At 30.6% G+C, this 57,671-nt stretch carries 46 protein-coding genes and 10 pseudogenes (1 of these 56 running past the window's edge); 41 read left to right on the forward strand and 15 right to left on the reverse strand.

The features are described from left to right. The 8 genes and pseudogenes from DT250_RS18090 to DT250_RS18135 all read left to right on the forward strand — a co-directional run. A pseudogene (locus DT250_RS18090) lies at positions 1-91 on the forward strand (transposase); the annotation flags it as partial. A gap of 48 nt (positions 92-139) precedes the next feature. Next, the gene (gene hfq / locus DT250_RS18095) at positions 140-328 is read left to right on the forward strand and encodes an RNA chaperone Hfq (protein WP_149213476.1); all 189 of its coding nucleotides are present in this window, start codon (positions 140-142) and stop codon (positions 326-328) included. A gap of 338 nt (positions 329-666) precedes the next feature. After that, entirely contained in the window at positions 667-1,452 is a 786-nt protein-coding gene (locus tag DT250_RS18100) for a MerR family transcriptional regulator (protein WP_149213477.1), read from the forward strand. Between the two features lie 262 nt (positions 1,453-1,714). Continuing rightward, positions 1,715-1,906, forward strand: a complete 192-nt coding sequence (locus tag DT250_RS18105; protein ID WP_149213478.1) for a hypothetical protein — start codon at positions 1,715-1,717, stop codon at positions 1,904-1,906. A gap of 778 nt (positions 1,907-2,684) precedes the next feature. Continuing rightward, positions 2,685-3,167 (forward strand): hypothetical protein, encoded by a 483-nt coding sequence (locus DT250_RS18115; RefSeq protein ID WP_149213479.1) that lies wholly within the window; start codon positions 2,685-2,687, stop codon positions 3,165-3,167. Between the two features lie 288 nt (positions 3,168-3,455). Continuing rightward, a complete protein-coding gene (locus DT250_RS18120) occupies positions 3,456-3,632 on the forward strand; it encodes a hypothetical protein (RefSeq protein WP_179952853.1) in 177 nt (58 codons plus the stop codon). Between the two features lie 687 nt (positions 3,633-4,319). Continuing rightward, the gene (locus DT250_RS18130; protein ID WP_149213480.1) at positions 4,320-4,538 is read left to right on the forward strand and encodes a chitin-binding protein; all 219 of its coding nucleotides are present in this window, start codon (positions 4,320-4,322) and stop codon (positions 4,536-4,538) included. An 81-nt stretch (positions 4,539-4,619) separates the two neighbouring features. Further along, the gene (locus DT250_RS18135) at positions 4,620-6,866 is read left to right on the forward strand and encodes a putative mucin/carbohydrate-binding domain-containing protein (RefSeq protein ID WP_149213481.1); all 2,247 of its coding nucleotides are present in this window, start codon (positions 4,620-4,622) and stop codon (positions 6,864-6,866) included. Positions 6,867-7,086: 220 nt separating this feature from the next. Here the strand turns inward: DT250_RS18135 and DT250_RS18140 are convergent. Together DT250_RS18140 and DT250_RS18145 are read right to left on the reverse strand one after the other, a co-directional pair. Next, a pseudogene (locus DT250_RS18140) lies at positions 7,087-7,272 on the reverse strand (ATP-binding protein); the annotation flags it as partial. 52 nt (positions 7,273-7,324) lie between these two features. Beyond that, a pseudogene (locus DT250_RS18145) lies at positions 7,325-7,900 on the reverse strand (IS6 family transposase); the annotation flags it as partial. 307 nt (positions 7,901-8,207) lie between these two features. On the opposite strand from DT250_RS18145, the gene DT250_RS18150 reads away from it, so the two are divergent. Continuing rightward, entirely contained in the window at positions 8,208-8,741 is a 534-nt protein-coding gene (locus tag DT250_RS18150; RefSeq protein WP_141528563.1) for an RNA polymerase sigma factor, read from the forward strand. Beyond that, positions 8,731-9,558 carry an SH3 domain-containing protein gene (locus tag DT250_RS18155; RefSeq protein ID WP_149213482.1) on the forward strand — a complete coding sequence of 276 codons (828 nt, stop codon included), beginning with the start codon at positions 8,731-8,733 and terminating at the stop codon, positions 9,556-9,558. The genes DT250_RS18150 and DT250_RS18155 overlap by 11 nt, the downstream gene beginning before the upstream one ends. A gap of 11 nt (positions 9,559-9,569) precedes the next feature. On the opposite strand, the gene DT250_RS18160 is transcribed toward DT250_RS18155, so the two are convergent. Then, on the reverse strand, positions 9,570-11,330 hold the full coding sequence (locus DT250_RS18160) for a peptidoglycan D,D-transpeptidase FtsI family protein (protein ID WP_149213483.1): 1,761 nt from the start codon (positions 11,328-11,330) through the stop codon (positions 9,570-9,572). Between the two features lie 631 nt (positions 11,331-11,961). On the opposite strand from DT250_RS18160, the pseudogene DT250_RS32320 reads away from it, so the two are divergent. The 3 genes and pseudogenes from DT250_RS32320 to DT250_RS18175 all read left to right on the forward strand — a co-directional run. Continuing rightward, positions 11,962-12,086: pseudogene (locus DT250_RS32320) on the forward strand (acyltransferase family protein); the annotation flags it as partial. A gap of 436 nt (positions 12,087-12,522) precedes the next feature. Further along, entirely contained in the window at positions 12,523-13,632 is a 1,110-nt protein-coding gene (locus tag DT250_RS18170) for an acyltransferase family protein (protein ID WP_000044177.1), read from the forward strand. Between the two features lie 162 nt (positions 13,633-13,794). Beyond that, positions 13,795-14,451: a lysozyme family protein gene (locus DT250_RS18175; protein WP_098205431.1), complete on the forward strand. Its 657-nt coding sequence runs from the start codon at positions 13,795-13,797 to the stop codon at positions 14,449-14,451. A gap of 170 nt (positions 14,452-14,621) precedes the next feature. Here the strand turns inward: DT250_RS18175 and DT250_RS18180 are convergent. Further along, positions 14,622-14,699 (reverse strand): annotated as a pseudogene (locus DT250_RS18180) (IS6 family transposase); the annotation flags it as partial. 163 nt (positions 14,700-14,862) lie between these two features. Between DT250_RS18180 and DT250_RS18185 the strand changes: the two are divergent. Further along, the gene (locus DT250_RS18185) at positions 14,863-16,047 is read left to right on the forward strand and encodes an FtsW/RodA/SpoVE family cell cycle protein (protein ID WP_149213484.1); all 1,185 of its coding nucleotides are present in this window, start codon (positions 14,863-14,865) and stop codon (positions 16,045-16,047) included. Positions 16,048-16,392: 345 nt separating this feature from the next. Here the strand turns inward: DT250_RS18185 and DT250_RS18190 are convergent, their stop codons facing one another. Next, complete coding sequence (locus tag DT250_RS18190) at positions 16,393-16,668, reverse strand: hypothetical protein (RefSeq protein WP_098205432.1); 276 nt, start codon at positions 16,666-16,668, stop codon at positions 16,393-16,395. A gap of 233 nt (positions 16,669-16,901) precedes the next feature. On the opposite strand from DT250_RS18190, the pseudogene DT250_RS18195 reads away from it, so the two are divergent. Beyond that, positions 16,902-17,128: pseudogene (locus DT250_RS18195) on the forward strand (sigma-70 family RNA polymerase sigma factor); the annotation flags it as partial. A gap of 372 nt (positions 17,129-17,500) precedes the next feature. On the opposite strand, the gene DT250_RS18200 reads toward DT250_RS18195, so the two are convergent. Beyond that, positions 17,501-18,121, reverse strand: coding sequence for an HAD family hydrolase (locus DT250_RS18200; protein ID WP_098205436.1), 621 nt, complete (start codon positions 18,119-18,121; stop codon positions 17,501-17,503). 19 nt (positions 18,122-18,140) lie between these two features. Beyond that, positions 18,141-18,905: a DeoR/GlpR family DNA-binding transcription regulator gene (locus DT250_RS18205; RefSeq protein WP_098205437.1), complete on the reverse strand. Its 765-nt coding sequence runs from the start codon at positions 18,903-18,905 to the stop codon at positions 18,141-18,143. Between the two features lie 422 nt (positions 18,906-19,327). Here DT250_RS18205 and DT250_RS18210 point away from each other — a divergent pair, with 422 nt between their 5' ends. The 4 genes from DT250_RS18210 to DT250_RS18225 all read left to right on the forward strand — a co-directional run bounded on the left by DT250_RS18210 (position 19,328) and on the right by DT250_RS18225 (position 24,200). Next, entirely contained in the window at positions 19,328-20,545 is a 1,218-nt protein-coding gene (locus DT250_RS18210) for a tyrosine-type recombinase/integrase (RefSeq protein WP_149213485.1), read from the forward strand. Continuing rightward, positions 20,532-22,418, forward strand: a complete 1,887-nt coding sequence (locus DT250_RS18215; RefSeq protein WP_149213486.1) for a site-specific integrase — start codon at positions 20,532-20,534, stop codon at positions 22,416-22,418. The genes DT250_RS18210 and DT250_RS18215 overlap by 14 nt, the downstream gene beginning before the upstream one ends. Next, entirely contained in the window at positions 22,418-22,813 is a 396-nt protein-coding gene (locus DT250_RS18220) for a DUF6262 family protein (RefSeq protein WP_149213487.1), read from the forward strand. Before DT250_RS18215 ends, DT250_RS18220 begins: the two co-directional genes overlap by 1 nt. 355 nt (positions 22,814-23,168) lie before the next feature. Then, on the forward strand, positions 23,169-24,200 hold the full coding sequence (locus tag DT250_RS18225) for a PIN domain-containing protein (protein WP_149213488.1): 1,032 nt from the start codon (positions 23,169-23,171) through the stop codon (positions 24,198-24,200). Between the two features lie 403 nt (positions 24,201-24,603). Here the strand turns inward: DT250_RS18225 and DT250_RS18230 are convergent, their stop codons facing one another. Next, complete coding sequence (locus DT250_RS18230; RefSeq protein WP_149213489.1) at positions 24,604-26,427, reverse strand: hypothetical protein; 1,824 nt, start codon at positions 26,425-26,427, stop codon at positions 24,604-24,606. A 528-nt stretch (positions 26,428-26,955) separates the two neighbouring features. Here DT250_RS18230 and DT250_RS18235 point away from each other — a divergent pair. The 3 genes and pseudogenes from DT250_RS18235 to DT250_RS18245 all read left to right on the forward strand — a co-directional run bounded on the left by DT250_RS18235 (position 26,956) and on the right by DT250_RS18245 (position 29,365). After that, positions 26,956-28,307: pseudogene (locus DT250_RS18235) on the forward strand (ABC transporter permease). A gap of 11 nt (positions 28,308-28,318) precedes the next feature. Further along, positions 28,319-28,999, forward strand: coding sequence for an ABC transporter ATP-binding protein (locus DT250_RS18240; RefSeq protein ID WP_000447828.1), 681 nt, complete (start codon positions 28,319-28,321; stop codon positions 28,997-28,999). A gap of 111 nt (positions 29,000-29,110) precedes the next feature. Further along, the gene (locus DT250_RS18245) at positions 29,111-29,365 is read left to right on the forward strand and encodes a hypothetical protein (RefSeq protein ID WP_149213490.1); all 255 of its coding nucleotides are present in this window, start codon (positions 29,111-29,113) and stop codon (positions 29,363-29,365) included. 94 nt (positions 29,366-29,459) lie between these two features. Here DT250_RS18245 and DT250_RS31715 read toward each other — a convergent pair whose 3' ends face one another. Further along, complete coding sequence (locus DT250_RS31715) at positions 29,460-29,606, reverse strand: hypothetical protein (protein ID WP_000051345.1); 147 nt, start codon at positions 29,604-29,606, stop codon at positions 29,460-29,462. Positions 29,607-29,834: 228 nt separating this feature from the next. Here DT250_RS31715 and DT250_RS31720 point away from each other — a divergent pair, with 228 nt between their 5' ends. Continuing rightward, positions 29,835-30,008 (forward strand): hypothetical protein, encoded by a 174-nt coding sequence (locus tag DT250_RS31720; RefSeq protein WP_000063204.1) that lies wholly within the window; start codon positions 29,835-29,837, stop codon positions 30,006-30,008. A 1,135-nt stretch (positions 30,009-31,143) separates the two neighbouring features. Here DT250_RS31720 and DT250_RS18250 read toward each other — a convergent pair. Both DT250_RS18250 and DT250_RS18255 read right to left on the reverse strand, forming a co-directional pair. Next, a complete protein-coding gene (locus DT250_RS18250; protein ID WP_149213491.1) occupies positions 31,144-34,272 on the reverse strand; it encodes a type 2 lanthipeptide synthetase LanM family protein in 3,129 nt (1,042 codons plus the stop codon). 157 nt (positions 34,273-34,429) lie between these two features. Continuing rightward, a complete protein-coding gene (locus tag DT250_RS18255) occupies positions 34,430-34,690 on the reverse strand; it encodes a plantaricin C family lantibiotic (protein ID WP_001233918.1) in 261 nt (86 codons plus the stop codon). Positions 34,691-34,864: 174 nt separating this feature from the next. Here DT250_RS18255 and DT250_RS18260 point away from each other — a divergent pair, with 174 nt between their 5' ends. From DT250_RS18260 to DT250_RS18275, 4 genes are all read left to right on the forward strand, one after another. Then, entirely contained in the window at positions 34,865-35,062 is a 198-nt protein-coding gene (locus tag DT250_RS18260) for a hypothetical protein (RefSeq protein WP_000817350.1), read from the forward strand. Positions 35,063-35,067: 5 nt separating this feature from the next. Then, on the forward strand, positions 35,068-35,286 hold the full coding sequence (locus tag DT250_RS18265; RefSeq protein ID WP_255450279.1) for a class II lanthipeptide, LchA2/BrtA2 family: 219 nt from the start codon (positions 35,068-35,070) through the stop codon (positions 35,284-35,286). An 80-nt stretch (positions 35,287-35,366) separates the two neighbouring features. After that, on the forward strand, positions 35,367-38,516 hold the full coding sequence (locus DT250_RS18270) for a type 2 lanthipeptide synthetase LanM family protein (RefSeq protein WP_149213492.1): 3,150 nt from the start codon (positions 35,367-35,369) through the stop codon (positions 38,514-38,516). 14 nt (positions 38,517-38,530) lie between these two features. Continuing rightward, positions 38,531-40,696: a peptidase domain-containing ABC transporter gene (locus DT250_RS18275; protein ID WP_087965066.1), complete on the forward strand. Its 2,166-nt coding sequence runs from the start codon at positions 38,531-38,533 to the stop codon at positions 40,694-40,696. Between the two features lie 164 nt (positions 40,697-40,860). Here the strand turns inward: DT250_RS18275 and DT250_RS18280 are convergent, their stop codons facing one another. Beyond that, positions 40,861-41,190: a hypothetical protein gene (locus DT250_RS18280; RefSeq protein WP_000465091.1), complete on the reverse strand. Its 330-nt coding sequence runs from the start codon at positions 41,188-41,190 to the stop codon at positions 40,861-40,863. 517 nt (positions 41,191-41,707) lie between these two features. Between DT250_RS18280 and DT250_RS18285 the strand changes: the two genes are divergently transcribed. The 3 genes and pseudogenes from DT250_RS18285 to DT250_RS18295 all read left to right on the forward strand — a co-directional run bounded on the left by DT250_RS18285 (position 41,708) and on the right by DT250_RS18295 (position 44,968). Further along, the gene (locus tag DT250_RS18285) at positions 41,708-42,154 is read left to right on the forward strand and encodes a hypothetical protein (protein WP_000555589.1); all 447 of its coding nucleotides are present in this window, start codon (positions 41,708-41,710) and stop codon (positions 42,152-42,154) included. Between the two features lie 609 nt (positions 42,155-42,763). Further along, positions 42,764-44,122 carry a S8 family peptidase gene (locus DT250_RS18290; RefSeq protein WP_114160146.1) on the forward strand — a complete coding sequence of 453 codons (1,359 nt, stop codon included), beginning with the start codon at positions 42,764-42,766 and terminating at the stop codon, positions 44,120-44,122. 183 nt (positions 44,123-44,305) lie between these two features. After that, positions 44,306-44,968 (forward strand): annotated as a pseudogene (locus DT250_RS18295) (IS6 family transposase). A 55-nt stretch (positions 44,969-45,023) separates the two neighbouring features. Here DT250_RS18295 and DT250_RS18300 read toward each other — a convergent pair. Further along, positions 45,024-45,559, reverse strand: a pseudogene (locus DT250_RS18300) (helix-turn-helix domain-containing protein); the annotation flags it as partial. 304 nt (positions 45,560-45,863) lie between these two features. Here DT250_RS18300 and DT250_RS18305 point away from each other — a divergent pair. Beyond that, on the forward strand, positions 45,864-46,115 hold the full coding sequence (locus DT250_RS18305; RefSeq protein WP_149213493.1) for a SunI/YnzG family protein: 252 nt from the start codon (positions 45,864-45,866) through the stop codon (positions 46,113-46,115). 226 nt (positions 46,116-46,341) lie between these two features. On the opposite strand, the gene DT250_RS18310 is transcribed toward DT250_RS18305, so the two are convergent. Beyond that, on the reverse strand, positions 46,342-47,502 hold the full coding sequence (locus DT250_RS18310) for a tyrosine-type recombinase/integrase (RefSeq protein WP_149213494.1): 1,161 nt from the start codon (positions 47,500-47,502) through the stop codon (positions 46,342-46,344). Positions 47,503-47,851: 349 nt separating this feature from the next. On the opposite strand from DT250_RS18310, the gene DT250_RS18315 reads away from it, so the two are divergent. Both DT250_RS18315 and tnpB read left to right on the forward strand, forming a co-directional pair. Further along, positions 47,852-48,829, forward strand: coding sequence for a hypothetical protein (locus DT250_RS18315; RefSeq protein WP_000622369.1), 978 nt, complete (start codon positions 47,852-47,854; stop codon positions 48,827-48,829). A 255-nt stretch (positions 48,830-49,084) separates the two neighbouring features. Beyond that, a pseudogene (gene tnpB, locus DT250_RS18325) lies at positions 49,085-50,199 on the forward strand (IS200/IS605 family element RNA-guided endonuclease TnpB). Positions 50,200-50,352: 153 nt separating this feature from the next. Here tnpB and DT250_RS18330 read toward each other — a convergent pair. Beyond that, positions 50,353-51,399, reverse strand: coding sequence for a Fic family protein (locus DT250_RS18330; RefSeq protein WP_097891178.1), 1,047 nt, complete (start codon positions 51,397-51,399; stop codon positions 50,353-50,355). 262 nt (positions 51,400-51,661) lie between these two features. On the opposite strand from DT250_RS18330, the gene DT250_RS18335 reads away from it, so the two are divergent. The 8 genes in view from DT250_RS18335 to fabZ are tightly spaced (at most 55 nt apart) and all read left to right on the forward strand, a layout consistent with a single transcriptional unit that may run on beyond the window. Beyond that, positions 51,662-52,684, forward strand: a complete 1,023-nt coding sequence (locus DT250_RS18335; protein WP_098133441.1) for a glycosyltransferase WbsX family protein — start codon at positions 51,662-51,664, stop codon at positions 52,682-52,684. Between the two features lie 34 nt (positions 52,685-52,718). Further along, positions 52,719-53,666, forward strand: coding sequence for an ABC transporter ATP-binding protein (locus DT250_RS18340; protein ID WP_097891174.1), 948 nt, complete (start codon positions 52,719-52,721; stop codon positions 53,664-53,666). 19 nt (positions 53,667-53,685) lie between these two features. Continuing rightward, entirely contained in the window at positions 53,686-54,843 is a 1,158-nt protein-coding gene (locus tag DT250_RS18345) for an ABC transporter permease (protein ID WP_098133439.1), read from the forward strand. Between the two features lie 9 nt (positions 54,844-54,852). Further along, positions 54,853-55,272, forward strand: coding sequence for an acyl-CoA thioesterase (locus DT250_RS18350; RefSeq protein WP_000281617.1), 420 nt, complete (start codon positions 54,853-54,855; stop codon positions 55,270-55,272). Then, positions 55,269-56,219, forward strand: a complete 951-nt coding sequence (locus tag DT250_RS18355) for an ACP S-malonyltransferase (RefSeq protein WP_000627584.1) — start codon at positions 55,269-55,271, stop codon at positions 56,217-56,219. The genes DT250_RS18350 and DT250_RS18355 overlap by 4 nt, the downstream gene beginning before the upstream one ends. After that, positions 56,212-56,958: a 3-oxoacyl-[acyl-carrier-protein] reductase gene (fabG, locus tag DT250_RS18360; protein WP_000481738.1), complete on the forward strand. Its 747-nt coding sequence runs from the start codon at positions 56,212-56,214 to the stop codon at positions 56,956-56,958. The genes DT250_RS18355 and fabG overlap by 8 nt, the downstream gene beginning before the upstream one ends. Positions 56,959-57,013: 55 nt before the next feature. Next, positions 57,014-57,310 carry an acyl carrier protein gene (locus tag DT250_RS18365; RefSeq protein WP_000495740.1) on the forward strand — a complete coding sequence of 99 codons (297 nt, stop codon included), beginning with the start codon at positions 57,014-57,016 and terminating at the stop codon, positions 57,308-57,310. After that, positions 57,307-57,671, forward strand: the 5' portion of a protein-coding gene (fabZ, locus tag DT250_RS18370; protein WP_001247960.1) for a 3-hydroxyacyl-ACP dehydratase FabZ. Its footprint extends 121 nt past the window's final position; only the first 365 of its 486 coding nucleotides appear in the window; the start codon lies at positions 57,307-57,309; the stop codon falls past the right edge of the window. The genes DT250_RS18365 and fabZ overlap by 4 nt, the downstream gene beginning before the upstream one ends.

The raw sequence follows: 57,671 nt of genomic DNA on the forward strand, positions 1-57,671 counted from the left end.
AGTAAAAAGATATTATCTAAGCAAAATAGGAAAATGGTTTAGAAAAATAGAAAGTGAATGGGAATCACAAATATCCAACAATGAAAAGTAGCATGTATTAGAAGAAAAGTAAATACAAACAAACCAGGGGGCGCATTTCATGTTTAATTTACAAGAAGATATGTATGAGCAATTGAAAGAGAAAAAAGGGGAAATTACTGTATTTTTAAAGAATGGCGTTCCAGTACGTGGGCAGATCCTTGCAACAGATAAATTTACCATCCTAATGATGATTCGTGGTAAACAACAATTAATCTACAAACAAGCAATCTCTACACTTGCTATGTAATACATACTGGTGTACCGCCAGCATTTTGGAAAAACCCCACGCTAAGAGTATGCAAGATTTTATACAGTTTTTTGGCTAATCCAGTAACAAACGAGAACCCTAAAATCGTGCCAGGATAGGAATGTATAAAAAATTGCATAGATCCATAGAACAAAAAAAGGAGGTTCCCTTGTGAGCGTAGGTATACTCCTTTTTCTTGCTACAGATAATAAGATGTTATGTTAACCAAGCATGTATAGAATATACAAAATTTAAATTGTAAAAATTAATGCTTGAACCTCCAGTTACGTTAGATATTATGATGAAATTAATAATAGATTGTAAGGAGGTTATATAAGTTGGGTAATGATTTAAGTTTCTCAATTGGTAAATTTTCTAAGAAAACTGGTGTTTCAATAAGGACATTGCATTATTACGACGAAATAGGGCTACTCAAAGCTCAAAAAGACCTCAGTTCTGGCCATCGACTATATGGAGAGGATCATATAGTAAAACTTCAAAATATCTTGGCCCTAAAATTCTTAGGTTATAACCTAGAAGAAATAAGATTAATGCTAACTAATACAAGTCTCAACTTAAGCTTACAGGACACTTTAATTCAACAACAAAAAGCATTTGAGAAGAAAAAAGAGCATTTAGATAAAGTTCTGAACGCAATTAATCAAACAATTTCTTTGTTAGATAGTCAAAAGGATGTTCCAAGTGAAATATTAATTAGTTTGATTAATAACATTCAAAATGAAGAAAATCAACGTACATGGCTTGAACATTTCACTTCTAAAGAAATTACAGATAAAGTTTACAATAAAACTGATGAGGAGAATTTATCCTTAGATAAAGAGTTTATTGATTTATCGAGAGATGTGAAGAGGTTAGTTGGAAAACCAGTTCATGATCCAGAAGTACAAGAGTTAGCAAATAAACATTTGCAGGCATCTCTTAAATATGTTGGTGAAGAGGCTATGCATGCTTTTGGAAAATTAGAGGACGAGGAAATAGAAGATTTTCAATGTATGATGGCCTCTCCTTACACAGAGGAAGAAGAAAGATGGTTAGACCAAGTAATAGAATATTATATGGTTCAAAACGGAATGTATAATCCCAATCAACATAATGATAAATAAGTTACTTTATGCTAACTTTAAACTAATATTAATCAACTTCCAATAACGAAAATTATGTAAATAAGCTGTCCGTATGGACAGCTTATTGTATTTTTGGCTTAGCGTGGTTATTTTCTGAAATGCTGGTGATACCCAAAATAGTTGTTGCTAAAGATGGTGTGAATTGGAATTAAACTCCATCTTTTCTTTTTAATCTTGTATAATAAATATAATGATATTTAAATTTTATATATTATACAATTAAATAGGAGGAATAAATGATATGTTAGATAAATTTAAAAATCATTTTAAAGATGTAAATTTAGTATGTTCACAATGTGGTAAAACAATCGAACATGGTGAACAATTTGTAGTTTCTTTAGTTTTACCTGAAGAAAAAAATATGCCTGTTGGACAATTAGATAAAGTATTAGCTAAGAGAGCAAACGAAATTTTATGTAGTAAATGTAAATAACACTGGAACAGGAGTAATTCTTCACTATTCGCTTGTTAAAATTATCAAACTTTTTTATAAAAACACAATATGTATGTACAAATATAGAAGTTATTTTAATCAATCTTTTTTTTAAATGGCTTCCATTTTTCACTGTAAAATGAGGATTTGGGCACACTTTTGATTAAAATTTAATTCAAAGCTACAATTGTTTATATTTTGTTATTTCCTGTTGCAGAATCCTTATTATAAGGATTCTTTTTTTGTATCAAAAATCTACAAAGAAAAAAGATAAGATCGGGAACACAATCTTATCTTCAGCACAAGGAGTAAACAAAAGGATAACCATCATATTTTTATCATAATTTATTTTTTGTTAATTTTGAATATTAAAACCATACTTAACAAGTATATCTATATTGAGAAATTTATTACAAAATTAGTTATAAAATGATTCAAAACTCCAAAGTAAACTTTTAGCCAAAAGTTTACTTTCAAATTAGAAAAGATTAGGTCCACAATAGGCTTTACCCCATCCATAAACCTTACGATCAAAAACAAAGGGTAATTCAACTATCAAACTCATATAAAATGTTAATCTTGTCTAAGCATTCATTAGGATATACAATTGATCATCTATTTTTCTTTACATAATCTCCAGATACAGTCCATATCAACTATAGATTCTTGCCTTATGCTAAATGTAATCAAAAAGCAAGTAGATAAAGATAATGATTAAAACATTAACTTTAGATACTTTTTTTGATGAATATTACAAATAAACAGGAGGTAATGAAAAATGATTAAAACATTATTAGCAGGAGCATTTTTAAGTACAGGATTATTAGCGGGTGGTGCAATAGGTGCAGATGATGCGAAAACGGACAATTTAAAGTCAAATGAAAATTCAAATCAAGTAATTACACAGAGTGCAGATGGAACAACGTCTTCCTCACAAAACTTTGATTTACCTAAAGATGCAGTGCCAGCATCTAAAGGAGATGTAAAAACTGTTGAAAAATCAGAAGGTACAGGTACAGATTCTCAAGAAGGAAAAATGGTAGAAACAAAAGAAGGTACAGAATCACAACCTGGAAAACATGCAAAAACTGTTGAAAGAACAGAAGGTACAGGTACGGATTCTCAACAAGGAAAAATGGTAGAAACAAAAGAAGGTACAGAATCACAACCTGGAAAACATGCAAAAACTGTTGAAAGAACAGAAGGTACAGGTACGGATTCTCAACAAGGGAAAATGGTAGAAACAAAAGAAGATAATTAAATAATATATAGTTATAATGAAGAGCATCCAAAAAGTGGTGCTCTTTTTATATGATAGGGATCATTTAGTTTTACTCAATATAGAACTGTAGGAGGAATTGAGGCTAGAACATGGGGGACTGTCTCTTCAAACCATGGTGTTTAAAACAGTAGTTTTAGTGGTAACGTTACAATACAAACATTTTGTTAGAGATTTTTTAAATTTACATACACTCTAGATAGACTACATATAAACTTCAGATACTTGTTTTATGATACAAGTAATCAAACAAAAGGAGGGCAATACAAAATGATTAAAACAGTATTAACAGCGCACTCTTTTAAGTACAAGAGAATATTAGCAGATGGAGAAAATGTTGAAGATGTACAGACAGATAAACAAAATGAATTGCAACAAGCCAAAAGTACGATTCTAAGAAGTTTGAGTTATAAAAAGAAAATAGATAAGTATAGTGAAAATAGATAAATTGACAAGAGAAAAGCACTTTGTGTATATCACAGGTGCTTTTCTTACGATTAGTCAACCTATATTTTTAGATTTTTAATGGACTGGATATCACAAAATATGGGTATCTATTTTTATGCATGCAAAATACCCCTAGCAGGGATTCATTTTTTTACTAGGGGCGGATATGGTATGATGAATGAAACTATGATGTTAGGCTGCTAACCGATAATCATAGTGTATATTGTGTGTAATAAGGTGAAGGAGAAGTTTCAATAACTTATTTACACATGCAATGGACGCAACTTTATGACATTTGTTATAGGGTTGCGTTTTCTTTGCTATATAAAATTTATATAATAAATGAGAAATTAACAAAGTGGACAATTGAACCATCGGAGTTTAAGGTGATTAGTTATAACTGTCTGGAGATATTTGTACCAGAATATAATGTGTTAATATTTTGACATTTTTTTGTGTTTTATGCTTTTTATTTATAATAAATGTATTAAAATCTTTTTTTCTCATACATTTATTTGGTTATTCATCTTATTAAGTGAATTAAAATATATCCATTTCCTTATATAAATGAGTATATTTATGTTAAATTGTGTAAATATGTGTAAATAGATAATATGAATATATAATTAATATCTATTACTTATATATTCATATTTTAAGTTTCTGAAAATATAGCGGAGGGATAGTATGAAAAGGGGACAGAAACGAAAAACACAAAATTTAGTGATAGTAACTGCCACATTATCTATGTTTGCTACTGGAATAACGCCCTCATTAGAAATCTTTGCGGAAGAACAAGCGCAGCAACAGAAAGTGTATGAAGCTGTTCAAAATCATCAAGGAAATGGTGACTCGAATTGGATATTTACTTTATCGTTATGGAAACCGCTTATTTTGAATTTTTAAGTTGATGGCATGGGAATTATTTTATATAAAGGAGAGTCATGCAGCAGTCAAAAATCAAAAACAAAAAAGGGGGAAATTATTTTGAAAAGGATTTCATCTTTATTACTAACTATGCCTATTATTTTAGGAAGTATTGCTACGATTCCTCATACAAAGGTTTCAGCTGAAACAATGTCATTCAATCAAGAAACATTCACTTTAGAAACATTGAATCAACAGACAGATCAAGCCATTGCAAATGGTAATTTTGAAGCTCATTTGAATAATCTCACAGCATATCTGAATGGAAATATTGGGGGTATTACTGAAGAGAATTTAAAAAAGAAGCTTGCAGACCCAGGATTTGCAGCAGCTTTGGCTCAGTGGCAATTCATATCACAAACAGGTGCTGTAACAATGGCTACATTTGCAAAAAAAGATGCTGATCATCAGAAATTTCTTGGGTGGGCTATGAAAAATACAGATGTGATGAATACCTATCTTGAAGGTGGTAGTCCAACTGGAAAAAATCCTGTAAATGCACTTGAGATATGGAATACAATCTGGAATGCGGATGCAAATTCTCACGAAGGATTGTATTTAAAACTAGCGATAGCTACATCGTTAGCTCATGCTGAACCTATAAAATATTGGACAAACAATCAACCTATTAATCCATTAACAAGGTACCAACATTATAAATCAGCAGATCAAAATAATGAGTTACTTCCTTGCTTTAGAACATATGATGTTTGGCATTTAAGGCTAGTAGTGAATACTTGGTCACCAGAAGAAGATTTAACTTGGGCAAGGAATATGATTAATACGGAACATCCAGAACTTAAAAATCAAGATAAGGTAGGGGAAAGTGCATATTTGATTAATTATGTAACCCATAACAAGGATGGAGTTAGCATTCACGCTGGAAATGATGCATTCTATGGTTTAGGTTGGAATCTTTCTTCCATTTACAAATTTGGTGGGGTATGCGGTAATATTTCGAAGTTTGGTACGCAAGTAAGCCAAGCGTTTGGAGTAGCAGCTATGCCTGTTGGACAACCTGGACATTGTGCACTTATATGGAATAACAATCCATCTTCTTGGAATTTAGGAAATGATATATCTGGATGGAGTCAGTCGAGCCGTCATGATGCAACTGCTATTCCTTGGTCAGATAATAGCCCGACAAAGCAAGTGCCGTATATGCTACTATTTGAAAATGCTGAACGTGACCCAGTAAAACTAGATCAATCAGAGCGATTACGCTGGTTAGCGAAAGCGATGACTTCAAAAGATAATAAAATTGCAATTTATAAAATATCCACCAATATTTTACCAATCAATTTTTTAGTATGGGAAGATTACGTTTCTCTTATGTTACAAAATCCAAATGTAACAGATGCTGAGTGGAAAGAATTAAATAACAATATCATTTCTGTTTTTGCAAATGAACCGCGACCGATGATGGATCTTCTTACTCAAATAAAAAACCATGTACCAAATACAGATGATATCTTAGAAGGAGACCAATTTGCATGGTCGCTGAAAGGAATTGGAGATTTTGAATTCGCAAAAGTAAATTTAAATAAATTAACAGAAGAAATGCAAATTGATCTAAAAGCAGGTGTACCACATAACTACTTTGATAGTACATATGCAAGTATTAAAGTGCAAAATACATCAGGTAAAGTGGTCTATAACAGAGAGGTTTATGGGAATAAACAACAAAATGCTGAAACACAAAAAGTTCCAGTAAAGATCGGTGATTTTATTGAACTTACACATCTAGAAGGCAGAGAGAGGGCAACATTAATAAATTTAGGTAATAATAAACGTGAAAACTTTGATAAAAAAGCAATGTATGAAGTTACAAAAGATGGCCTGAAAAAAGTAAATCAAGTTGTTAATCCGAAACCAGATACAGAAGCTCCCACACAACCACAAGGATTATATGCAAGCAACGTTGCTTTTAATAGTGTAGAGCTAAAATGGAACCCTTCTACAGATAATGTAGGTGTAAAAGAATATCAGGTACTACGCGATGGACAATTGATTCAAACGGTACAAGGAACGACGTTTAATGATCAAAACTTAACAGCTAATAAGGAATATAAATATGCAGTGAAGGCTGTAGATGCAGCTGGAAATACATCAATTCAAAGTAACATTCTTCCGGTAAAAACAAAAGATCAAAATGTATCTTATGAAAAATGGGATCCGAAGAAGGCATATACAAAGGGAGATAAAGTAGAACATCAAGGGACAGTGTATGAAGCTGTTCAAAATCATCAAGGAAATGGTGATCCAAATTGGATATTCGCTTTGGCATTATGGAATCCACTAACATAGTGGTCTGATGTATATTGAAACTACGCCAAAATGTTTATGGTAATTATGGAGTTTCCCCTTATGCCCATCAAGCTAAGATTTTTAATTACCCCCAAAACGAAAAATTTATTTCTCTACAGTTATTTATGATAAATTAATCGAATTTCTTTTTTTCAACAGATGATTAATTTTTAAAAATTATACTCAAAGGTTAGGATTTTACAATAACTTTTATGAACTATTAATACTTCATAAAAGTTATTGTGAATTTTGTGAATGAGTGTTGTTGGCTTTCTACTTTAATAAATCCATGATGAGCTTCGATAATTGATTTTGCTAGTGCTAAGCCAATTCCAATGGACCATTCTTTATTAGAATTTTTTGTTTTGTAAAATCTATCGAATATATATGGGAAATCTTCTGATGCAAAAATAAAGTAAAAGAGAATAAAGCATATATATTCCTATCGGAATCATATCTTATGCTACAAGTCCAAACAATTGATGGACGAATTCTTTCTGATTTTGGATAGACTGGTTCCGTAAATTAATCTGTTCTTTTTTAATCATATGCATGGCTTCTACTCCAGAAAGAATGGATATTGCTGTGTCAAAAGATTTGAGCCCTAACATAGAAAGGATACGCTTCTTTATAAAGCGATGATCTTGTTCTACCATATTATTTAAGTACTTTTGTTGTCTAAGTTGCATACCATCAGGTATGCTTTTTTCTTTTTTCAACTGTTCAAGTGCTATAGGATAAGCCGGATTCTTATCGACTGTTATCGCACGTGGCTTTGAAACATGAAAAGACCGCAAAGCTTTCTTGAAAAAGTGCTTTGCAGCCTTTTGGTCTCTTGTTTTGCTTAGACAAAAATCGATTGTGTCTCCTTTCGAATCAACAGCACGGTACAGGTACAGCCATTATCCTTTAACTTTTATATATGTTTCATCAACTTTCCAAGAATTATTGGTTTGCTTCAGGTGATGACGAATTCGTTTGTCCAATTCAGGGCCATACTGATGAACCCAACGCATAATCAAGGTATGAGAAATGATAGCGTCTTTTTTCTTATCTTTCTATGCAATCATAAACCATTTATCTCGAAAAAGTGAGTGGGGAAGAGAACGCATGAAAATCATAACGCGTCAGCTTATTTCAATGATTTTCTTGTCTTTAATTAAATTAGTCTTTATATCTATTCATAGTGTGTACTTTATACTGTCCATTGGCGTTAATTACAATGGTAATATAAAAAAATAAACAAGGGAACAAATGAAACTTGTATCATGTCTATATATTGAAACCATAATAAAAGTGAGGGGAGTTTTATGTTTATTTAAATAAGTTCGAGGTGTGGAAATGGAACAAAAGTTTATTGAAAAATGTAATCATGATGAGCTGGACTATGTTATAAAAGACTATTGGCAAGATGTATGGAATTATTCATTTATTATTACGAAAGATCCACACTTATCAGATGACATCACACAAGATGTCTTTATAAAGGTTTTTAAACATTGGCACTTGTTTCGAAAGGAGTCATCTATTAAAACGTGGATATTAAAAATCACAAGAAATACGGCAATAAACTATTTGAAATCCTCTTATTTTAAAAGGATATCTTTAGTGGGATTTTTTAGTGACGATAAACAATCTCCATCGGCAGAACAAGAATTTTTTAAGCAAGAGGAAATGAATGAAGTGTGGGATGTAGTATTAAAACTACCTAAAAAACACCGTGAAATACTAATATTGGACGCGAAATATGAATTATCTTATGAAGAAATGGCTGAAACATTAGGTGTATCAATTGGAACAGTCAAATCTAGATTAAGCCGAGCGAGAAGTAAAGTTTCAAAATTAATAGGGGAGGGTAGAAGTGATGAACAGTAAAAATAATTCTGACTGGTATAGTAAAATAAAAAACGGCCCAATTGGGCATCGGAAAGATGAAGAAGAATTTATTCATAGAATACAGCAATCTATATACCTAAATAGTGAAGTAGATTCTATAACATATAAGAAACCATCTCGTAAAAAAGCATTGCCCGTTGTAGTTGTGTTGGTTTGTACAATGTTATTTTTTATTGTTCAACAACCTGGGCTTGATGATAATAAATCACCAGTACAAAGTAGTACTCAAATTAAGCCAAAAACAAAAGATGAGTCTGCTCAAGAGCCATCATTAAAACAGTTTATGAATGATTTATCTCGAAGTACAAATTCAAAAAATGAAAATGATTTGTATAGAGCATTAAATGATGAAGTTTTATTTAAAGGGAAGAGTTATAAGAAGGATGAATTGAAATTTGATGAAGATTTGTTTCATGAGCTGCAAGTCGCTCTTACAATGGGGGGAGAATTTGCAAATGATACAAAGAAGGTATATAAAGTACCAAGTGGAATGACAGAAAGTAACCAATCAAAGCGAAAACATTTTATATATGTAACTGTTACTGGAAATAAAACGAAAATTTTAGCTGAACCAAAACGAGAATCACAAGTTTTATATGAAGTATCTAATGAGGTGGTAAAAGCTTGGATTCCAGAAAAAGTGCAGAATGATGGATATATAAAAATATCGACATTTAACGGTAATACTGGGTATGTACAAAAAGAGAATGTTTTAACTGATATTAAATATTCATTCGTGTTCAAAAAGGATCAGCAAGGTGTGTGGAAAATAATGGATATAGATTCTATATGGTAAAAGAGGAAGGTTCACTTTAATGAACCTTCCTCTTTGTTATTATTTTCTTTTTGAAGTGTATGCCAGGACTCTAAAATTTCTGATGTAACGAGAGCAGCGATGTTTTTTTCTGGATTACTACCAGGAATAACGACAGAAATGGCGATTTGTGGATCTTCGGTAGGAGCATATGCAATGAAAAGAGAATGATTTATCATTCTTTCTTGCTTATTTGGAGAACCTGTACTACCCGTTTTACCTGCGACATGAAAGGGTAACTTTTTAATCTCCTCTATATTTTGACTCATTCCACCGTGCACGACACTCCAAAATTCTATAGGATAACGATTTGAACTTTCTAAAATTGGTTTAAACTTTTTTGTTTCCTTACTGTCCTGACCAATAATCGCACTTACGATTTGAGGTTTATATTTATCACCCTTACTTGCCAAAGTTGCTGCATATTGAGCGAGTTGAAGAGGGGTATGCACTTCATTTCCTCCCCAAGAGGCATTTAATAAAGCGGAGATTCCATTTTCAAACTTATTAGATGGATGGAATTCATATTGTCCGTCTTCTTCAAAGGGTAAATCAATCCCGGTTTTAGAACGTAGGCCGAATTGCATTAAATAATCTGTCCATATATGTGCCACTTTTTCTATATTTCCATTATTTTGGTTGAATAAGGGCAGAGCTACTTTTGCTGTCATAAATGTGTTAGATGAATTAATGATAGCCTGCCTCGGTGTAATCTCACCTGTTGGTGTTCCAGGTGCATTCGTAATGTTATTTTGATTATCATACTGAAAAGTACCTTTATCTAAATAAGTATCTTCGGGTTGGAAAAGTTTTTCGTTTAATCCAATTAAAATAGTAAGTGGTTTTATAGTAGAAGCCATATTTACATAAGATTCACCATACTTTAATTTTTGAATCGCTTTATTTTGCGAAAGTGATTTAATGTTTTCTTTTCTAGAAGATACATGTGTATTTAATATATTTGGATCAAAAACTACCGAGTTGGCCATAGTTAAAATTGCGCCAGTTTTTGCATCGCTCACTACAGCATAACCAGCTTTAGCATCAGGTGTTTTCTTAATTTGAGATCTTAATGCTTCTTCTGCCTTTTGCTGCAACTCAGAGTCTAAAGCTAGCCGTACATCTTTACCTTTTTGTAATTTTTGAATATTCCATAAGAACTTTTTATTATTCAATTTAAAAATAAGAGTTTTACCTGGTTTTCCTTTTAAATCATTTTCATATTGCAGCTCAATCCCGCTTTTTCCAACAGCCATATGCTTTGAATTAAGGTCATTTTCTACATACCCAATTACTTGTGAACCAATTTCGTGTTTAGGATAATATCGAATCCATTCATCTTTAATTATTACATTATTGGTTTTGTTTTTGTTTATGAATGCAAGTTCATTCTCAGTTATATCAGAGTATAACGGCATACCATTCATAGTCTGCTTTTTACAAGATTGCTGTAATTGTGATTTTATGTCCTCTGCCGAAATGTCATGTTGAAATTCTTTTGAAAATTGATTGAAAAAAGCTAATGTGTTTGATGTATCTTGTTTCGATAGCTTTTCATCATTAGAAGTGCAATATAGAGACTTAACTTTCTTATTTGTAGCTAGTATTACACCATTTTGATCAAAAATCTTTCCTCTTTCAGCTGAAGAAGTTGCGATAGTAATTGAAATGAAGTTGATTTTTAATAAAATTAGTAAAATCAAACTTACAATAGAAAGAACCGCAAAAAATCTCCATCTTTTTGTATGTAACATATAACCCTCCCTTATGTAGCCTATTTCATCTTATAGTTAATTATTTTTTTTGTAAATGTGGAACAACCTTATTACTTAGGTTTTCTATTAAGTATTACAGCATGAAGAAAGGAATAATTAGCATGAAAAGTTACTAACAAGTCTATTTATAAGCTTAATATGAGTCAGACAGACTATAACAAGGGTTTAGAAAACAGTTTTAAAGTGCTTTCTAAAAGACAATACAAATTTTTAACGATTATTATTTTATAATTTATGCTTAATTAAATACGAAAATTCTCTTCAAAAGATACACAGATTGACTATGTACTGTTTATATCAGGAATGTAACGAAACATAAGCACAATATGTACAATTCTCCAACTGCGCTAGTATGGTGATTTTTATTAACGGCAAAATAACTTTTAAAATATGTAAATATGTTTATGTGAGTCAATAAATTTAATAAAATCTTAAAAAATTTTTTAGATAAAATTTCTTTTTTCTTTCTATATTTATTCTATAATTTATGCATAAATATGAAAAATGCTTTTAAAAGATCCACAATTTTCTGTAGTGTTTATATCGGAAGTTTAAAGAAAAGTAAACAAAATATATTTACTTCACTCACTACACTAGTATAGTCATCTATATTAATAACAAAAGCTATAATTTACAAGGAGAACACCTTATGAGTAAGAGAATAAACGAATTAGAATCATATGAGGACTAGCGGCTATAACAGTTGTATTTGGACATTTTTGTTTAATGATACCATAATTTGGAGATGCAAATTTTCTTGTTTTGGGTATTTGCTTTTCTTGGCTTGATTGTGATGAGGTCTTACCCCTTTTTAGTAGACAAAAAGAAAAAGACTAAGTTATCAGTGTGTTTTGATATTCAATTGGGGCACACTGGTTTAATTTTTTTGTAACTGTGGAACAAACTTATTACTTAGATTGTCTATTAATTGTAATCCTAAAAATATAGTTGAACAGTAATAATGGGGTGATTTCTGCTAAAAGTAATGTGATAAGAACAATATTTAAAGTTAGATTACCTAAAAAAAAGAGTTCAAAAATTTAAAGTTTACCCTACTTTTTATTTTAATAGTTCCTTCTATCCTATACGTATATATGTACAATTCTCCCACTACACTAGTATAGTGGCCTTTATTAACAGTAAAATCTACAATTTACAAGGAGAAGACTTTATGAGTAAGAGAATAAAAGAGTTAGATTCTATACGGGGATTAGCAGCTATTACAGTGGTAATCGGACATTTTTGTTTGATGCTACCATCATTGCCTAATTCTATAAAACTATCGCCTCTTAGGTTTTTATGGGCTGGTGGAGAAGCTGTAATCATTTTTTATGTACTCAGTGGTTTTGTGCTATCTATGGCACTCTATCATTCAAAAACAAATTATTGGGGATATTTAATTAAGAGATTTGTACGAATCTATATCCCTTATTATTTCTGGATATTTATCACCTTTGCTTTATTTATTTTATTTTCATCATATGAAGTTACAGGACTTCGAGATTGGTTCTATGATAAGTGGCAAGGGCCAATAACAAAATTAGATATTATCAATCACTTTGTACTTCTTAATAACTTTTTTACGGATAATTATAATCCGGTTATCTGGTCATTAGCTCAAGAAATGCGTATATCTATCGTGTTTCCCTTGTTATTCCTTCTATTTTATAAACAGAGTTGGAAGAAAACGATACTGTTTGCTATGAGCTTTTCTTTAATTAGTATTTTCCTTAATATGTTGCATATTGGGAAAGCTGAGGGATTTTATAATGGTTATGCCGATACACTGCATTTCACATCTATGTTTATGGTCGGAATGTTACTTTTTAAGCATCAGGAAAAACTTACCCACTTATATAGAAATATGAAAAATTTAAAAAGAAATCTTCTTATCACACTAGGAATCTTTTTATATGTATACTCTACTGGAATTTTGCTGATTTCTCGTAGTGATACTGCTTTCCTATTAAAGGATTGGGGTGTCGTAATTGGCGTTAGTATACTGATTATAATGGCCATGAATAATCTAAAGGTAAAAGAAATTTTAAATAAGAGTGTATTTGTATACTTAGGAGAAATTTCATATAGTATCTATTTATGTCATTTTCCAATCATGATGGTACTATTTAAACTTTTGTATACAAAAATACCTATCCTTTTCCTTCTTATCTTATGTATTACAATGACAATACTTTGTTCTATAGTATCGTATCATTTAATTGAAAAGAAATGTATCAATTGGGCAAAACAAAGAACAAAAAATTTCAAAAAAAAAGTGTAATACTTGTAGGAGGAAGGAAACGATTCAAAAAATAAGCCGCCTTGAAAAATCCACAATTCAGGCGGTTGTTTTTTCTTTAAATTCCTATATTAAACTTTACACCTAAAAAAATAATTTTGAGTCCAAAAAGGTACGGATTTTTTATAGGAGGAGGAGTAATGTATGAAGCATACGATTAAAACACGATTTATTATATTATTCTTTATTAGTATTTTAGGTTTAGGAACCATGTCTGTAATATTTTATGTTAAGCATAAAACCAATATTCAAAGAAATAAAGCGATTGCTACCGAACAACGTTTATTGCAATATGAGCTAACCGTGAAAAGAGAATTAGAAAAATATAATTTAGAAGGTAAAACAGCAGTTTTATTAGGAATTATGTACCAAGAGAGTAGAGGTGAGGGAAACGACCCTATGCAGTCTTCTGAATCACTGGGATTAAAGCCAAATGAAATTCAAGAGACAAGCTTGAGCATTAGACAAGGGGTCAAACACTTTGCTCAAATGTACAAATATGGAACGGAAAAGGATGTTAGCATGGAGACAATTATTCAAAGCTATAATATGGGACCAGGGTATATTGATTTTATTGCTAGTCAAGAAGTTAAACAACACTCGGAAGATTCGGCCAAAAATTTTTCTAAGATGAAAGTTGATCAAAATCCAGAGATGTACACTTGTGGTGGAAATAAAAAAAATTTTAGGTATCCATATTGTTATGGTGATTTCACATATGCAACAAGGGTGAATGAAAAAGCAAAGCTTATTGAAGAACTTCTCCGAAAAAATTCAAAGAGTAATTCAGAAAAATTATAATGTAAGAATTTTAAGATTCGTGTGAGGTATTTATTAAAACAGGTCATAGTGATACCCGTATTCTAAAAATGGTCTGACTACATGCCTGGTTCAGATGAGTTTGGAGTGACTCATGCAAAGTAGGCAAGACTTAAAAAGCACTCCACCAAGTCACGAGAATTTAGGTTTTACCGTAGGTACCATTTCACGTTCAACAAAATAATATTAGGCTCATAATGTCTCCATTTAAATAAACTTTCCTTATCCACACTAATCAGTCACCTTTTAAAGTAGCCTCATAAGTATGGATAATTTTGAGAATGTTCAATATCTCCTTATTATTGTAAAATTATATTAATAAATGTTAATGTACACATAAAAAACAGGATAGTTCCTATAAAAAGTAAATACCACAATGTCTAGGGGGTTGAAATGGTGGGGAAAATAGTTTTTTTAAAAAAATTAGATAAGAAACTAATATTCATTTTATTCATATTATGTATCACCAGTATTGTTGCAATATACAGCAGTCAGCAAACCGGGCAATATGGTAACCAAAATTTTGCTATGAAACAAATGGTAAATTACGCCATAGGTTTTGTTCTATTATTAATTGTTGCCAATATCGATTTAGATCAATTACAAAAATTAGCTTGGCCGATTTATTTTGTGGGGTTCATCTCAATTATCATTTTAAAGGTATTACCAGTGTCAAGTTTTACACCTGAAATATTAGGGGCAAAAAGATGGTTTAGATTTCCAATTATTGGTGCTATTCAACCAACTGAATTTTTTAAGCTTGCCTTAATTCTTCTGGTCGCAAGTTTAGTCGTAAAACATAATGCACAGTATATGGCACGGACATTTCAAACCGATTTACTTTTGATTGGTAAAATATGTTTGATAACTATTCCACCTGCGTTACTTGTATATAGTCAACCTGATACGGGAATGGTGTTCCTATATATAGCAGCCATTGCATGTATTATATTTATGTCAGGAATTCAAAAAAAGTTAATCGTACTATGTACAGTAATTCCGATGACTGTATTGTCTGCTTTAATATTTATATACGTAAAATATCCAGATATTTTCTTCAATAAGTTAGTTACTTTATTAAAGCCTCACCAACAATCACGAATTTTAGGCTGGTTAGATCCATTTCAGCATACAGATCAGGGATATCAAACTCAACAATCACTTTTAGCTGTTGGTAGTGGAGGGATAGAAGGAAAAGGATTTGGTTCTGGAAATGTTTATATTCCAGAAAAACATACTGATTTCATTTTTGCCACAATTGCCGAAGAAGGCGGTTTTATAGTTGCCACTTTTATAATATGCATATTCTTCTTACTGCTTTCCCGAATACTTATAATTGGTAATTCCGCAGATAATTTATTCGGCACCTTACTATGCGCAGGAATTATAGGCGTTCTAATGTTACAACTTTTTCAAAATATCGGTATGATTGTGGGATTAATGCCTGTCAAAGGTATTGCACTTCCATTTTTATCATATGGCGGAAGCTCTTTATTTTCGAACATGCTAATGATGGGGCTTATTTTATCCACACGAAAAACATACAGAGAATATATGTTTTCAGTGAATCAGCACTAAATATCAAATAAGAAGTACTTATACCTTAAACTATTCGTAGAATAACACGAGATGAATAAAAAAGGTTACAGAGCTATAATCAAGTAGTGTTAATAGACAAAGGGAGAATAATAAACATTCTTCTCCCTTTGTCTGTAATTAGAGTTTGCATATATAAATATACGTTGTAAGGAATTGCTGGAATGAATTTTAAGGTTACAAAGGGGGAGCACGCACATTTTAACGTTTTTATACGCTAAGGGATTCTCAAAACTCCATAACGTGAGTTAAATTGAGAATCAAATTACATCTAGTTTGATTCATAAAAGATTGGCGTCATAGACTGCTGGATAAAAGCACAGGGTTTTATCTCTGTGTTTCTTCAAATTTTCGTTTTTGAATATAAGCTTGAGCATGAATAATTTCTTCCTGAAGTTCTTTTAATTCTTTCATAGATTCTGTTTCTATAGTCATATAGGTAGTAACTAAACTAATCATCATATCCATCTTCTCTACTATATTTTGAATGACCTGTACAGATTGCTCTTTTTTAGGGTGTTGTATTGCTGTTAATACATCTTCCATATAATTGTTCTTTCTTTGCTGGATATCATAAATAAACTGTTTTGTGTTTGAGTTCAGTTGTTTTTCCTACTCTTTATATATATTTCTATTCCATCACATTTAAATGGAAAACATTAGGTTTAAATTTACACCAGCCTAATTGCTTAACGGAATCTATATACTTCTAAAGGGATGATAAATATATTTTTTTATCAAACTTGGAACTTTATCATGATTACTGTCCAATATATAGTGAAATCAATTTTAAGGAGGATGCCTATTTGGCTAGTAATGACAATATAAGCAACTGAATAAACCGTCTGTTATCCGGTGACGAAGAAGTTTTTGAATATATATTTGATTTAACAAATCGGAGAATATATGAGACTGTATTTGCTGTAGTTAAAAATGGTTATGATACAAATAAATTTGCAAATGAGGTTTACTTTCAACTATGGAAATCCATCTCAAAATATGATCAATCTAGACCTTTTTATTTTGGTTGAATGGCATTGTCTATAAACAAATTAGTCAATGGTGTTTACATAAATAACTTTAGAGAGAAAAATTTTGTTATGGGGATGTATAAAATATTAAGTTGATAGGCAAGTGATGTTACCCTATTCCTATCAAGCTAATACTTTGATTGTCATTTTACCTATAAATTAGCCGTAAGTTAATTATTAACCCATAAACTTGCCGAAAATTTAATAAGAACCATAAAGGCAACTAGAGTTAAGGTGTTTTTAGCTAAAAAAACTAGAATATCAATAAAGCCTTCACTGAAAGATAGCACCAACAATAACCGAATTTCTTTCGCTGATCCTATAACTAAAAAGTCGATTTCCTGTACGCTAAGAAATCGACTTTTTAGTGAGTAACTTAATGTCTTTATTAGTAAGAAACTTGATTAAATTAAATCCAAAATATCTTTTGGGGAATTTAATATATAATCAGCTTTTTCAAAACCTTCTTTTGTCTTTGAACCCCATAAAGCGAGTGCGAATTTAACACCAGCACTTTTCGCACATTTCATATCGTATATTGAGTCTCCTATGTATACTGACTCATCATTAGGAACATCTAATTGTTTCAAACAAGCTAATAATGGTTCAGGGTGTGGTTTGTGTTTATCCGTATCACACGCACAAATTATATGTTCAAAATGATCGCTTAGGCCAAATGGCTCGAACTCGTCTATTAATTCTTGCTTAGTTTTTGATGTAACAATCCCTAGCTTTAATTTACTAAGGGATAACTCTTTAATAACGTCCTCTAATTCTTCAAACACCGAAACTTCATGGGAAAAATCTAGTACAGATTTGCACCATTTCGGATGGACAACGTCTATATTTTGTACATCTAATTTTTTTAAGGTTACTTTTCCAGGAATTCCTAATGCAAATCGTAAATCCTGTAACGTATAATCTTCCTTTAGTTCGTCTTTTAAAACTTTTTGTAAGGATTTTAATATTGCTTTTTCTGTGTCTAAAATTGTGCCGTCTACATCAAAAACAAGAGATGTAACCAAAATAAATCCTCCCTATTTTTTAATCTTCACTTGTAATTACTACTTCAACACCGTTTTCTTTCAAAGTATTATATAAATCATTAGACATAACTTGATTTGTAATGAATGTGTCTATAGATTCAAGCGTTAAACCCTTATAATTTCGTCGCTGATTCCATTTAGTATGATCTGCCACTAAAATAACTTGATCAGCATGTTTTATTAATTCACGCTTGAAATAAATATCTTCTTCAAAACCATAGTATATCCCGTCTTCTGTAATACCTGCAGTTCCAATGAATACCTTGTCAAAGTGATAATCTTTGAGTTTTTCAGTGGTCGAAGTCCCCGTAGTATGTCGAGAAACCTTATTTAAAGTTCCTCCCAAAAGGTGAATAGTCGTATCTTCAGATTGAGCTAACATATAAGCAGTATCAATAGAGTTCGTCACAATAGTTACGTTCTTTGATTGTAAATGTTGCGCTACAAAATTGACAGTTGTTGAAACGTCTAAATAAATCATGTCATTGTTTGCAATTATATTTGCAGCTTTCATTCCAATCGATTTTTTCGTTTCTAATTCAGTCTGTGACCGTACTTGATAAGTATTAATTTTCTTATGAAAAGTAGCTAAAGCCACTCCGCCATAAGTTCTAACTATTGCTTTGTTTTTTGAAAGTTTTACTATATCTCTTCTTGCAGTATCTCTTGAGATATGAAACATTTCACACATTTTTTTTATATTCATAGTTTTATTTGTTTCTAAATAATTAAGAACTCGTATCAATCGCTCTTCTTGATTCATAAGTAACCTCCATAAGAATATATTAAGTTAAAGTAAGTTATTATGCAAGTTAGTTTAAGTTATAATGTACGATAACGCTCCTGTAATTAAGTGTTATTAAGTGGATTTGGTAAAACCTTATTTTTAATGCCTTTATAATATTAAGCGATTTTATAATGGATTTAAAATTTTATCGTTGTAAGTATAAATTTGCCAAAGTGTTAAAGACATATAAATATTAAGTGTAAAGATAGTAAGGATTGAATGTCCCTACTATCTTTTTTTAACTATAAGTACAACTTAAAAATACATAGTAATAATTGATAAGTTATGATAAATTTAAAGTGTAAATTTCAGAATTTTCATTTTAATCAAAAGAGGACAGAGGCCCAGGGCCTTGAACTTGATATAAGCAAGGGACAGTTGAAGGAGTGGTAAGCTAGATGAACATGAATCAGAAGGCTAAATGGCATGAAGTTATATCCATTAGGGAGGCTCAAACAGAGAATGGGACAATGTTTTATCTTGTGGATGAAAATCTAGATTTTATACCATTGACCAAAGAATATCTCGATATGATACAAGCAAGAGCTGAACGTCAGGTGTCCCCTAATACTGTACGAACATACTGTTATTATTTATGGTATTTTATGGTGTATTTAAAAATTAAGAAATTGAATATTTTAGACTTAGATGGAAGGCTTGATATTCTAACTAACTTCAAATTATGGCTCAAGAACCCATATAGATTTTATGAAAACGTAGAGATGTTTGATCATGAATATGTTGAGGAGGACCTTAAAGTTACTACTGTAAACGCAATTCTAGACAGAGTAAGTTCTTTATTTCTTTGGCTTAAAGCTAGTGGAAGGATTAAAGATAATCCTGTTGTATATCGTAATGTTATGGTTACAAATACAATGAGGGATAAAGATATGTTAACCCACACTCATAGAAACAGGACTGTTCAAAAGAACGCGCTTAAATCCAAAGTTCCTTATGTTATTCCTAAGACTATTGAGCAAAAGAATTTTAAGAAGTATCTAAAGACGGTTAATCTCTTACGAGATAAAATTATCCTCCTAATTCTTAAAGAAGGTGGCCTGAGGTCAGGAGAACTTCTAGGTATAAAACTCGAAGACATTGATTATGGTGAACAAGGTATTCATGTACGCTTCAGACCAGACAATGCAAATGGCTCAAGAGCTAAAGCCGGTTATGGACGAGACAGGTTTGTTCACCTCCCTTCTGATCTTATGCTTTTAATAGATAGATACATTAGTAGTGATTGGGTGGATAGCGATCCGGATGCTGATTTTTTATTTGTTGTAGTTAATAGCAATAAACCGCTGGAAAATGGAAATCCGATGAAGAAATCAACACTTACCTCTATTCTTAATTATTACAACAAAAAAACGGGTATTAAGTTAAACACTCACAAATTGAGACACACACACGTTACTGAACTCGCAAGAGTATACATTAATAAAGGTGAACCAATCAATTGGAAGTTTATCCAAGAAAGAATAGGTCATGCAAATGTAGCAACTACAATGGGAACTTATGCTCATTTAAATACAAGTGACCATCAAAAGGAGTACCAGCGAATGAGTGAATATAGAGCAGAAAAACGAAAGGAGCGAGAAAATGATAAAAAGTAAAGCTGGTATCCAATCGAAAACAAATAGCTCTGGGGGTTTAATATCAAAAACAACCGTTTCTTTTTATCCCGTTGAGGATATCGATACATCTTGGATGACGAAAGCACAAAAGAGATTTTTTAATGTTTTAAAGAATACTACTAATAGGCAAAAAAACTATACCGAAATCTTAGAATTAGCTGGTTATAGTATCACTTCTCATCAATCCTGGCATAAAGCTATTAAGGACAAGCAGTTCGCCACTCTACTTGAAAGTATGGGGGTTAATGTAAGACAACGTAAATTTCGGAACCCGCCCCATTATGAAATAAAATATATTAAAAACCCAAAGGAAAGAAATGCATATCTTAAGCAAGATATATGGGACATGAGAAAACTATTTAAAGAGTACCCAAAACATCGTTCCCCAAGTGTTTATATTATTGATTTTACAAGAATAGAGAATACTCACTTGAAAACACTTGTAAAACGATACTTTTATAATATGTTTGGAGAATGGGAACCGGGAACATTCTCTTTCCAACTCCATAAGATAACTAGATTTGTTAATATACTAAACAATGAATTTCCTGAAATAAAGTCATTTAATGAACTAAGAAGGAAAACACACATTGAAAGTATTCTTCCTCATTTCCATAGCCTATCAAAGAACCTTTCTAATAGAATTTTTCATGCTACCAAACAAATGCTTAATTATATGTATCTTAACAATTGGGTCGAGGGACCGATTACAAATAATTTATTAATTAGTTATGATTCTCCAAATAGAATAGAACCATTGCCTAAACCAATACCACCCTATGTAAAAATACAACTCGATGATTACTTGGAAAATAAAATAATCCCTCTCTTAGAAGCTGATAAGGATACACCAATAGTAGCATCAAAGTATTGGGATTTTATTATAATAATAAGGCACACAGGCAGACGTTTTGAAGATCTAGCACACATGATCGCAGACGAAAGTGATGTTGATTGTTTGAGGTATGACTTAGATGGAGACCCTCAGCTCTATATCGATCACCGTATCGCTAAGATCGCAAAAGATTTGGTGATTCCTCTAGTACATATTGTAGATTCACACGGCAAAAATATTGTAGAACAAGCGATTATACGTCAGAAAAAAAGGGTTAAAAACTCCCCTCCAACTTCGGATAATCAAAAATATTTATTTAGAGAAGTGATTGCCTATGAAAAAGATAATACCCCTATTACGGAGACTATTAGTTACAACTTTGTAATGAACCATGTATTACCTAGAATCTGCAAACTTATTCCACTATCAAATGTTGCTCAGGATTCTGGAAGTACATATAATGTAACATCCCATCAATTTAGACATACTGTAGCAACTGAAATGATTGATGCTGGAGTAGATATTTACGCTGTTAAAAACTTTTTAGGGCATTCATCAGTTACGATGACGGAAAAATATATTAAAGTTTACCAGGAACGTTTGAAAAAAGAATTTAAAGAGAAACTTCTTAGATCCGATGCCAGAAATATTAAAGAGAAACTTCCTGAACAAGAAGAAGTTTTTGGAGATAACAAATGGGTTAAAAATAAAATTATTGCAGTGTTTGATCAAGGTGATGGTTGTTGTGAGCACCCATATAAAATGCCCTCTTGCCCTCATCAAGTGGCTTGTAAAACTTGCATCAAGAAAAAGATATACCCAAGACATAAAAATGCAGTATTGGATACTATAGATTCCTTTACAATGCATTTAAACCAAGCTAAACAAATCGGGCTTGAGGAAAAGACTGAGGAATTTGATAAGGTAGTCCAGTTCTATCAAGCAGCATTAGAAGTCATTGAAAGGGGTGAAACATTCGATGCGGCGAAACACTTTTATACAGGAGGTTTTCATTAATGGTTAATATGAACCCAAATACTTTAAAAATGGTTGAGACAAAGAAAATGGAAAGTGAATTAAAGAAACAAGCTGTTTTGGCAGTTCTCAAGGAGCTAACGCTCCTTAATGACCCTATAAACAATCCTATTTCCAAAGCCGAAATATGCCGTAAGGCAAGCGTAAGTAAAACTTTCTTATATTCTTATCTAGAAGAACTTATAATACCAATCAATGAAGCAATAAAAAAACAAAATCAGAAGTTAAAGGTTATAACTAAAAAACAGACATTCAGCGAAAACTCAAAAGACAAGTTGATTGAATCCCTGAAAAGAAGAATAACTGAATTAGATAAAGAAAACAAAAAACTAAAAAAAGACAATGCCCTGTTACTTGGAAAACTGGCAAGTAAATAATAATATTTTAGCTTCTGAATGAAATTCGATAAATAAATGGGGATTTAAAATAAAGTTTAACCGTTTTGAAAAAAGACTAACTGTTTATAAAAATATGCACTGTTTTATCCCTTTGGATTTACTTATCTATGGGGATATTTTTAATCAAACTTTATTTTAAAACTACACTAGACTGGAAAAATTAAGTGTTAGACTAAAAAAATATTGTTGTAGATTAAGAAAATATTGTTGTAGACTGAAGAGGGCAGCTCCTGTAACTAATGGGCTGTTAAGTACATAATTTTTGAAGCTTATAGATTATGAATAAGCCTCGACTAAACACTAACATCTACTTATTGAAAGGAGTAGTGAGTACTTGTTTAAGATTCTTATTGACACTTGTGTTTGGCTTGATATTGCAAAGGATTACCAACAGCAAGCAACTTTGGCTGCTCTTGAAGAATTAATTCAACAGGGAGATATAGAGCTAATCTTGCCGCGAATAGTTATTGATGAATTCGATCGTAACAAAGAGCGTGTTATCGAACAGAGTAGCCGCAGTATGTCTAGTACTTTGAAACGAGTAAAGGAAGTGGTGGATAAATTTGGAGATCCACAACAAAAAAATATTGTACTAGCTCAGCTTAACGATGTTGATCATCGTCTTCCAATGTTGGGTGAGGCGGCAGTTGACATGGTTAGTCGGATAGAACAGTTATTCAATAGCACTCCTATAATTGAGATTTCAGATTCAGTAAAAGTCCGTGCAGCACAGCGAGCTATCGATAAGCGTGCTCCCTTTCACAGACAACGTAATGGAATTGACGATGCGATTCTAATTGAGGTTTATACAGATGTGTTCAAAGAAGAAGAAGCGGCTGGAAATCGGTTTGCTTTTATCTCTTATAACACTAATGACTTTAGTCACCCGAAAGAAAGTAAAAAATTACCACACCCAGATATTAAATCATGTTTTTCACCGGCAAAGTCACTTTATTTTATAAACTTGATTGAAGCACTACAATACATTCAACCGGAACAATTTGATGATCTAATAATTGAACATAATTGGGTTGAAGAACCGAGACGACTGACTGAAATTGTTGAAGCTATTGATGAACTTGTCACCAAAGTTTGGTACAATCGTCATCAGATTTCAAGAGAAAAAATTGAGGCGGGAATTATTCAAATTGTCGAGAAGGAGACCTTCCCCATTAAAGATCATGCAACTCGACCGATTCAACGCAACATTTGGGAAGGGGCACTTAGAGCAGCAGCGAGGGCGGAGGAAAAATTTGGTTTAGATAGCCTAGGTCCTTGGGATGACTTTGAGTGGGGAATGATTAATGGAAAGCTCTCAGCATTACGCTGGGTTCTGGGTGATGAATGGGATATGTTGGATACATAACTTTTTAATTTTTTGGTGTTATTCGACGATAATTTAATCAAATCACAGCGGCTGTATAGGTCTTTATTTTCGCCCTAACTGCTGATACGGTTTTTTAAATTAGATTCAGTTTAATATTTATTTTTCAGAAGGTAATATTTTAATAAATCAAGAACACGAATAAAATCAACGAATTAAGTCTAGTATTTTATTTTCTCAAAACATTTTAGTCAAACTTTTTTATAAAGCAACTTTAAAAAAGAGTTGAATAACTTTGTTATTTCTATACAATAACCCCATCCTAAATTTAGGGCGGGGTTATATTGATAGTAGTTTAATCTTTATTGAATAAAGATTAAACTACGGTAACTAAGCATATATTCTATTACCTCAAAATTTAAATACCGAACAATAGGTATTTAAATTACAACAGATGTATCAACACACCAAATTTATCAATTACTTCTCGATTTGCTTTCTCTTGTTCCTTTTTGAGAAGGTTACTATTATATCTAGTAGAAAAAAGATTTACTATTTCTCTTAATCTCCAATTAGAAAAAGATGTATTCTTAATATCAACTCTATTCTTTCTAATCATAATCGCTTGTTTAATAACACTTAAAAGTTTCATATTTTCCTGTGTAAAGTAAACCTCTCCATATATCCTATCATCATTCATCGTTTGCTTTATAACATAACAATAATATTTTATTTTTTGGTTATCTACTTCAAATAGTTTAGATAACACAAGTAATAGATAACCTTCAACAATTTTTCTATTACTTTTATCATTGTCTTTTATTTGAAGATATAAGGTTGCCAACTTAGAAGCAACTATTAAACAGGCAAAGTATATTGAATTATTATTATAGTAATTTAAGAAGTATAACGCTCTTCCTTTCTTATCTTCTTGCATTATTAATAGTAACAAATTACTAAGTGGTATCCCTACCAAGGATATGTCTTCTTCATTATATTTTTTGAGTTCCTGACCTACTTCATAAAACTTTATATCCATTGTAAAATAATCTCTTATATCATAGGACATCATTCTAAGAGACTCAAAATAATCAGAAATCCTTTCTGATTTTTCTAAGTCATCGAATTTTGTATTTTTATCAATTAAATTATAATAATCAATCATAAAGTCTCCATATAAAGGATTTAGATATAACATATCTTTTAACTTTCCTAAACGCGTGTAAGAAAAATCATTATTTAATTTAAAATATCCGTATTTCATTGTGAGCCTTATGGAAGTTAGTAATATAGCTTTATTCTGTTCAAAAACTACTTTACTTTCCGCAACAGAAATACTAATAAATATTTGCTTTAAAAGTTGATTGATTTGAGAAGAAGATAAATATACTTCGTGAGAAATAAACAAAGCGATCATTTTATTATATTGATTAATTGAATCTGTATATAACTCTTTTTTAATTAATTCTTCAATTGCACTAACCCACATTAGAATAATATCTGATTCATATATAGTCTCAGTATAATTTTCTTGAACCTTATATTTATAATTTACCAGCGATAAGTTAGCTATTTTCTCATATACATAAAGATTCCTTTTATATTCTACATCTCCTCGAAGAATTTTTTCTATGGTGTCTTCATTTAAATTATATAGATATTCTGAAAAACGCACTCCAGACTTCCATACTATTCTAGGTTTACGTACTAACTTTGTATTCTCTCGGTTATATATGCTAACAATCTTATTAGCGCTTAATTTTTGACTATTAGAATAAAAAATGATTTTTATAATTAATAAAGTTAATAAAGATAAAGTAATTAAGAATACATATAAAATTGCACTAGAAGAACTGTCATTAATATATAACGTAATATTTATAAATAGGAAAAAGAAGACAGAAAGACTTATAAATTTAATGTTCCCTAAGATAGATCTAGCAAATACTATTTGATAAATAGATGTTCCAAGAACTTTTTCCTTTTTTAAATTTATTATTAATGAAAATAAAGACAAAATAATAAATGTAACACTTATTTGTGAAAATAAAAATTGTCGATTTAATTCTTGATTTACATTAGGCAAATGATTGAAAACATTCTCTATCCATTTCAAATTTAAAATCTTTAATTGCTGTAATAATGCCAAAGTTATAAATAAAACTGCTCCTAATTCTATTGATTTAATAAAGCTATTAAAAAAATAGATCAGAGGATATTTCATCTTCCCTTCAATTTTATAATATTTTATTTGACAAGCCTTTTTCACCTTTCTCATCCTATAATTGAAACTTTGAATTTTCCCCAGTGTTTTTCCCTCGCTTTCTCATACTAAAAAATCACTTAATTTATATTCTTCTCTTGAAGACTCTATCTCAATTTAATACTAATTATGGCAGTTATTCTCTTTTCAAACAATGGCAAGCTTCAATTAAATGATTGAATGTTATATGGTGTGATTGGTCTATTTTAAATATTCCACTATAAATCAATTTTATTTCTTACATCAAAGTCTCAAATGTGGTTTATAAACAAAAAATAAAGCCTATATCGAAAATTACTTAGTAAATTTCGATATAGGCTTTATTTATCAATAGCTATTTGTGCTTATCTATATTTAACAAAATGGCAAGGTTATGGTCTAAATCACAGTTTATATGTCCAAATTTAAAAGGTTACTTGCAATTATCTTGAAGTTTTTGCACCAGAAACTCATATAAACTCCACATATCTCTAGACAATCCTCATATAAACTCCAGATTAATACAATACTATGGCATCAAGGAGGTTAGAGAACATGAATTTTATCAAACGATCATTTTTGAGTTTACAATCAAGAAAGGGAAAGTCACTTATATTACTTGCTATTTTTCTAGTTGTTATTAATTTGGTATTCGCTGGTTTTACGATTCAAAGTGCATCCAGTAAAGCAACAGATTTGGCTAGGCAACAATTAGGAGCTGATATCAACTTAAGAATCGATATAAATAAGTATTTGGAAGAACAAAACAATAATCAAAATGCTAATGAAGCGAGAAAGGTACCAAGTATCGAAAAAAAAGAAGCTGATAAATTAAAGAACTCTAAGTATTTAGATCACTATAATTATCTAAAAAGTGCTATTGCTGAGCTGAAAGAGCTTCATAATGTCGAACCATCTGGAGGAGCTCAATCATTTGGTCCAAATAATAATTTAAATTTCACTTTACAGGGTGTTAGAGACTTTTTTTCATTAGAAGCTGCTCAAGACAAAAAATTAAAACTTATTGAAGGAGAGGGAATTACGTCAAAAACAATAGGAAAAAACGTTGCTATGATTGAAAAAAAACTAGCTGAAAAAAACAATTTAAAAGTGGGTGATAAATTACAGATAGGTGAAGTAATGGATGAGGAACTTACCACGAAAGAGCTAGAAATTATAGGTATATATGAGTCTAAAGAAGAGGCTCCATCTTTTGGAGGACAATCTTTTGCTTTATTAGAGCCTGCTAATCAAATATATGTACCGTATTCTGTTATGAATTCACTGGAAAATGCAATCTATTCATTAAAGGATCCTAAGGATATTGATGCATTTAAAGAAGAAGCAAAAAAATTGGGGTTACCAGCGTACTATGAATTAGATGCACAAGATAACGTTTATAAACAGATGATTGGTCCAATCGAAAATATTGCATCTTTTTCGAAAACGATTGTAATTATGGTGTCTATTGCAGGTGCAACGATTTTAGGATTAATAATTATGCTCTCTATTAAGGAACGTAGAAAAGAAATTGGAATTTTGTTATCTATAGGCGAGAAAAAGTGGAAGTTAATGGGTCAATTACTAGTTGAGGTATTATGTATTGCTGTATTAGCTTTTGGTTTATCTTTAGCAACAGGAGAGAAAGTTTCTCAAAAAGTGGGTGATAATCTTTTATCTAGTGAAATAGCAAAGAATGAAGATAAACCGGAAGATCCTATAGCAAAATTAAGTGGTAACCCTGCTGCAGACGTAGATCCGGTTGATAATATCCATGTAAGTATTTCAACTGAAGATTTAGGAAAAGTAGGGGGGGTGGATTAGGAATTGCTATGCTAGGAACGATTCTTCCGGCATTATACATTCTTCGTTTAAATCCAAAACAGATTTTATTAAAAGACGAATAAGGAGGATTTATATGGAGACAATTTTACAGTTTAAAAATATCAATTATTATTATGAAAGTAATAATAAGAGAACTACAATCTTAAAAAATGTAAATTTTTCTTTTCAAACTGGAAGTTTTTATACTATCTTAGGGCCATCTGGTTCAGGAAAAACAACAACTCTTAGTTTAGCCAGTGGATTAGACGTTCCAAAAAGTGGATATGTCTTATATAAAGGAACGGATATACGTAAAATTGGTCTCGACTCCTATCGAAATCAGTATGTATCAATTATTTTTCAATCTTATAATCTCATTACTTATATGACCGCACTTCAAAATGTTATAACAGCAATGGAAATAACAGGAGTCGATGTAAAAGATAAAAAGATAAGAGCATTGGAGCTACTAAAAAAAGTAGGATTGACAGAAATAGAAGCAAAAAGGAATGTGTTACAGCTTAGCGGTGGTCAACAACAACGTGTCGCAATCGCTCGTGCATTATCTTGTAATGTAGATTTGTTAATTGCAGATGAACCGACTGGAAACCTAGATCAAGAAACGTCTATGGAAATTATTGAGTTGTTTAAAGAGTTAGCACATAAAGAAAATAAATGTATTATTGTTGTGACTCATTCACAAGACGTAGCCAAACAGTCAGATAAAGCTGTTTATCTACAAAAACAGAATTTAGTTGTACAAGATGTTTCTTGAAAAATGAATGTGTTTACTTTAGAGAAAACAAAGAATGAAATAACTTCAAAGTAACTGTAAGTTCAATTTATACATTTTTTGTAAATAATAGATGCTACACCTAAGAGAGGAATGAAGAGAACATGGATTAAGGTAGTTGTTTGCAGTGTCCTGGTTATAATTGGTATTTTAATAGGATATGTAACACATGTTTTTATTCAAGAAGACATAAGTGAGTCTAGCCAAAATCAAGTAAATACTTTTCAAGATGAGATAGGATCGAATCAAAGACAACCCTCATTTATTGAAGGTGGGAATTCAGGATTCGGTACTAATAAAGAATATAATGAAGGAGAAGTGGAATCTAAAGACCCAGAAAGTAATTAATAAAATATAACTTTTTCTAATAAGTCAACAACCGGTTCCTTAACATATAAGGAACCGGTTAATTTATATACAAAATATGTATAAATGTCTAATTTTATTTATTTACACTTGCGTACTTATTTGAGTAAGGTGATGAATTTAATTTTTGTTTTTTTACTTGTATGTGACTATTATCCCGATGATGAGCAATCCACAGTTGTACATCTAATAAAGAAAGAATAATGTTTGTTTCAAGTGACATCTTGATTAGCTCTTTCTAGTGTTATTATGTATATATACTATCGCATGCACCTGAAGCTGATATGAAGTAAAGATAATTTTCCTATGAATTTTTTATGTCTCTACATAAGCTCCAGATAGCAAGGCTATAATGACTACCAAAGAAAAGCTTCCTTTGTACAAAAAATTTCACCGTATTTTTTGTACAAAAACCTCATATATTTAAGCATAATTTATTGGGAGGTTGATTATGAGCATGTATTTAAAAATACAAGAAAGTGCGAAGCGTATAAATGAATTGACTAAGCATCAAAAGAAACTAGAGCGCGAAAAAAATATATTAAAAAGTGAGTTTTATAGATTGTTGAAAGAAAATAAAAAATACAAAGATACTCCCGAAGAGATAAGAACATTGGATAATTAGTCTCAATTTAAAGTTTCATTTAAATTTTAGTCAACTGCAGAAGTATAAAAATAGTTTAACTTCAGTACTTGGTTAGCTATAAGTATTTTGATGCTATATTTATTCGTAAATTTGACACAGCCTTTTATGATATATACATGTTATACTTAATTGCATAGTAAATAAATTGTATCCCAGTACATTACTTACTATTACTAGTACCCGAAAAATCTTAATATGATACGGTAAAAGGCCTCTTTTCAACGAGAAAAGAGGCCTTTTTTCATTAATATTTAGTTAAGTATATGCTATGAATTAAAAAGGAAACTTTATATTAATTTACATTTCTTTCATAGAGTTAAGATAAGGATCATATATTATAACAACATGTTACATTGAAAGGGTGAATATATGATTTCATCGTATTCGGTAAGTTATATTTTAGTCACGGGTAATACTGCTATAAAAAAGGTAGCTAAAGTTCATGCATCCTCAGAAGTTTTTGCTGTTAATAAGATTAAAAGAGAATTAGAACGTAGGTTTTCAAAGCCAACAAAAATTGAAGTTTTTCCGGTTTAATAAAACGGTATAAAAAGAGGAATCACTCTTTGCTTTCTTATTAATTAATTTGTAATTATTATGGATTAAACCCCATATTTTTTAATTAAATTTCCAACTACATTTAAAAAGAGTTCTTTTATTTTATTTCCATCAAGCTAACACTTTGATTATCAGTTTACCTATAAATTAGCCGTAGGTTAATTATTAACCCATAAACTTTGCCAGGAATTTTAATAAGAAGCATAAAGTTAACTAGAATTAAGGTGTTTGATGCTAATAAAATTAGAATATCAATAAAACCTTCACTGAAAGATAGCGCCAACAATAACCAAATTTCTTTATTAGACACGAGCTTGGTTAAAGTAAATTCAAAATATCTTTTGGTTTATTTAATACAAAATCAGCTTTTTCAAAACCTTCTCACCTGAAATTGATTTTACATAATCTTAGCTTGATGGGCATGGGATTCTACCCCTACAAGTTCTTTTTCAGATATAGAAATAATTTGTTATTAAAAATTAGAGTGAAATTTTAAAAGTTATAAATATTATAAATTTCATCCGTTTTCCTATGATGTGTAGGAATTTTATTTAATTTATACAGGACCTAACATTAGCATAGAAGGAAGTTTTATAGCTGTAGATTGCGATAGTAAGCCATATCCATATCCAGCTAATCCGTTCATTAGACCTTGTGTTTCTTTTTTTATGTTTAAATTCTCCAGTCCTTTTATTCTCATATCATGTAGTACATAATCAAGCATATTTTTTATTTGAGCGGCAAGTTGTCCATTTTTAGTTAATTGACATGCTGTTTTTAAAATTTCTATTTGTCCGAAATTACCATGACAGAGGGAATGATTGCTTACCACTCCTTTTTTTAAGACTGTATTAATTGCGATTTCAATTTCCCCATCAATTAAATGATCTGTATAACCAATATTTTTTAAAATTAATCGATTTAAGAGTATCCCTGGAGCACCATGACACCATGAATATTGAATGGTATCCTCAGTCGATGACCTTTTCCAATTATTTTCGGAAGAATCATAATGATTTCTTTCGAAAGCTAAGCCTTTCCTTATAACATCTAGTAATTGAGGATTTTTATTAATTGCGTATAACCTTGCTAGCATGGCTATAATGCCAGAGCTACCATGAGCAAATCCTGTATATGCTATTTTATCATGGGGTGACTGCCAATAGTTAGAATTCTTATTTGCAATAACGTTATTAACTATTTTATTGGCACATATTTCAGCTCCTCTTAAAGCGTTTGTATAGCCCTTTGTTTGGTATATTGATAAAAGTATACCTAATATTCCAGCAAGTCCACTAATTACATCATTCTCTTCAATACTTTCTAATTTGTTATTTATTAAATCTATGCCGTTATGCACTTCTTCTGCTAATTCTCTATCATTCCAACAATCAGCGACAATATACATACTGTAAAGTCCACCGGTCCAACCATCAAAAGCACCAAGATTTTCAAAATCACTCAAGTTATTTTTTAGTGTTTCTCGAATAGAATTTAATGCGATATAACTAGCTTTTTTAAAAACATCTCGGTTTGTTAATTTAGATAGATATGCGAAAAATATTGCTATACCAGCATTTCCGTTATACAAGTCCACCCCTGTAGGACCAATACTCCAATCATTCTCTTCACTGCCGTTAAAGACTGTGCTAATCCAACAACAATCATCAAGACCATTGATTGTTCCTTTTATAGATTTGGATAAAATGTATTCACCAATTTCTATAGCTTGATAAAGATAATCATTTTTGGATAGTAATGAATTATTAATTTTAAGCGAATTACTATCGACATTTTCATGTAAATATTCATAATCACCAGCAATTATAGACATATCAATAATATTTAGTTGTAATGATAGATCTTCTTCAGACAATTTGTTAATTTTTGTTTGAATTATTTCCATAACACTTTTTTGAAAATATTGATTGATTTTATTAAACTCATCAATATAAAGATTTGTTTCAGTTGCTTTTGTAAAGAAATAAGGAATATTGCTATTTAATAAATCATTTTTTTCTTTCCGTATAACTTTATTTATATCCTTCTTTTGAGGTTTATTGATATTAACTCTATGTAAAAATAAATCACGTGCCAAGCCATTTCTTAAAAGGTCAGGATGAAAGCTTTGAGTTAATAAACGGCTATATTGGTTTGTAGCTCGGATTATAAATCGGCTCTCTAAATTACCGAATATTTCTAATCTCTCTTTCAAAGTGTCTTTATGATTCATAGCCCACTTATAAAATTCACAAAAACCATAATCAATTTCTTTTAGATAATTAGAATTTTTCAGCTCTTTTTCATTGATGTATGGGTTGTTCTTTTCTGGTGTTAGCTTATAAAAATCCTGATCTATCTTTATAAAATCTGAATTTAAATTAGTTATTTTTTGGATTTTGTATGAAGAAAGCATCTCGGATTTTACACTCATTCCACTTAAATCTATCCCTTTTTTCTTTCCTTTTTCTAGAAATATTTGATGAGGTAGCATTCCTATTGAATGTACAGAGTTTTTAATGAGTATATTCGCCTTTTCTACGGCCCTCTTATCAGTTCCATTTTCATTAAATTCAAAAACATCCTGATGTAATAATGATTCTAAATCTATAGGAACTGGGTATTCGGAATGTGCAATAATATTTTCATGATGAAAATCCGTAGCATTTAAGATATATAGCAATCCTAGTAGATTACCTGAGCGCACATAGAATTCTTTTACCTTTGATTCATTAGTACACCCTAAATGTTCGATGAATTCTGTCCATCCATAATGGTCCTTTTCGAATATTTTCATTTCAAAAAAGGGATATTTTGTGGTTTTCTCTGCATTAAAAAATTTAACCAATTCATTATATTCCTTATCTATAGCTAAGGAACGGGGTTTGTAAATACATATTTTCCCACAATTAAATTCTATTGAAGCTACACATTTCCCATTGTGAAAATCACCTAAACCAAATTTAATTTCTTTAATTTCTCCTAACTCATTCCCATTATTAAATACTCGCTGTAAATCTAATTTATTTTGTAAAGTATTCTCTATAATTTCTGAAATGTATTCTACCCACTCGTTTATAGATTGTAGTAATAAACGGAATAGTACAGGGTATTCATTGAAGAGATTTTTTAAATAAGATTTATCTTTAAGTTTTTCTTGAACAAAAATGTTATATCTTTCTTCTGTATTTAATTCCTCATTCGCATTTAGTACCCGTGAAACATTGATTTCAAGAATAAGGACCTTATGACTAATTTGGAATAATTTTTCTATCAAGGTGCATATTGGATTTTCAAGAAATTCCTTATACATAATATTTTTATCTTTTAATTCTGATATAGCAAGTGCTATAAATGGAGTAAAAAATGTAGAAAAAGGAAGTGAATAGCCACTTAATATGGAATTCGCATTTTCTAAGGATAATTTCTCATCTATTTTTTGGAAATATTTCTCTGCAAAATCGATATATATATTATCTATTTCAAATGAAAAATCTCCATGAAAGTAATTGTTTAAATCTTGCAATGGAATATTTGAAGTACTAGCCAAAGCTTCTTCTAATGTCCTTCTATTGTTTTGAAAAAATTTACTCCAATATAATTCTAAATCTGTATTTTTTTTAAATTCATTATTTGTTAAAAATCGTTCACTAAAATAAGAACTATGTTTTAATATGTTTCTCAATTAAATCATCCTCATTGTAAAATAAGGACCGATAATAATAACGGCCCTTAACATATAATTATTTAGTAGTTTAAATAACACCTAATTGTCCACTCTAGTGTGTATAAATATGAGAGTGATTACTAATATTTTACACTTCTATTATGTATTATTAGTATTATTTTTTATTAGGATTTAAGTTACAGCCAGCTGTACATTCTAATGTGTACGTGCAGATACGCCCTTTATTTCCTAAGATTTTACTCATTCGATCAATATCAATAATTAGAGAGTAGTTACTTGCATCTTCGCCCCCTGCCATTTGAAGATCAGTATCGCTTATTTCTTCAAAAATATTTCCTACAGGATTTTCAATAGTACCAACTTCTGTCTTTTTCATTGGATTCTTCCAATTTTGGATAATATTATATTTTCTCACAATAAACACTCCTTAATTTAGTAAAATATGTTAACATCATAATAAACAGTAAACCAGTATTATTGAATTGTCAAATAATATAATTAATGTAATAAAATTTAAAAAATGGTTGTTTTATCCTATTTTTTTGTATAGTATTTTAAGAGAATAATACAGAAAAGGAGGTAGGTTGAAATGAAAAGAGATGACCTTAGGAAAGATATTGAAGTTTCCAGAGATCAGATTGGTAAAGTTAAAGAATCAGAACTTAAGGAAATGGCTGGAGCTGGAACTAGTAATGTAGAACCTTATGGTATTTTTCATTCTATTACTTTTTGCTTTACTTTAGAAATTGGAAACCATAGTTGTTACCCAAACAGTATAAAGTGCTAAAGGAGATGTTTATTTTGAATTTACAAAAGAAACTAACTAAGAAACAATTAAGAGAACAATTTAATTTTGACGAATCAATTGGAAAAGTTGATGAAGCAGAACTAGTTGAATTATCAGGAGCTAGTGGTGAAGTAACCCCATACACTACTTGGGGCTGTGCTATATTCACTATTGCTTCAGCTGCACAATGTCCTACTACGGCTTGTAGTAGTAAATGTCTCTAAGTAAAATATTTATTGTGTAAAAAATACTGAAAAAATCCTTATAACTAAGGATTTTTTCAGTATTTAAGGAGGAAAAACCTATGAGCAAAGCAATTAAGTTAGATCAAGAACAATTAAAATATGGGTCCTTTATTCATGAAAGAATGATTAGAAATAAAATAGAAGAAAGTATTGATATAGAATCTTCACAAATAAAAACATGGATAAATTCAGGTAAATTCTCAGAAGAAATGTTCTCTAATCGTTTGAAAGAACTTAATTTAACCCTTAATAATTTTGTAAGCATTTTTAATGCAAAAGAATTTTATTTAGATAATAGTGCAATGCACTGGATTAATACTTTATTAAATGTATTAAAAGAACAAACCACTTCTGCAGAATATGGGGAGTTTAGTAAAGCACTTCCTTTTAATAGCTTTGTAATACCCTTTTTAGCTTATGGAGATAAACTATTATTAAAAGAAGTTAATATTATCAATTCCGAATTAATAGAATGGTTTTCAATACGTAAATCTATACTTTCAGCACTAGCGCGTGAACTAAGTGAGCTATCATTAAAGGTTTTAATCAAAGAAATACATATATCAAAAAAATTAGGAGAGCTTAAAGGGGAAGATAAGTATTCTCGTTATAAGTATTTCAACGAAATAATGCTTAAGGATAATGATTTTGTTATCGACATATTACTAGCATATCCGGTTTTAACAAGGTTATTAATCGAAAAAACTGAAAATTTCGTTGCTTCATATATTGAGGCGCTATCCCGTTATATAAATGATTTTTCTTCTATAAAGATTGATTTTCATATTGATGGTTTAATTTTGAAAAATATAGAAGGTAATAATGGAGATTCTCATAAAAATGGCAGAAGTGTTATGCTATTTGAGTATGAGAATGGTGAGAAGTTGGTATATAAACCACGTTCTATGAGTGTTGATGAGCATTTTAATGATTTACTTGAATGGATAAATTTTAAAGAGACAACATTTGAATTTAAAGGGCCAAAAACAAAAAATTATAATACATATGGTTGGCAAGAATTTATTAAACATAAACCTTGTGAAAACGTGAAAGAAGTGGAGCAATTTTACTATCGACAAGGTGGATATTTAGCACTCTTATATTTATTACGATCAAAAGATTTTCATTATGAAAATTTAATTGCAAATGGAGCACATCCGATCTTAATAGACTTAGAAACTTTATTTGATAATGTGATTAATTTCCAAAACATTGATACTAAATTTGGCGATGGCGTTTCGGACTATACGGAATCAATTTTAGGTTCTGCTATGTTACCATTTAATTTTGTCAAACGTAAAGGTATGGATTTAGATTTTAGTGCATTAGGAGTTCTAGAAGAAGGTGAACTGGCTGAGTTTTCTAAAAATTATACAATTGCTAATGAAAATACTGATGAAATTCGGTTAAAGGAAATACCTGTGAAGGCTGAAAAAAAAGAAAATCTCCCTGTTTTATCTAATATATCAGTTGGTTCATATGAGTATATTGATGTTATAGAAGAGGGTTTTCAAACGTTATACACTTTTTTCCTTCGTAATAAAGAAGAATTAGCTTCTAAACAAGGTCCTATTTATAAATTTGAAAATGATGAAATTCGCCATGTGTTTAGAAATACAAATCTATATGTAAATTTCCTAGTTTGTGGAAAGCACCCGGAATACTTACAAGATGGCCTTAATAGGAATAAATTGTTTGATATTTTATGGGGAGATGTTAAAAATGAAAGTAAATATATTAAATTTGTTAATAGTGAGTGTAATGACCTTTTGAATCAAGATGTTCCATACTTCACTTTTAAATTTAATAGCAAGGATTTAATAAATAGTAAAGGGAATATTATTAAAGACTTTTATGATAAAAGTAGTTTAGAATTAGTATTAGAACGTTGTATGAAGCTTAGTTTAAATGATTGTCGACGACAAAGCAGATATATACGAATGTCTTTATCTACATTAAATAAGGATAGAGGAGAAGCGGTTATTAAACCTAATCCAGAAAAAATAGCTGGTGTTAAATCTCAAGATTTCTTAGAAGAGTCTTTAAACATAGGTGAAGAAATTTCAAATCATTTAAGACCATTATCATCCGAAAGAGAAATAAATCGTTTTGCTTTATCTATGGGGAAAAATATTGAGGGCAATGGTATTACTTTGGGCCCATTAGATGAGGGGATTTATGATGGATTTTCTGGATTAGCAGTATTTTTTGGCCAGTTAGCTTCAGAAACAAATGATAAGTCTTTAAAAATATTGTCTGAAGATATTTTTGATTACGCTTATAAAACAGCTAAATTTAATCACAAGAGATTAAAAAATCCCTCTGCATTTACTGGAATTGGTTCGATACTATACACTGCCGCTTATTTTCATTTGTTATGGGATGATCCTAAATATTATGATGTAGTAGTAGAGAATTTGAATCTTCTAGAGGAACTAAATCAAACAAATAAAGTACATGACTATCTTACTGGAGAGGCAGGAGTAATTCTAGTATGTCTACGTATATACGAAAAATTCTCTAACGAACAAGCACTTTCAATTGCTATTAAATTAGGAGAATATATAGTTGAAGAGTTATCTGTTCCAGGAGAAATAGACAAGTTATTAACTGGTTTTTCGCATGGCGCTTCAGGGTATGCATGGCCTTTAATGTCATTAGGACATATAACAAAAGACGAGAAATTTATAAAATTAGCTAATAAATTAATAAGATATGAAAATAATTTATTCGATAAGCAATATCAAAATTGGCTTGATTTGAGGCCTCAAGTGAAAAATAAAACTGGATCTTATTATTGGTGTCATGGGGCACCAGGTATAGCATTAGCACGTCATAATATCTTGCAGTTGAATATGAACCCTCAAGAACAAAGGGAACAATTAACTGAAGATCTTAGAATTGCAATTAAAGCTACTTTAAAGAATGGATTTAAGTTTAATCATTGTTTATGTCATGGAGATTTAGGAAATATAGATATTTTGTTAACAATAGCTAAAGAACAAAATAATATACAATTATTAACTGAAGTCTTAAGTATAGGATTTGGCGTTTTAGAACAAGGTAAAAAATTAAAGTGGATGAATGGTATTGATAAAAAATCTGAAATGTATGGGTTTATGCTAGGATTATCAGGCATAGGATTTGAACTATTAAGACTTTGGAATAATGATATTCCTTCAATACTAAATTTAGAATTACCTTCATAAAAGGACTGGAATCAATGAATAATTATAGTATAAAGCATAAACGAAAAGTTCCTTTTATAGAACAAATGCAGCAAACTGAGTGCGGAATTTGTTGTATGGCTATGATTTCTTCATACTATAAAAGTTATTTTTCTTTATATGAATTACGAGAAGCAGCTGGTAACGGCAGAGATGGGACCTCCTTACATCAAATGAGAGAGTTAGCAAGAAATTTAGGGTTCAAAGCGGATTGGCATAAAGTAAACATGAAAAAACTTATACACATTCAAGAACCTATTATCCTTTTTTGGGATCATAAACATTTTGTTGTTTTGGAGAAGTTTAAAAATGGGAATTTTTTTATTGTTGATCCTTCTGGTGGAAGAAAAAAGTTAACGGAAAATGAATTTGATAAGCTTTTTACTGGATACATTCTTACTTGTACACCAGATGAAAGTTTTAAAAGAAGAAAACAAAAAAGTATATGGAAGCCTTTTTTAAAGTTATTATTAGATAAACCAAAGTTATTAATTAATGTAGTAATAACTGCAATTGTATTACAGCTATTTACATTAGGGATTCCAATGTTAATACAAAGGGTTATTGACAAAATTATAATGCCATCAAGAGAAGATTTGTTGTCTTTTTTGATAATAGGAATTGTTTTCTTAGTGCTATTTCAATCAGGTATAGCGTTAATTAGGGGATCACTTCTTATTACCTTGAATAACTTTCTTGATAAAAAAATGATGACTCATTTTTTTAAACATCTTTTAAAACTACCGTATAATTTTTTTCAATTAAGATCATTTGGAGATTTAATATTTAGAGCAAATGGTTTGCGGAGTATAAGAGACATCTTGTCTAGCCAACTTATTATGGGAGCATTGGATATTGGTTTAATTATAATAATTTTAATTTATATGATTAATCAATCAATTTTAATGACAGCTTGGGTAATAATAATCAGCTTGTTAAGTATACTTCTAGTGTTCTTTAGTAAAAGTGTACTATATCAAAAGAATCAAGATGAAATAACCCATGCAACAAGTGTCCAATCCTTTCAGACTGAGTTATTATATGGAATTTTTGGTGTGAAAACTGCAGGAACAGAAAAGTCAATGTATAACTCATGGGAAAAGTTATTCGATAAATTATTACTGGCATATCGAGAGAAAGGTAAGACTTTAAACTATATTACTACTGTAAATAACATTTTAAAATTATCTGGACCACTAGTGGTACTCTGGATAGGGGCTAAACTTGTTTTTTCAGGAGAAATAACTTTAGGAGCTCTGATTGCCTTCCATGCACTATCAACACAGTTTTTTAATTTAACAGGTTCAATTGTAGATACTTTTAATTCATTTTTATTAACGGACTCTTACTTACGGAGAGTTCACGATGTTTTAGAGGCTCAACCAGAACATATGCCAAAGAACCCTATATACTTAAAAGAGTTACAAGGTGAAGTGACTTTAGAAAATGTCTATTTAAAATATAATAAACATCAAGAGTATATTTTAAAAAATATAAATTTAAAGATTAAGCCAGGACAGAAAGTTGCTTTAATTGGAAAATCTGGTGCTGGAAAAAGCACTTTATCTAGATTAATTCTAGGTTTATATGAACCGACACAAGGAAATGTATATTATGATGGGCATCATTTACTGGATATTGATAAAGAGTCATTTCGAAAAAATATAGGAGTTGTCCCTCAAGATGTAAGTCTTTTTAATCGTTCAATTAAAGATAATATTGCATTACATCAACCAGATGCCTCAATGGAAGACATAATTGAAGCTGCAAAAATTGCTAAAATTCATGATGAAATTATGCAAATGCCTATGAAATATAATACTATTATTTCTGAATTAGGAATGAATATTTCTGGAGGACAGCGGCAACGCCTAGCAATAGCAAGGGCATTAGTACATAAACCATCTATTTTGGTTTTAGATGAGGCAACTAGTTCATTAGATCATTTAAATGAAAAAGAAATTGATAATTATCTATCAAGTATTAACTGCACTCGGATTGTGATTTCACACAGACTCACATCTCTTATTAACTCTGATATTATTGTGGTATTGGATGAAGGAGAGATTATAGAATCAGGAAATCATGAGGATTTATTGAGAGGTAATGGTTTTTATTCTCAATACTATAGAAAATTAGAATCAAGAAAAATTTCAATTTAAATAAAATGAAATGTAAGAGTTACTATGTACGTAAATTTTTAGTATGTTAAATTTGGAATTTATATCGCGTAAAAATTTTTAACTTGAAATTTGATAAGCCGAAAGCCCTCTATTCTTAAATAAAGGGCTTTTGAATTAGAATTTCATCAATATATGTAATGCTTTTAACTAGCTCTTTTTATTAAATATATCTTAGATATTGCACCAATAGCAAGTGAGATAGCCATCATCATCATTATATACTGTTTAAAGTATATGGTATTAGCTGGCATAAAAAAAACAGAGAATCCTAATAAGAGGATTAGTGAGGTATACATATAATTAGTTATCTTTGAATTGATTTTTACATTTTCCTCATTTTTAATTTGTCTTTTAAGGAGTATTAATAGAATAAATGATATTATCCATATCCCCCCTGTGATTGCAGTAAATATATTGAAATATAAGATATCCAGAGAGAGCCAATAATCTAATTGCTCAAATATAAAAAACATATTATAGCCTCCTTTTAAATAATGATATAATAAAATAATAGTTTATTATTGGTTTTTTTTCAACTTTTTTACAAACTATTTTTGTACTTTATTTTATACTAGAATTCTTTTTGCTAACGTTAGAAGTTTCACAAGTTGATATATAGCAAATAAAGTAAAGGGATTAACTGATGACACAAAGCATTAGATTATTATTTACTCTACAGAAGAATATATAAAATGGAAGGATAACGTAGGTATCCCATTTGCAGATATGTTGAATTGGATTTTTGTGGAATCGTGAATAAAGGGAAAGAAACGTAGAAAAAGATCACTTGTATTGAAATAGCTTAAATTTGTTATTTAATAAAACGTTACTAACTTCTATTATTTTTGTATGGTAAATATGATTTGATGAAATTGAAAAAAGTTATATTTATTTTAGTATTTCAAACTAATATTAGCAAAAAAAATCAAAAAAATATATGAAGTTAATGATATTGTAAAGATAAACTCAATATTTAGGGGGATTACTGTTATGCATAGTGGTTATTTAACTGAATGGATGCTCGGAGGAAAAACGCCTAGTAATTATTTTTTCTATAATATTCCTAGTAGTGAAGAGGGAAATCCAATTATTCATTATTTGCATTCGATACAAAGCATAGAAGGATATGGTGTAGTATTTTGTTTTTTAAATAGAAAGTTGTATTCTGGGAAAAAGATTAAGCTGTCAGGTCTGATTATGACTAAATCAATTCGAAAATCTGCAGATTTATGGATTAGAGGTAAAAGCTCCAATGATTTATGGGAAATTAAATCATTGGATTGCAATCCTGTGAATGAAATAGAATGCTGGAAAGAATATGCGATAATTTTAGATATTCCTAATGATATCAAGAATTTATCTGTAGGATTAACTCTGAAAGGTGAAGGATATATATGGTTTCATAGTATGAAGGTTGAGATTGTAATGGAAAAGTAGAAGAATAGTGAATAAAAAATAGGTTATATAATAATTATTTTGTATATAAAGAAAATACATATTTTCAAAAAGATCTTGGAGAATTTTTTCATTTGTTTTAAGGGTTTCTGTGCCCATCCACCGAAAAAGGGGAATAATATAAAATAAACCAATTATGTATTATTCAAGGTGTTTTATAAAATTATTTATTATTAAAGAAATGGTAAAGAATGAATCCGAACATGTTTGAGATTCATTCTTATTTTTAAAATAGAAAATACTTACATTTCTACCTGTCACAAAAACAGACATCATATATTTATTTATTTGTATTTTCTGAAAAAAAGATTGAAAAAATTGTAAAAAGAAAATATAATCTGTTTGAGGGGTCATTAGTAAACATAATATTACATTTTTGTTAAAAAATAAGGGTACGATATGAGAAACTTAAAAGAAAGCATGGTAGGTCTAAGTATGGAAAGCTTAGGGTATCAGGAATGGAGAGAATTTATGGAAGTATCAAAAACTAGGGATACATGAGTACATACTAAAAAAGCTTAGTATTATAAGTTATATAAAATAATTTATTAACAAGAGTTATTTTGCGAAAAATAACAATAGGAGGGAAAAATGAATATTTTCAAAAAATATTTTCTGATTATGCTTAGTATTATATTACTAGTTAGTTTTGTGCCAAATAACATCGAAGCAAAAGAAAGGGAATATTACTCTGTCCTTATAAAAGATAATGCAGACTTTAATGCTATTGTAAATAAGTTGAACAAAGAGGATCAAAAAGTTGTTTATTCTATACCAGAAGTTAAGTTAATTCAAATTGAGGGGGAAAAGGCTAAGGTTATATCTACTATTGGTTCGGAGAGTATTGATGAGATTAATCAATCTAATGAAGGGATTAAAACATACGCCGCCAACATTAATGATGAAAAAATATTAGGTAATGAATCTATATGGGACATACAATGGGATATGAGGAGAATTACCCATAATGGAGAGAGTTATAAACTTCACTCCCCATCAGGTAAGGTATCTGTAGCTCTTATCGATTCGGGTTACCCAGAAAATCATCCGGATTTTAAAAGTATTTCCATGGGAAAATCTAAAAATCTTGTACCAAAGGGTGGATACAAAGGAAACGAGCCAGCGGAAACAGGAAATATAGATCAATTAACAGATTTAACAGGGCATGGAACGGGTGTTCTAAGTCAGATAAATGCTGATGGATTAATGAAAGGGGTAGCACCCGGCATACCTGTTAATTTGTATAGAGTATTTGGAAAGAGTTCAGCAGATACAACTTGGATAATTAAAGGAATTATTGAGGCTGCAAAAGACGAAAATGATGTTATTAATATAAGTGCAGGCTCATATCTATTGAAAAACGGAAAATATTCTGATGATAGCGATAATAATAGTTCTGAAATTAAAGCTTATAAAAAAGCTATTAATTATGCAAATAAAAAAGGAAGTATTGTTGTTAGTGCTTTAGGAAATGATTCAATAAATTTAAATAACAATAGCGAACTGTTAGATTTTTTGAATAATCAAATAAAAGATAAAGGGAGAACAGCAATTGGAACAGTAGAAAATATACCTGCTCAGTTAGCTAATGTTATTTCTGTTGCTTCAACAGGACCGGATAAAGAAATTTCTTCATATTCAAATTATGGAAAGAATACAATAGATTTTACTGCCCCTGGTGGTGATATTAAGTTGTTAAATAAATTTGGTACAGATGTATGGATGAGAGATGAAATGTTCAAAAAAGAAGCTATCCTTGTTGCACATCCTCAGGGAGGATACTATTATAACTTTGGTAATTCATTAGCAACACCTAAAGTGTCGGGTGCTTTAGCGCTAGTGATAGATAAGTATGGATATAAAAATAAGCCGAACAAAGCTATTAGTCATTTAAGGAGAAATAGTAATGCAGATAATGAAATAGATTTGTATAAAGCACTTCAAGAATAATATATTTATAAAACATTATATCAATAAAGTCTATAATATTAATTTGGTTCTGGGGCTAAAAATATAACACTTGTGCAATGAATCTGTAAATCTTGGACATACTGATACTATTACTCTAAAAAAGGGTGTGTGATCAGTATGAAAAAGAAAACTTTATTTAAATGAAAGCACTTTCAGCCAGATATTATTCTGTTAATTGTACGTTCGTACCTACGATACAATCTTCGTTTTCGTGATTTGGTAGAAATGATAGAGGAAAGAGGACTATCCTTGGCTCATACAACGATTATGCGGTGGGTCCATCAATATTGGCCGGAGTTAGATAAGCGAATTCGACGTCATCTCAAACAAACGAATGACTCCTAGAGAGTAGATGAAACGTACATAAAAGTAAAAGGACAATAGATGTACCTATATCGTACCGTTAATTCTGAAGGGAACACGATTGATTTTTATCTTAGTAAATCTAGAAACCATAAGGCTGAAAAGTGATTCTTCAAGAAGGCTTTGCGGTCTTTTCATGTTTCAAAACCTCGTGCAATCACAGTTGATAAAAATCCCGCCTATCCCATTGCTATCAGCGGGTTGAAGAAAGAGAAAAAAATGCCGTTAGGCATTCAAATCAGACAGATAAAATATCTAAATAACATCGTAGAGCAAGACCATCGTTTCATTAAAAAACGTATACACTCTATGTTAGAACTTAAATCTTTTCGCACAGCTACATTTATTCTTGCAGGAGTAAAAGCCATGCATATGATAAAAAAAGAACAGATTGATTTACGGGATCAGTCTGTTCAAAATCAAAAACAATTCATTCATCAATTATTTGGATTATCAGCGTAAAGAAAGATTCTGGTAGGAATCCTCATCGTTTTTTAGAATGTATCCGTTATTTGCACTAGAACCGTTCTAAATCTCTTATATAAGATTTTACAGCTTGCAATAGGAATTCTTCCTGCCCCATACCAGCATCCGCTGCCATTTGCACTACTTTTTGCTTGAATTCATGATCTGCATGAAAAGTTAATGGCTCTACATTACTTTTAAAGTAAAATCCTTCTACATGTGGAAGGATTTTACCTGATTTCATATAAGAATGTAAGTATTTAATCTCTTCTTGAAACTGTAATGGATTAACTTGTAATACGAAAGGTTTAATTTCTAATTTAAAAGTATCAGATGAAATACTCAATCGCATATTTGTGACACCTAGCTCTTTGTAAAATAAATTTATTAGATTATAAGTAATGGAATTAAATAGCTGCAGTTTTTAAATAAAAAAGATAAATACCCTCGTTTGGTAAGTACAGCTTGTTTTTGGAAAGGTTCAAAGGAGTAATCATGCTCCTTATAATTGGATAGAGGGAAAATTTCTTTGTCTTATGTAAGAATCTTGCCGTCTGCTCCATTGATTTCTATTACTCTAGCGGTTTTGGTCACTATAGGTATATTTAAAATAAGTCATATGTTGTCCGTAATTAAGTCGGCTAATTTTATTTATATTTTCTTATAATTTAATATTATGAATAATAACGTCATGATTTAGATTATCCAAAAATTCATCTCAAAAAAGTTTGCAATATACACCTAGATTGTAAATGGGCTTAAGAATCTTTGTATTCGAATTACCTATTTACACAATGGCTGAGTGAATATATATGAAATTGGCTGGTTACTATTCTAAATATATAATTTATTATATAGATAAATACAAGTAGATTAGGGAGTTACTAGAAATATGAAAGAGATAGAAATTATAAAATCAACAGAAAAAATAACCATTATATGGCAAAGTGCAACGATAAGTATTCCATTAGAAGATATAATTGAGATTAATAATAATAATAATACGTGTAAGAATACTAACAAAGCAGTGGAAATCGGTAATAAGTTCAAGCATTCGGAAACTATCTTTATTAGAACAAAAAAATTGGATTATATATTATTTACAACTAATAAATTAACGCTTCTAAATAAAATCGCATTCTAACTGATGATAAGTTAGAATGCGATTTTTTCTAAGTATTTTATAATAGTGCCTGCTAAGGTTTCTGAAAATATTACATATTTATAGGAAACCTTAGCGAAGAACTAATGAATGATTATGAGAAAAAGCAAAAATAAACAGACGGTAAATCGGTTTTAATTGTATAAAAAATACATAACTATAAATAATAATATTTAACTTATTTAACATTAAATTATAGAGGAACAATTTAAAATTCATCTTCTAAAATTAAATTACCGGCATCATTATCTTTCGTCAATCGCTGATTTAGGTAATTTAATTTTGTAGTTCTATCATTTTTATGACCTACTGCAGCTGCAATAACATGAGGTGGTAATCTCTTGTAATCATACAAGTACTGCACATAAAAATGTCTAAAGAAGTGGGGAGTAATTCCGATATTCTCTGTAAAGGGTAGCTGAGTATCCTTAATGATTTTAGAAATATATTGTGATAAATAATTCTCTCTATAAGCAGTATGGTTTTTAGTTTGAAATACTGTTCCACCATTTCTATTCCCAATGTCTATAGGTAATCTTCTCCGCATTCGAAATGCAGCAATCCGATTAAAAATCTCCTTATTAATAGAAACAATCCGCTCATTATCTCCCTTTGTATCAACCTTTAAATAATATCGTCCTCGTATAGCGTCATACTCAAGATCATCCCACTTTGCATGTGCGACTTCTGCAACACGTAATCCTGTAGTAGCTAGGACTGACAATAAGGCGTAATTAATTTCATTATCCTTGTAGTAATGAAGCAATTGTTTTACTTCCTCATATGATAACTCGCGTTTAGGTTTATGTTGTTTATTTACAGCTGTACTTAGTATCTCAACATGTAGAGGATCCTGAATATATTGGATTTCATATAGCCATTTCAAATATGAACGAATAATACCAAGCTTTCTACTAACTGTAGATGGCTTGTACTTATCTTTTGACTGATAGGAGATTGCCTCTTGAGATAACCATTTTTGATAATTACGGATATGCCGTTTCCTAAGGTTTCTCCATACTTGACCAAATTTATAATCCTTTACATCTTTCTGTAGAAATTCCTCACTTTGTTTAATAAAGAAATAAAACTGACTTAAATCACGTGCATATAGGATTCTTGATGCATCCTTGATTCGTTTTTCTTGGTCAAAATGTGTTTGTCGATTCAAGTAGTAGTACAGTATTTCTTCATCTGAAAATCCTTCATATGTATATGAATCTTCTCTTTCGTTATTTTCCTTTTTTACTTCCGCTTCATTTATATAATCAGGGTTCCATAATGCAATTAGATTTGTGAAATTTTGTTTTTGTTTCTCTATGTTATTTAAAGAAGTCTCACTATGAACAATATCTAATTCAAATTTCAATGTTATTCAACTCCTTATAAATTCCTTTTATATTAAATATTATAACGTAAGCAATTATAAATTAAATTACATATTAAAATTAAATTTTATGAAGTAATAAGTATATAGTAACTATAGAAAATCTCCCATTTTCTATGGTTATTATTTAATTTTAAAAATAGTGTTTTTATTATATAATTTAATATTTTATAAAATTAAATTTAAAAATAAAGTTAAATTATACATTACTCTAATTTACAATCTAATATATATATCGATATATGTTATAATTTATTTAAAATGTAAATACTATAAATTTTAATTTACATAATATTATTATGTAAATTACGAGGTGTGAGGAGGAATTAGAATGATTAGCGCATATGAAATGACTATGACTACAAATGAAGTAAAAGATTATTTAGATATAAGTCACTTTATTTTTAATAATTTAATGAAGCAAGGAAAACTAACACCAATCAATAAGGATACGTGGCGTTTAGATGGCAGTTTTTTATTTAGTAGAGAAGAAGTAGAAAAAGTAAAAGAAGAACGTAAAATTGAGGGGATTACTTTATACCAAGCAAGTAAAGAGTATCATATTAGTATGAATCAGCTTGAAAAATGGATAGAAGAAGGAAAGTTAGTTTATTTTTTAATAGAACATCGTAATCGACAAACGAAATTTGTGAAGGAGGAGGATGTTCGTGAACTTGTTCAGCAAGTAGAACAAGCTAATCATATATATACATTTTCGCAGAAATATAATGTAGTATTATTTCAAAAGTTTGTAAAAGGCAATACATTGGCACGTGTTATTTCTATTCCAAAACGTGGTGATATTATAGTTCTTGATGAATTTGGAACTAATATGACACTTAGTGAGGCATTAAAAGCAGGATATGAGTCCGCTTATAAACTGTCGGATAAACCTAGAAGTCATCATCAAAGGTTTGTTAAGTTTCGTTTTCCTAAATCTGCGCAATTACGAAACAACATTTTTCATATAATCGATAATATATTACAGTACGTATCTCCAAGAAATATAAAGATTTTAGAAGAAGAGACATTTTGGTATTTTGAAATTCGTCAATCATTAATTACATTACCACCAGGAATTCAAATGGAATGGATTGAGGAGCTAACGCCTTATATAATAGAAGGGAAAATTGTTCCAAGAATGAATCATAGCGTATATTTGGATAGTAATACAGTAACGAAGCCTGTCATACTTACAAGTAAGGAATACAAATACTTGAAAGAAATTACAAATGAAACAAATAGCTCTATTGAAGAATTTATAGCCATTGCTATTAGAGACAAGATTAATCAGCACTTACTTAAGTGAAAACGAATTTTTTAATAAATTAAAGCTGAATCTAGGTATTTTCTCTTTTACTTTTATCATTTTAGCCAAGAAGACTCCTTCCTCAAGGAGCGTGAAGGGTCCTATCCCAGTGAGTAGGTGGGAGATGAATTGGCTTAGAACAAGGGATGGCAGGAAGCCATCTTAATTGTTCGACATACAGAAAGTGTTACTTCACTATTTACCGAATGTACGTTTGGTGTGTGATAGTTATATACCGAAATGGAGGTGAATGGAATGATGATCAATAAAGCCTATAAGTTTCGTATTTATCCAAATCAAGCACAAGCAATTCTAATTAACAAAACGATTGGTTGTTCCCGCTTTGTATTCAATCATTTCTTATCCTTATGGGATCACGCATACAAAGAGACAGGAAAAGGCTTGACCTATGGTACATGCTCTGCCAAACTTCCTGCCATGAAGAAAGAGTTTGTTTGGCTAAAAGAAGTGGATAGTATTGCGCGTCTGTTCGCAACCTTGCGGATGCGTATACGCGCTTTTTCAAAAAACAAAACAGCGGACCGCGTTTAAAATCTAAGAAGAACAACGTACAATCTTACACCACAAAACAAACAAATGAAAATATTACCGTTGTAGGGAACAAAATAAAGTTGCCGAAACTAGGCCTTGTTCGATTTGCTAAAAGTCGCGAAGTAGAGGGACGTATTGTAAATGCGACTGTTAGACGAAACCCTTCTGGCAGATATTTTGTGTCACTATTAGTTGAAACAGAAGTACAAGAACTTCCGAAAACACATTCTTACATTGGAATAGATGTAGGACTAAAAGATTTCGCTATTTTGTCAGATGGAACACCCTATAAAAATCCAAAGATTTTCCGATCATTAGAAGATAAGCTGGCGAAAGCACAGCGTGTTCTTTCTAGAAGAATGAAAGGATCTTCTCGCTGGAATAAACAACGAGTAAAAGTAGCTAGAATTCATGAATACATATCAAATGCTAGAAAAGATTACTTGGACAAAATCTCAACCGGAATCATCAAAAACCACGATGTTATCGGTATAGAAGATTTGCAAGTATCGAATATGTTAAAGAATCATAAGTTAGCAAAAGCAATTAGTGAGGTGTCTTGGTCACAGTTTCGAACTATGTTGGAATATAAAGCAAAATGGTATGGCAAACAAGTTATTGTCGTATCGAAAACATTTGCTTCCAGCCAATTATGTTCTTGTTGTGGATATCAAAATAAAGACGTTAAAAATCTGAACCTACGTGAATGGGACTGTCCTTCTTGTCGTACACACCATGATAGGGATATTAACGCAAGTATCAATCTAAAGAATGAAGCGATAAGGCTTCTAACCGCAAGGACTGCGGGGTTAGCCTAATCAATTAGAGTTCGATAGAACTCTTTACTTAGGAATCCCTCACTTCTAAACGAAGTGAAAGTGGGGGTAGTTCAAGTATTATGTAAAAATATCTATTGTGCATGTGAAATAAATTTATATGTATGTTTTAATCATTAATGTTAGAAAATTACCCTATATTTTTGTTTTAGTCCAAACTGCATTACGGCCTTTTGATATTAGTTTAATTAATTTTTCTTCTTGTAAACATGCAAATGCTTTATTGATCGTGCTTGGTGAAACATCTGAAAATACCATCCGTATTGCTTCTTTTGTAAAAGGGAGTTCTTGTTTTAATATATACTCTTTAATTTTAAAGCTTTTGTTCCCTTTCAGTTGGTAACTTGTAATATGTACGTCTAGTTCTTTATATGCTTCTAGAATAATATGTAATAGACATTTTAATATAAAGGATACATTGTGCTCTTGAAAATGCCAATTTGCTGAAGATTTATATAGGGCATCATAATAATCTCTCTCGTATTTTTTTATTATTTTATCTAGTGAAATATATTTCACTAGTGAATGTTTACTTTGTAATAGTAATAAAGATATAAGTAGACGTACCATTCTTCCATTTCCAGATTCAAAAGGAAAAATACATATAAAATTAAGTACAAAATTACAAATTAAAAGTAGTGGATCAATATCTTTTTGATTTAATAAATAATTATATTCTTCACATAAATTTTTTACTGCTTCTGGGATTTCTTTAATTGTTAAAGGGCGATAGCAATAAAATGAGAAATTAAGTTGCTCATGTTCTTCAAGTAAGATGTCCTGTTTTCTCCACGTTCCACTATCCGAAGTAGCATATTTAAAAAGTTGAAAATGTATTTCTAAGATTGTACTTGGATTAATAGTAAGCCTTTCATAGTTATTATGAATGAGTGATAGCGCATCAACGTAACAAGATATTTCATCTTCAATCATTGTTTTTGGCGACAGATCATATGTAATTAATTCTTTTAACCTTTTATTTGTTATTTTTAAGTTTTTATACATTGCGACAAAATCTTTGGTATGTTGAAGTTGAGTAGATATTTGCAACTTTTCTAATGTACATGGAAATTCCTTCTCATAGACCTCCAATCTCCCTTGGTATTGCTTTATTTTTCCGATTAGGCTTGCTACATCTAAATTTACCAATAAATTTGTGAATTTTTCGCCAAAAAACGACATATTTTTCCCCTCCTATAATATAAAACTATACAATACTTAACTGTATTTAAAGTGTTTTTTTGAATAATTTTCTAAAAAAAATTAAAAATATAGTTTTTTATGTGTGAAAATTACAATAATTAGGGTCTTTTTGCCTTATTTTGTGACAAGATTTAACATCAGATTAAATAGTTTCATGCTAAAAAGCAGAGTTTTATATTGTGTAATTGCTTTTTATCAATAAGTGAGTCATTGCATATGGGGAAGGGGGAAGTCCTTACTAATGAAGACTATTGCTTTTTACTTACCACAATTTCATGAAATACCTGAAAACGATTTATGGTGGGGAAAGGGTTTTACAGAATGGACCAATGTAAAAAAAGCAAAACCACGTTTTCTGGGACACTATCAGCCTAGGGCTCCATTAAGGGATTATTATTACAATTTGTTAGATTTAGGTGTACATAAGTGGCAAATAAATTTAGCAAAACAGTATGGTTTAGATGGTTTTTGCTATTATCACTATTGGTTCAAAGGGAAAAAATTACTAGAAAAACCATTAGAATTGAGAAATCAATGCAAGGAAATTGATTTCCCATATTGCTTATGTTGGGCAAATGAATCTTGGACAAGATCTTGGGATGGGAAAGACCAAGAAGTATTAATGCGACAAGAATATGGGGATGAGTCTGATTGGAAAGAACACTTTAATTATCTATTGCCATTCTTTAAAAACAAAAACTATTTAAATATTAAAGATAAACCGATATTTGTAATTTACCGACCAGCTTCTATACCAAACCTAAATAAAATGTTGAGTCTATGGAATGAATGGGCTCAATCTGAAGGGTTTCTAGGGATACACTTTGTAGAAATGTTAACAATTTTTGAAGATAAATCAGACTTTCCTTTTGATGCTGCTATAGAGTTTGAACCTATGTACACTTTAAAAAAACTAATAGGTAATACAACTTCACTACATCAAGAAAAAAAAGATTTTCACTTAAGTTATGATTTTGTATGGAAAAGAATATTAAACCGTCAAATTAAAGAACGTAAAAACATATATAAAGGAGCTTTTGTAGATTGGGATAACTCTTCAAGAAAAAAAGAAAGCGCTTTAATTATGAAAGGGGCTAATCCCGATAAGTTTAAGAAGTATCTTTTACAACATAGTAAGAACACTGATTTTTTATTTATTAATGCTTGGAATGAGTGGGCAGAAGGCACATACCTAGAACCAGATGAAAAGTATGGATATAAATACCTTGAAGCTTTAATGGAGATAAAGAAGAGTCACTTCTAATAAATTGTAACAGCAAGAAGAAGGGGGAAACATTATGACTGATATAAATACTATGATTTCCATTCGAAACATTAAGAAATCATATGGAGATTATACAGTTATTAAGAATTTAAGCATAGATATCCGTAAAGGTGAAATTATAGGATTACTAGGACCGAATGGAGCTGGAAAGACAACACTTATATCGATTTTATCTACTCTTACTCTGCCAGATGAAGGGTATGGTACAGTATGTAACTACGACTTGTATACTGAACGGAATAAGATAAAAAAAAATGTGAGTGTAGTACCTCAAGATTTAGCGCTATACCCGACTTTAACTGCATATGATAACTTATCTTTTTATGCCGATTTATATGGATTAAAGGGAAATAGGAAAAAAAGCCGCATAAAAGAAGCTTTGCAATTCGCACAGCTTGAGGATTGGGCACATAAGAGAATTGATACATTTTCAGGTGGTATGAAAAGAAGAATTAATTTAGTGATCGGTTTGTTAAATAAGCCAAAAGTTATTTTCTTAGACGAACCAACAGTGGGAATTGATCCACAATCAAGAAACCATATTTTTAATTGTATTCGCCATCTCGTAGAAGAACTAGGAATCACTGTCATATATACAACTCATCATATGGAAGAAGCTGAGATGTTATGTCATCGTGTAGCAATTTATGATAAGGGTGAAATATTAGATATTGATACCCCAAAAAATTTAATAAAAAAGTATGGGGAAAATTATTTAGAGGTTGTAATATCAAATATTCCAGAAGAATTTATACATAAAACAAAAATGATTGCTGATGTGAAGTCCTGCACTTTGGTAGATAAAAAAGTCATCATTCAATGCGTAGATAGTTTTAATGTTACAAGAGAAGTTATGAAATTAATTCAAAAGTATAATTTGAAAATCGAATTATTTAATGTTAAAAATTCTAATTTAGAAAATGTATTTTTACATCTAACTGGGAAAAATTTAAGGTCTTAAATGAAAGGAGATGGTAAAAATGAAAGCTTGGTATATAGCTAAGAAGGATCTACTTATTCTTTTAAAGGATATCCCTGGTCTAATCTATTTATTTATTACACCTATTATAGTTATTGCAGTTGCTAGTTTTGCATTATCAAATGTATTTGATAGTAAGACAGAAAAATTCAAGATTCCTATAGTAGTAAATGATAATGGAGAACTTTCTAAAAGGGTTATTGAGGAATTGAAAAAAATCCCTGCCCTTGAGATAGAAGAAACTTATGAACGAAATGGTAAAAAGAAAGCATATACAGAAGAACAGGTGAAAAAGGAAGTTCAAACTAAAAAAGCGGCAATCGTTATTCCTAAGGATTTCACACAAAATGTATATTCAGGGACAGAGGCTAAAGTCATCATCATAGAAGATGAAGTTGATCGCATTATTCCAAGTGTTGTTTCAAATGCTGTAACTCAAATTGTGTCAGAAATACAAAGAGATATGACTAAAGAGATTGTAAAACAAGCCTCTGCCCAAATGGAAGTAAATGTGAAAGTAGAGTTTAAAAAATTAGCATCAGATAATGAACATAAACCCACTCCATTTGAATCTAATGTACCAGGATATGCCGTTATGTTTGTACTTTTAGGTACTGCTGCAGCTGCAGGTGCATTAGTAGAAGAGAGAGAGAATGGAACGTTAAGAAAAATTCTTACTTTACCTATTAATACATTATCAATCATTTTTGGAAAGATGCTCTCATGCTTTATAACAGCTATAGTTCAATGTGCAGTCCTTTTTAGCGTAGGACATTTTGTATTTGGAATGTGGCTAGGGAAAAGTGTATTAGGAATTATATTGCTAGTGATATGTACTGCATTTGCAGCTTCAAGCCTAGCAATTTTATTAGCCTCTATATGTCAAACAAGATCCCAAGCAAATGGTATTTCAATTTTAATCGTGTTAACCATGTCTGCTTTAGGTGGATCTTGGTGGCCACTTTATATAGAGCCTGAATGGATGCAAAACCTAGCGCATATTACGATTACAGCCTGGGCAATGGGAGGCTTTAACGATTTATTAGTATATAACAAAGAATTCTCCTCTGTTCTTATTCCATCAGCTGCATTAATTGGTATGGGAATTTTATTTTTAACAATCTCCATACAAAAATTTCGACGTTCTTATGAAAAGTAGGTGAAATAAGTGTACTTAGTAAAAAATGAGGTGAATGTTCGTTTTGGGGAATGCGATCCTATGGGAATTGCTCACCATTCTCATTATTTTCATTGGTTTGAGCTGGGTAGGTTTCAAATGCTAGATATGACTGGTATAAACCAGTATTTAAAACAGGAAAAATTGTATTTTCCAATTATTGATATAAGATGTACCTACAAAAAATCAGCTCGTTTTCAAGACGACTTAATTGTAGAAACCTATCTTAAGAATGAAAGTAAAATTTATATAGAATTTGTTTATAAATTATTCCGCAAGAGATGCCGAGTTTTGCTAGCGGAAGGATTTTCAAAACATGTTTTAACACGGTCGAATAATCAATTAATTAGTAGATTACCAGAAGAAATTTTAGAAAAGATTCAATTTGAAAATAGCGGGGGTGTCATATGATTACATTTATTTTTCCAGGACAAGGGTCTCAATCAGTAGGGATGTGTAAAGGGTATTTAGATAAATACCCAGACATATTTGTACCATTATTTGAAGAAGCAAATGATACGCTTGGTTTTGATTTAAAGCAATTATGTTTATATGGGCCAAGTGAAAAATTAATAGAAACAAGTGTTACACAACCAGCTATTCTCACGGTAAGCACAGGAATATCAAGGCTTTTACATTTGAACGGTATAAGGCCATCTAAAGTGGCCGGTCATAGCTTAGGACAATTTTCTGCCCTAGTAGAAGTAGGTTCTTTACAATTTTCGGATGCGCTATCCATTGTTCGAAAGCGTGGTCAACTGATGAGTAATGTAAAGAGAGAGGGATGCATGTTAGGGGTTGTGTCGAATACTTATCAAACATTATTTGAAGTTATAGAGGAATCTAAACAATATGAAATTGATATTGCTGCCTATAATTCCCCTACACAGGTTATTTTTTCTGGAGAGAGTAAGAGCATTCTTAGGTTTCAAAAGGTATTAGATCAAAAAAACGGTATAAAAACTAAAATACTCTCAACTAGTCATGCATTTCATTCGCGTTTAATGGAAGAAATGGTTCTTGAGTTTAAGGAGTATTTAAATTTATTTTCGTTAAAAAGTGCCCAAATACCAATTGTTTTAAACTGTTCAGGAAAACCAACTACAGATAGAATCAATATTTTACAAGATATAAAAAGACAATGTGTAGATCCAGTTATGTGGCAAGACACTATCTATACTTTATTGAATAATGGTACGAAACACTTTATAGAAGTAGGTCCCGGAAATACGTTAACCAAGTTATGTCGCTCCTTTAAACAGAACATATCTGTATCCTCTACAGAAACACCGATGTATTTAAAAAGAAGTCTTAATATGATAGAGAAAGAATTTAAGGAGGAACGGGTCTATGTTTAATGGAAACGAAGTGGCGTTAGTTATCGGAGGATCAAGAGGCATTGGTAAAGCAATAACAATGGACCTAGCCAATCAGGGCTTAACTGTTTACTTTACGTTTCAAAGTAATCAAAAATCAGCAAATGAAATAGCCAACACTATAGAAGCAAAAGGTGGAAAGGCATTTCCTATGCATGTAGATATTACAAATGAAGATTCTATTCATAAATTGTTTCAACACATACGCTCAAAGGAAAAAAGAATAGATATTTTAGTAAATAATGCAGGAGTTATTAATGATGGATTTGCTGCAATGATGAGCGAGGAAAAGTGGGATCATGTGGTTGATTTAAATTTAAAAGGAACATTTCTTTGTTGTCGACAAGCATTAAGAATCATGATGAGACAGAAAAGAGGTTCTATAGTAAATATCACGTCGACAAGTGGAATAACGGGTGCAAGGGGGCAATGTAATTACTCTGCTTCAAAAGGTGGGGTTATTTCTTTAACCAAGACATTAGCATTAGAAGGTGGGGAATTCGGCATTAGGGTTAATGCAGTTGCACCTGGTTTTATACAAACAGATATGACAAAAGGAATGGATCAACAAACATTAAAAAGGATGTTAGAACTAGTGCCACTTGGCAGAATTGGGGAACCTAAAGAGGTAGCACATCTAACAACATTTTTATCCTCTAATTATGCAAGTTATATCACTGGGAAAGTTTTTACAGTGGATGGTGGATTAGTTAATGGCTAAACAATAGATGATTAAATGACGAATTTTGAGTTAAACAAGGAAATGGGGAAAACAGATGTTTACGTATGTAGAAACAAAAATTATTGCTGCAAAAAGAAAACAATTAACTACTAGAATTAAAGAAATTATTACTGAGAGATTAGATTTAGAAATCGAACCGCATTTCATTACTGATGATCAGCCATTATTCGGAAGAGGCTTAGGAGTGGACTCCTTGGATGCATTAGAGCTATTTCTGGCAATTGAAGAGGAATTTGGAGTTGCAGTGTATGACGAGAATATGGCAGTACTGGGTTCCATTAATAAAATTGCTGATTTTATTGAAGAAAATAGGGAGGATGATGTGAAGTGAGACCGGTATTAAATGCAGATCAAATCCGAAATATCTTACCGCATAAATGGCCATTCCTTTTCTTAGATAAAGTTATTCAACTTGAGCCAGGAAAGAGTGGAATTGGTATTAAAAATGTAACAATAAGTGAACCCTTTTTTGAAGGGCACTTTCCAAATGAATCAATTATGCCTGGAGTGTTAATTATTGAGGCTTTGGCACAAATGACGGCTGTTGTTTATGTTACAGGAGAACTAGCAAAAATAGATGCACATGGCGCATGTTCACCTAAAATAGATCCAAGTTCATATGTGGGTTATTTAGTTTCTGTACGTAATATGAAATTTTTAAAACCTGTAGTACCAGGAGACCAGCTAGAATT

Source organism: Bacillus sp. AR2-1, assembly GCF_008368755.1.
Lineage (GTDB): Bacteria > Bacillota > Bacilli > Bacillales > Bacillaceae_G > Bacillus_A > Bacillus_A wiedmannii.

Excerpts from the sequence above, each read along its gene's own strand:
- DT250_RS31715 (WP_000051345.1), bottom strand. The coding sequence starts at position 29,606 with ATGTCACTTGAAACAAACATTATTCTTTCTTTATTAGATGTACAACTG.
- DT250_RS31720 (WP_000063204.1), top strand. The coding sequence starts at position 29,835 with ATGAGCATGTATTTAAAAATACAAGAAAGTGCGAAGCGTATAAATGAA.
- DT250_RS18305 (WP_149213493.1), top strand. The coding sequence starts at position 45,864 with ATGAAAGAGATAGAAATTATAAAATCAACAGAAAAAATAACCATTATA.
- DT250_RS18245 (WP_149213490.1), top strand. The coding sequence starts at position 29,111 with ATGAAGAGAACATGGATTAAGGTAGTTGTTTGCAGTGTCCTGGTTATA.
- DT250_RS18155 (WP_149213482.1), top strand. The coding sequence starts at position 8,731 with ATGAACAGTAAAAATAATTCTGACTGGTATAGTAAAATAAAAAACGGC.
- DT250_RS18345 (WP_098133439.1), top strand. The coding sequence starts at position 53,686 with ATGAAAGCTTGGTATATAGCTAAGAAGGATCTACTTATTCTTTTAAAG.
- DT250_RS18290 (WP_114160146.1), top strand. The coding sequence starts at position 42,764 with ATGAATATTTTCAAAAAATATTTTCTGATTATGCTTAGTATTATATTA.
- DT250_RS18170 (WP_000044177.1), top strand. The coding sequence starts at position 12,523 with ATGAGTAAGAGAATAAAAGAGTTAGATTCTATACGGGGATTAGCAGCT.
- DT250_RS18315 (WP_000622369.1), top strand. The coding sequence starts at position 47,852 with ATGATTAGCGCATATGAAATGACTATGACTACAAATGAAGTAAAAGAT.
- fabG (WP_000481738.1), top strand. The coding sequence starts at position 56,212 with ATGTTTAATGGAAACGAAGTGGCGTTAGTTATCGGAGGATCAAGAGGC.
- DT250_RS18340 (WP_097891174.1), top strand. The coding sequence starts at position 52,719 with ATGACTGATATAAATACTATGATTTCCATTCGAAACATTAAGAAATCA.
- hfq (WP_149213476.1), top strand. The coding sequence starts at position 140 with ATGTTTAATTTACAAGAAGATATGTATGAGCAATTGAAAGAGAAAAAA.
- DT250_RS18270 (WP_149213492.1), top strand. The coding sequence starts at position 35,367 with ATGAGCAAAGCAATTAAGTTAGATCAAGAACAATTAAAATATGGGTCC.
- DT250_RS18365 (WP_000495740.1), top strand. The coding sequence starts at position 57,014 with ATGTTTACGTATGTAGAAACAAAAATTATTGCTGCAAAAAGAAAACAA.
- DT250_RS18240 (WP_000447828.1), top strand. The coding sequence starts at position 28,319 with ATGGAGACAATTTTACAGTTTAAAAATATCAATTATTATTATGAAAGT.
- DT250_RS18120 (WP_179952853.1), top strand. The coding sequence starts at position 3,456 with ATGATTAAAACAGTATTAACAGCGCACTCTTTTAAGTACAAGAGAATA.
- DT250_RS18210 (WP_149213485.1), top strand. The coding sequence starts at position 19,328 with ATGAACATGAATCAGAAGGCTAAATGGCATGAAGTTATATCCATTAGG.
- DT250_RS18175 (WP_098205431.1), top strand. The coding sequence starts at position 13,795 with ATGAAGCATACGATTAAAACACGATTTATTATATTATTCTTTATTAGT.
- DT250_RS18275 (WP_087965066.1), top strand. The coding sequence starts at position 38,531 with ATGAATAATTATAGTATAAAGCATAAACGAAAAGTTCCTTTTATAGAA.
- DT250_RS18330 (WP_097891178.1), bottom strand. The coding sequence starts at position 51,399 with ATGTCGTTTTTTGGCGAAAAATTCACAAATTTATTGGTAAATTTAGAT.
- DT250_RS18260 (WP_000817350.1), top strand. The coding sequence starts at position 34,865 with ATGAAAAGAGATGACCTTAGGAAAGATATTGAAGTTTCCAGAGATCAG.
- DT250_RS18280 (WP_000465091.1), bottom strand. The coding sequence starts at position 41,190 with ATGTTTTTTATATTTGAGCAATTAGATTATTGGCTCTCTCTGGATATC.
- DT250_RS18205 (WP_098205437.1), bottom strand. The coding sequence starts at position 18,905 with ATGAATCAAGAAGAGCGATTGATACGAGTTCTTAATTATTTAGAAACA.
- DT250_RS18335 (WP_098133441.1), top strand. The coding sequence starts at position 51,662 with ATGAAGACTATTGCTTTTTACTTACCACAATTTCATGAAATACCTGAA.
- DT250_RS18130 (WP_149213480.1), top strand. The coding sequence starts at position 4,320 with ATGAAAAGGGGACAGAAACGAAAAACACAAAATTTAGTGATAGTAACT.
- DT250_RS18160 (WP_149213483.1), bottom strand. The coding sequence starts at position 11,330 with ATGTTACATACAAAAAGATGGAGATTTTTTGCGGTTCTTTCTATTGTA.
- DT250_RS18185 (WP_149213484.1), top strand. The coding sequence starts at position 14,863 with ATGGTGGGGAAAATAGTTTTTTTAAAAAAATTAGATAAGAAACTAATA.
- DT250_RS18215 (WP_149213486.1), top strand. The coding sequence starts at position 20,532 with ATGATAAAAAGTAAAGCTGGTATCCAATCGAAAACAAATAGCTCTGGG.
- DT250_RS18285 (WP_000555589.1), top strand. The coding sequence starts at position 41,708 with ATGCATAGTGGTTATTTAACTGAATGGATGCTCGGAGGAAAAACGCCT.
- DT250_RS18355 (WP_000627584.1), top strand. The coding sequence starts at position 55,269 with ATGATTACATTTATTTTTCCAGGACAAGGGTCTCAATCAGTAGGGATG.
- DT250_RS18115 (WP_149213479.1), top strand. The coding sequence starts at position 2,685 with ATGATTAAAACATTATTAGCAGGAGCATTTTTAAGTACAGGATTATTA.
- DT250_RS18265 (WP_255450279.1), top strand. The coding sequence starts at position 35,068 with ATGTTTATTTTGAATTTACAAAAGAAACTAACTAAGAAACAATTAAGA.
- DT250_RS18150 (WP_141528563.1), top strand. The coding sequence starts at position 8,208 with ATGGAACAAAAGTTTATTGAAAAATGTAATCATGATGAGCTGGACTAT.
- DT250_RS18105 (WP_149213478.1), top strand. The coding sequence starts at position 1,715 with ATGTTAGATAAATTTAAAAATCATTTTAAAGATGTAAATTTAGTATGT.
- DT250_RS18220 (WP_149213487.1), top strand. The coding sequence starts at position 22,418 with ATGGTTAATATGAACCCAAATACTTTAAAAATGGTTGAGACAAAGAAA.